Origin of the sequence: Streptomyces sp. NPDC088387, from assembly GCF_044753385.1 — a bacterium.
GTDB lineage: Bacteria > Actinomycetota > Actinomycetes > Streptomycetales > Streptomycetaceae > Streptomyces.
Genome location: NZ_JBIVNC010000006.1, coordinates 286488 through 344035, shown reverse-complemented (window position 1 = coordinate 344035; position 57548 = coordinate 286488). Strand labels below are relative to the sequence as shown.

Here is a 57548-nt window from a genome sequence, read left to right as displayed (position 1 = left end):
ACGTCGGGCCCCGGCGCCATCCATCTCCTCAACGGGCTGTACGACGCCAAGCTCGACCACGTCCCGGTCGTCGCGATCGTCGGACAGACCGACCGCAGCGCCATGGGCGGCTCCTACCAGCAGGAGGTCGACCTGGTCAGCCTGTACAAGGACGTGGCCTCCGACTACTGCCAGATGGTCACCGTCCCCGAGCAGCTGCCGAACGTGCTCGACCGGGCGATCCGCACCGCCCTGGCGCGCCGCACGGTCACCGCGGTGATCGTCCCCGCCGATGTGCAGGAACTCGACTACTCCGCTCCCGAGCACGCGTTCAAGATGGTGCCGTCCAGCCTCGGTGTGTCCCGGTCCACGCCGGTCCCGGACGACGAGGACCTCCAGCGGGCCGCCGAGGTCCTCAACGACGGCGGGAAGACCGCGATCCTGATCGGGCAGGGCGCGCGCGGCGCCCGCGCGGAGGTACTCGCCGTCGCCGACCGGCTCGGCGCGGGAATCGCCAAGGCGCTGCTGGGCAAGGACGCCCTGGCCGACGACCTGCCCCATGTCACCGGCGCGATCGGCCTGTTGGGGACCCGGCCGTCGTACGAGATGATGCGCGACTGCGACACGCTGCTCGTCGTCGGCTCGTCCTTCCCCTACTCCCAGTTCCTGCCGAAGTTCGGCAGGGCGCGGGCCGTGCAGATCGACATCGACCCGCACATGATCGGGCTGCGCTACCCCTTCGAGGTCAACCTCGTCGGCGACGCCGCCCGCACCCTGCGCCGGCTGCTGCCGCTCCTCGACCAGATGGAGGACCCGGCGTGGCGCAAGAAGATCGAGGGCGAGGTCGCGCGCTGGTGGGAGGTGATGGAGCGGCGGGCCGCCGTCGACGCCGATCCCATCAACCCGGAGTACGTCGTGCACGAACTCGACGCGCTGCTCCCGCAGGACGTGATCCTCAGCGCGGACTCGGGATCGGCCGCCAACTGGTACGCCCGCCACCTCCGGCTCCGCGGCGACATGCGCGGTTCGCTGTCGGGCACGCTGGCGACGATGGGGCCGGGTGTTCCGTACGCGATCGGCGCCAAGTTCGCGCACGGTGACCGGCCGGCGATCGCGTTGGTCGGCGACGGGGCGATGCAGATGAACGGTATGGCCGAGCTGATCACGGTGGCCAAGTACTGGCAGGAGTGGCAGGATCCGCGGCTTGTCGTCGCCGTCCTGAACAACCGGGACCTCAACCAGGTCACCTGGGAGATGCGGGCCATGTCCGGCGCCCCGCAGTTCCTGCCGTCGCAGTCGATCCCGGACGTCGCCTACGCCGACTTCGCCCGCTCGCTCGGTCTGACCGGCATCCGGATCGAACGGCCGGACCAGGTGCGCGGCGCCTGGGAGAGCGCGCTCGCCGCAGGCCGCCCCACCGTGCTGGACTTCGTGACCGACCCCGCCGTACCGCCCATTCCTCCGCACGCCACGCTCGACCAGATCGAGGCCGCCGCGTCGGCGATCCTCAAGGGGGACAGCGACCGGGGGGCGATGGTCCGGCAGGGGTTCCGGGCGAAGATGCAGGAGTTCCTGCCGGGGCACCGGACGGAGGGCTGACACCTCGCCCACGGACCGGCATCTCACCCACCCCTCCGGTGGGACCCCTCGCGCGAGGCGTCACCGTCCAGGCCGCGGTGGCGCCTCCGTGATGTCCAGGAAGACGTGGTCCGCGTCCGACCAGCGCTCGGCCATGGCCTTCTTGATGCGTTCGGCGGCTGTCTCGACCTCCTCGCTGTCCAGTCCGGGCACGAGGTCGACCCGGGCCGCCACGAGCGCCGTGTCCATACCGAGGCTCATGGTGAGCAGCTCGGCCACGTTGTCGATCTCCGGCTGGTCGTCAAGCATCCGGCGGATGGCGGCGCGCCGTTCGGGGTCGACCGCCGCACCGATGAGCTGCTCGCGCGACTCGCCGGCCAGCCGGTAGGCGACAAAGACCAGCAGCAGCCCGATCGAGAAGGAGGAGGCGGCCTCCCAGGCGGCGTCACCGGTCGCCATGTGCAGGGCCATGCCGGCCATGGCGAGGACCACACCGACGACGGCCGCGCTGTCCTCGGCGATGACCGTGCGGTGCGCCGGGTCCCCGGCCTTCCCGCCCTGCCGGCGGTACTGGTACAGCGCCCGCAGGAGCGAGCCGCCCTCGGCCAGCAGGGCGACCGCGAGCACCGCGAGACCGGCCACGTAGTGCGGTACGGACACGGTCTGGTGGCTGCGCAGCGCCTCCCAGGCCTGGAAGAAGGAGAAGCAGCCGCCCATGACGAAGATGCCGACCGCGGCGAGCAGCGACCAGAACCAGCGCTCCTTGCCGTAGCCGAACGGATGGCGCCGGTCGGGCGGGCGCCGGCTGCGGCGCACCGCGGCGAGCAGGAAGATCTCGTTGAGACTGTCCGCCACGGAGTGCGCCGCTTCGGAGAGCAGCGAGGGCGAGGAGGCGAAGAGGCCGCCGACCGCCTTGGCGACCGCGATGACGAGGTTCGCGGCCAGGGCGATCACCACGGTCACCCGTGTCTTGTGGTCGGACTGCTCGCGCTGCTCCTGCTCGGTGTCCTGAGTCACGCGTCCGCTAGTACCCACGATCGCCGTCGACACGCGTAACCGCTGGTGGGCAGGGTTCCACCGGAGACCGTCCGCCCCCCGGCGCGCATCGCCAGAACGCCAGGTCGTCGAGGCCCGGCGCTCGATGCGGTGATCCCCCGGATCGCCCCTGGGGACAGCCCCAGGGTCAGGGGGTGGGGACGGCCCTCGCCTCCTGAAGCGGCAGCGAGGTGACCACCGTGGAGTCGACCGCGTGGTGGTGGGTCCGCTCCTCGCGGCGCTCGATGTCGCCCCACCAGTCGCGCCCGTCCTCCAGATAGCGCAGCAGAATGCCCTCGCGCAGGGCCCAGGGGCAGATCGCGAGGGACTTCAGTCCGCTGAGTTTCATCGCCGTGTGCCCGATGATCGCTCCGGCCAGGCACTGCCGGGCCCGGGGCGCGGAGATACCGGGCAGCTCGGATCTCTCGTCGATCGAGAGTCCGGCGAGCCGGTCGATCGCGAGGCGCAGGTCCTTGCGGTACAACTGCCGTTCCACAAACGGTCCGCGGCGTCCCGGCGGGGCACCGCACAGCCGGGCGAGCTGCTGGAAGGTGCGGGAGGCGGCGATGCTGGTGTGCGGGTGCTCCCAGCGGATCCGGGCGGTGGCGTCCCGCAGCTGGTGGCGCACCTTGCGGCGCAGGGCCTGGATCTCGGTGGCCGAGGGCGGGTCGGTGCGGTCGAAGAACTCGTTGGTCAGCCGGTTGGCGCCGAGCGGCAGGGAGACCGCGAACTCCGGCATCCGGCCACGTCCGAAGGCCACTTCGAGGGAGCCGCCCCCGATGTCGAAGAGGGCCAGCGGGCCGGCCCGCCAGCCCATCCAGCGCCGTACGGCGAGGAAGGTCAGCTCGGCCTCCACCTCGCCGGGCAGCACACACAGCCGTACGTCCGTGCGGGCGCGGACCGCCCGCAGCACCTCGGCCCGGTCGGGCGCGTTGCGTACGACGGCCGTGGCGAACGCCAGCGGCTCGGGCGCGCCCCAGCGTTCGGCCGTCAGGGCCGCCTTCTCCACGGCCCGCACCAGTTGTTCCGTCGCGGCGTCCCCCAGGCGGCCGTCCTCCCCCGTCTGCTCGGACAGGCGCAGCTTCCACTTCGCGGTGTGTACCGGCAGGGGAACTCCGTCCCTGCTGTCCGCCACCACAAGCCGTACCGTGTTCGAACCCGCGTCCACCACGCTCACTCTCATGGGCCGGACGTACCCCGTGCGAACCAGGTGATGCGTGTACATACGCACGTCGTCGCCCGGACGACCCGAAGATGTCCGGATGCGCCGGGCGGACACGTGCACCCTGGCAGGCCTGCCCGGCCGCCGACCGCGTCAGCGCGAGTCCTGTGCGGGGGGCCGGTGGCCGTTCAGCTGGTGCCAGTAGGAGGCGCGGTCGGGTGCGGGGCGCCGGGCCAGCGGGTCGTGGAACAGACGGGCCACGACTCCGAGTGGCACGAAGACCAGGACGTAGACCACGAACAGTGCCGCCGTCACCGCGGCATCGCGAAGTGTTCTCATGACTCTCCAGATCCTGGGCTCAGTCGAGGGGGATTTCCGCACGCCAGTCCCCCGCCTCCCGCCACGCCGGCTGTTCGGTGCGGTCCAGGAGGAAGCCGCCGACGGCGAGCAGGTCGATGTTGGTCCGCATGAAGCAGCGGTAGGCGTCGGCGGGGCTCGCCACGATCGGCTCGCCACGGACGTTGAACGAGGTGTTCACCAGGACCGAGCAGCCCGTGAGGTCCCGGAAGTCGCCGAGCAGGCGGTGCAGCGCGGGGTCCCGTTCCTTGTCGACGGTCTGGATCCGTGAGGAGTGGTCGACGTGGGTGACGGCGGGGATGGTGCTGTGCACGGACCGCAGCCGCTCACCGGCCGCCAGGCCGTCGGCGGAGGGTTCGTCGTCGTGCGTCCGCTGCTGCCGGGCGACCTGGCCGACGATCAGCATGTAGGGGCTGGGCTGCTTGAGGTCGAAGTACTGTTCCTGGTCCTCGGCGAGCACGATCGGGGCGAACGGCCGGAACGACTCCCGGAACTTGATCTTGAGGTTCATGGTGGACTGCATGTCCGGCTTGCGGGCGTCGCCGAGAATCGACCGTGAGCCCAGCGCGCGCGGCCCGAACTCCATCCTTCCGGAGAACCAGCCCACGACCTTGCCCGCCGCCAGCTCCTCCGCGACCGCCCGGGTCAGCTCCGTGCCGGACAGCTTGCGGTACGGATATCCGTGGTCGTCGAGGAACCGCTGGACCGTGTCGTCGTCGTAGCCGGGCCCGAGCCGTGCGCCCTTCATGGCGTCGCCGCCGTGCCGTACGTGGTCCCGGCCGCCCTCGTGCCGGGCCGCGAGGAGTGCGGCTCCGAGCGCTCCGCCGGCGTCACCCGCGGCGGGCTGCACCCAGACCTCGTCGAAGATGCCCTGTTCCACGATGCGGCCGTTGGCCACGCAGTTCAGCGCGACGCCGCCGGCCAGGCAGAGGTGTGACTCCCCCGTCCAGGCGCGGGCGGTCCGCGCCAGCTTGAGCATGATCTCCTCGGTCACGGCCTGTACCGAGGCGGCGAGGTCGAACTCCCGCTCGGTGAGCGGGCCTTCCGGGGTGCGCCCGGGTCCGCCGAACAGGTCGGCGAACCTGCGTCCCGTCATGACCTGGCCGTAGAGGAACTCGAAGTAGTCGGTGTCCAGGCGGAAGGAGCCGTCCTCCCGGATGTCGACCAGCCTCTCCTTGATCAGCTGGGCGAACCGGGGCCTGCCGTAGGGCGCTAGGCCCATCAGCTTGTACTCGCCCGAGTCGACCTTGAATCCGCAGAAGTAGGTGAAGGCGGAGTAGAGCAGGCCGAGGGAGTGCGGGAAGCGGAGTTCCGCGAGCGCTTCGACGCGGTCGCCCCTGCCGTGCCAGACGGACGTGGTGGTCCACTCGCCGACGCCGTCGACGGTGAGCACGGCGGCGGACTCGTAGGGGCTGGGCAGGAACGCCGAGGCGGCGTGTGTCTCGTGGTGGCCGTAGCAGACCACCGGGGGCGGGGTGCCGCCTCCGATGGCCTCGATCCGCCGGTGGACCGTCCGCTGCGCGCGCGCCTTCCAGGCCAGCCACTGCGGGAGTACGTGTCTGAACGTGCTCCAGCCGCGCGGGGCGGTGGCGGCGTAAGTGCCCAGCACCCGCCGGAACTTGAGCGAGGGGTTCTCGTAGTAGGCGACCGCGTCGAGGTCCCGCGCGGTGACACCGGCCTCGTCGAGGCAGTACGCCACGGCCCGCTCGGGGAACGCCGGGTCGTGCCGGCGGCGGCTGAACCGCTCCTCCTGGGCGGCGGCCACGATGTCCCCGCCGCGCACCAGGGCGGCGGCGCTGTCGTGGTAGTAGGCGGAGATGCCGAGGACTGTGGGGATCATAGAGGATCTGCCCCTTCGAGCGGCGGGGGTACGGACTGTCTGCGCCGTGACCGGATGCGGGCGTAGAGCGCCGAGCCCAGCGTGCGCGGGCCGTTCAGGGACCGGTAGCCGGTCCTGATCCGGCGCCACATCTCCAGTTCCCCGGCGGGTCCGAGGGCCCGGGGGACCTGGTCCATGAAGTGGTCGACGGCTTCGGCGGCCCATGCGGAGTGCCCGGTGGCGACGTTGTCGATCGTGTTGTGCAGGTCGACGAACTGGGTGCTGAAGCCGTGTTTCTCCAGGCCGACGCGGGCCGAGCGGTAGCTGCCGCCGACGCCGGACAGCTCCATCGCGAGGTTCAGGCCGAGGATCTCCGGCTGGAAGGTCTGCGGGAAGCGGGAGATGCTCAGCCAGAAGACGGGCAGGTCGAAGGACTCGTTGTGGAATTCCGCCCACTGGGCGAAGTCGTCCGAGGCGGTGGGTGGGAGGTCGTGGCCCATCTGCCGGAGGAGTTCCCGGTAGATCAGCGGGTGGTTGAGGTCACGTACGCCGTTGCCGAGCTCGTCCCAGTAGGTCTGGAACAGGAGATGGCCCACGGGGGTCGAGGCGAGCCGGTAGTCGGTGAAGCCCTGGAGCCAGGCGCCGTCGATCATGATGAGCGGGGCCAGTTGCAGGGTGGAGGAGATCAGCTGCTCACGGGTGGGGACGGGCGCCTCGCCCTCACTGAACTCCTCGCCGTGCCGGTCGTGTTCGGCCAGCAGCCACGGGGAGAGTCCGTGGTTCCGGTTCCAGCGCTTCGGCAGTTGGTTCGGCACCGCGTCAAGGCGGAACTCGCTGCGGGTCAGCCAGCGTTCGGCGTAGTCGCGGGCGTACTGCCGCAGGGCGGTGCAGTCCTGGCGGGTGAGGAGTCGGCGGTAGGCGTCGCGGGTCGAGGCGGGGCGGGTGCCTGCGCGCGCACTGCCCGCGCCGGCCGGCCGGGAGAACGACTCGGCGGTCTGGCGGAACCAGCTCTGCTGTACGTCGTTCAGGCCGTGGCGTGCGGGACCGCGCGAGGCGTCGGGGCCGGCCGTCGGCAGCTGCTCGATCCAGCGGCGGATCGCGGCCACCTCGTCGTCGGTGAACACCCGGAACATGGGGCCCGTCTCGGCGATGAGCCCGCGCAGCAGCGGGCTGCGGTCGGGCTTGCCCGGCCGGACCAGGGGGCTCGCCGCCAGGGCGTCGAGGAAGTGGTCGGGGCCCGAGTCGACGTCGGCGAACCACTCCGAGAGCGGGCGGCCCTCCAGTTGGTAGCGGCCGTGGTAGACGGCGGCCTGGCGGGCGCGGCCGAACAGCAGCCGCCAGACGTGGTAGTCGGGGTGCACGCTCTGGGTCGCCTCGCGCAGTACGAGGTCGGACCAGCGCCGGAACTCGCGCTCGGCCCAGCGGAAGCCGTGGTGGAACCGGTCGGCGGACTGGTCGGTCCGGTCCTGGTCGGTCCGGTCCTGGTCGGTTCGGTCCTGGTCGGTGAGGAGGAGCCGGGCCGCGGCCAGGGAACGGTCCAGTGCGCTGGGGCCGTGTGCCGATCTGGCGGAGCCGAGATCCAGGTCGTGCGCCGTCGCGGGTCCGCGTGCCGCGTCCGGCAGGACCGCGAGCGGCGGTGGTGTGCCCACCGCGCGCAGGAAGAGGTCGGCTCCGAGGATGTGCGGCAGGAAGTGGTCCGGCTGTCTGCTGATCGCCGTCAGCCGGGCCGGCAGGCGGAAGCTGAAGCTCTGTACCCGGTCGCTGCCGGTGAGTCCGACTCCGCCCGTGTCCAGTGGCAGTCTGTGGTGCGCCAGCAGACCGCGGTAGGCGCTGCCCCGGTCCGCGTGCGGGTATCCGACGCCGATGTCGTCCGCGTAGAGGGACAGGACTTCGAGAGCGAGGGCGCTGTCACCGTTGGCGGAACTGGACGCCCATTGCAGCCAGGCACCGGCGGCCAGGGCGAGGGGTGCGGAGTTGAGGAGCAGACAGTGCACCACCTGCTCGTCCGACGTCCGGTCTCCGAGCCGCTCCCGGAATCTGTCCGCCTCCGCGGCGCTCCACAGAGCGGCCTGCCGGGCGAGTTCTCCGGCGTCCGGGACGCCGTTCTCGTCGGACACGGGACCAAGGACCGTGGTGTCCAGTTCGCTGAGCGAAAGCGCGCCTTCGGGATCCAGCGCGTGTAAGTACAGTATTCGGTCCGCCGTTGCGGCTTCAGGGGGCCGGGACACCAGAGTCCTCTTTCCGGGTCAGAACATGGGGTAGATGGACCCGTCGTTCTTCCGCCTGCGGCGCCGCCGGAAGAACTGCACGATTTTACGAATCACCGTCTTCCCTCCACTGAATGGGGTCGAATTACCGGGCCAGGCCGAGATTTTCACACAGCAGCTGCGCCACGACCGCATTTCCGCGGTCATTCGTGTGCACGGCGTCGACAAACAGCCATTCGTCCTTCTCGGGAGCCGAGCGGAGCAGCATGTTGATGTCGACGTACGCGATGTCACGTTCCTTGCAGGCCCGCCCGATCTCCTCGGAATACCGCTCGTGGGCCTCCTCGTCGAGAACGGGGAGGAAAAGCGGCCAGGCCTGGGCGAGCAGTGATCCGTCGTCGCCGAGGAGTACGGCCTCCTCGGCGGAGAGGCTTTTTCTGCTCCAGACCGGGGTCGGCTGGAGTGCGTAGTGGACACGGGCGCCGGTGGGTGCCACCAGGTCCAGCAGCCGGTCGAGGTCGTGGCGCAGGAACCGGGCGGCGATGTCGACACGTTCGCCGACGGGGACGGCCGGTCCGGAGGCCGCCGGCGCCGGACGCGAGCCGATCAGGGAGCGGAGCCGCTGCACCACGGACCGGTTGTCGCCGGTCCGGGAGGTGGGCGGCCGTGGCGGGCCCTCGGCGCCGCCGCCGAGCTCACCGAAGAACTCGCCGGAGAAGAAGAACTGCCCGTACCCCTGGTCGGCTCCCGGGAGCCCCGCCACCACCAGGTTGTTCAGACCGGAGAGGACGACGATGTCCCTTACCTCCGGAAGCTGGTGGCGGTGCATCATAAAAAGAATGGTTTCCTGGGTCGAGTTGTATCCGGGAACGGCGAAATTCAGCCACGGTATCCCGGATTCGTCGGCCATTGCCGAGGAGACCGTCCCACTGTCGCTGCCGGCGCCGAAACCGAACGCCGAGGAGCCGCCCATCAGCACACCGAGGGGTCCCTTGGGCCGGTTCTCGTTGAGCGATTGGCCGACATCTCCGCGATACGAGAGACGGAATCCCTGTGCATCCGTGTTGACCACCGGGGAACGGTAGTCCGGCCGGTTGGCGAACATGACATACGGCTGCCAGTTCATGTCACCCGCGACGAACTTTCCGTACTCGGCCATCTGGGGTGCAAGCTCCGACGACTCCATGCCACCTCGCTCCGGATTGCGACAGGACAGGCAATTTCATGCACTAGCTAATTGTCGCCGAGTTGAGATGTCAACCCCTATCCTTTTACCCAATGGAAATGGGGTTCGTAGGGGGGTTCCTGGCGCGTCAATTGAAAAGCCGTTCCGGGTTCTCGACCAGGATGCGGGCCCTGTCCGCCGCGTCCGGCGCCCAGTCGGCGAGCAGGTTGAGGTACTCCCCCGTGTCGCGCTGTCCGTCCGTCAGATGCGGCCAGTCCGAGCCCCACACCAGCCGGTCCGGCCGGGCCGACACCAGGGCACGGCCCAGCGGGGCGACCGTGGACAGCGGCTTGTTCCCGACGACGCGGTAGGCGCCGGAGAGCTTGATGTAGCAGCTGCCGTGGTCGAGGATCCGCACCAGCCGTTCGAAGTCCGCCGGGGTCAGACCGTCGGACTCCTTCATGTATCCCATGTGGTCGATGACGTAGGTGTCCTCGAAGTCGGCGAAGAACGGCAGTAGTTCACGGACCACGGTGCCGGGTGTGTAGAACTGGAGGTGCCAGCCTCGCGGGCGGGCGCGGCCGGCCATCGTACGGATGTAGTCGATGATGTCGGCGATCGGCCAGGAGGCGCGGGCGAAGAGATCGAGGCGGATCGCGCGCACGCCGATGCGGTCGTAGGCGTCGAGTTCGGCGTCGGAGGTGTCGTCGTCGATGCGCACCACACCACGGCAGCGGGGGCCGACCTTCTTCAGGACGTCGACCAGCAGACTGTTGTCGTTGCCGTAGTAGGTGGGCTGGACGAGGACCATACGGTCGATGCCTAGCCACTCGGTCATCCGCAGGTACTGGTCGAGGGTGCCGTCGGGGAACTGGTACTGCGGGGCGGGTCCGACCGGGTAGCCGGGCTCGAACACATGGAAGTGGGTGTCCCAACTGCCCTGCGGCATCTCGAAGCCGGGCCTGGTGAGGGTCTCGGCGGCGCGCATGGGGGTGGGCTCGGGGAGGACGGCGGCCACGGCGGTCTCGCTTTCTCTGAGTGTCTTCGTCTGTGTCTGCGCTTCTGCGTCTTCGGTTACGGCTGGGCGGGCAGGAAACTGTCCAGGGTCTGCCGGGCGCGGGCGTCGGCGGCGGCGTACAGCAGTGCCGAGTCGGTCCCGGTCATCCGCAGGGAACACACACCGAGCGGGACGAGGTCGTCGAGCAGCTTCTGGTCGCCGATGCCGCCGAGGACCATCAGCTTTCCGTGGCGGCGGCAGGCGTTGGTGAGCCGCACGACGGCGTCGCGGACGCGCGGGTCGTCGTACTGGCCGGGGACACCCAGTTCGGCGGTGAAGTCGTTGGCGCCGAGTGCCAGCATGTCGACGCCGTCGAGCGCGGCGATCGCGTCCGCGTTGGCGATGCCGCTGGGGGTCTCCAGCAGGATCTGGACGACGGTCGCGTCGTCGAGTGCGGGGTTGAGGCGGGCCGCGGGGGTGGGGCGCATACCGAGCTGCGGGACCATGTTGGTCTGGGAGCGCTGGCCGCGCGGGGCGAAGCGGCAGGCGCGGGCGATCTGCCGGGCCTCTTCGACGGTCTCGATGCGGGGCGCCACGATGCCGTGGGCGCCGCCGTCGAGGAGTTGGCCGATCATGCCGTACTCGCGTTCCGGGACCCGGACCAGTGCGGTCAGTCCGAGGCCGTGGGCGACGGTGCACAGCTGGGCGGCGGTGTCGACGGACATCGTGGAGTGCTCCAGGTCCACCATGATGCTCTGGTGCCCGGTGGACGCGGCGATGTGCACGATGTCGGGGGTGCGGGCGGACCGCAGGGCCAGCATGAGGGTGGGTTCGCCGGCGTGCAGGCGCTGGAGGAAGCCGGGTTCGGCGGGGTGGGCCATGGCGTTTTCTCTTCCGGTCAGGCTGCTGCGGAGGCGGTTCCGAAGGCGGGGTAGGGCTCGTTGTCGAGGCCCGGGATCAGCACCGCGAGGGGGTTGTTGTCATGCGCGATGAGCTGCTGGGCGGCGTAGTCGGTCACGGCGCCGGACAGCAGCTGGCGGGGGTCCTCCATGACCACACGCAGCCGGGTGACCAGGGAGAGCCAGTCGTCGGCCGAGCGGATGGCGGGCTGTTCGGTGACGACGCCGTCGTGGGCGCCGACGGTCCGGGGCTGCTGTCCCGCGTAGTCGTCGCCGGGGTCGAACGCGGGGTAGCCCTCGAACATGGCGCCGCCGAGTTCGACGGTGGCCCGGGTGCCCGCCCAGAGCTGTCTGAGCTGCTCCTCCACCGCGTTGACCTCCCGCAGGTCACCGTCGACGGGGGTGGCGAACCCGGCGGCGTGCGGGGCGATGTAGAGATGGCTGAGCGGGAGCTTGCCGCGGGAGGCCGCGAGCACCATGCCGGCGACGCTGTTGGTCCGCCAGGTCACGCCGGCCGTGGGGCGGCCGATCTGGCCCACGACGACGACCATGGCGCGCGCCCAGTCGATGTCCTGTTCGTCGAGCCAGCTGATCAGCCGGTACGAGGTGTCGAGCCCGACGAGGAAGAAGGTGGCGACCATGACCCGGTTGAAGGAGACCGGCAGGTCGGCGTGGCCGTCGTCCAGGTAGGTCTCGCGCAGGGTCCGGTGGTTGAGGAGCGCCGGGTCCGCCAGGGCCCGTACGAGGTAGCGCTCGGTGATGGCACAGGTGTAGTCGACCATGGAGGCGATGGCCTCCTCCCGGCCCCGGTAGGAGGCGGCGGCTATCCGGTCGCGCCACAGGTCGGTGCTGTTGGCGGCGCGGGCGCGGCGGGTCTGGCGCAGCAGCAGTTCGGCGTCACGGCGCCACACCCCGTCCGGCTCGCGGAGGCGCAGTTCGGCGAGGGAGGAGAGCGCGGGGCCGAGGTGGGAGACGGCGGCGAGTTCCTTGAAGCCGCGGTTGCTCAGCCGGTACGGCAGGACGGTGGTGGGCCTGCCGTCGCCCGGGTAGAGCGCCATGTCGGCGCCGGTCACGACGAGCAGGGGGTCGCCGGCCCGTGCGCGTGCCGCGCAGGCGCGCAGATGGGCGCCGATCGAGTCGGGACCCGCGGTGTACGTCGTGAACAGGTCGACGAGTTCGGGACTCTCGTGGTCGGACATGTCATCTCTCCTTGGCCACGCCGCAGGGCGCCGGGGGGGTGGGACACCGGAACGCGGGGCGGGGTGTCAGTCCGTGAAGCGGTAGACGCGGACATCGGCGGAAAACCGCAGTTCGGGGCTGAGTGCGTTGGTCTGTACGAGCAGGGGGCCGTCGGCGCCGTCCAGGACCGCGAGATCGGTGCCGCCGGTGGTCGGGAACTCCTCGACCAGCTCCAGGTGGTCCTTGTCCCAGCGGTAGATCTGCGACATGAGGGCGGCGGTGGGGTCGGCCGGGGTGCCGTGGATGAAGTTGACCCGGACCAGGTACCTGGCCCGCGGGGTCTGCACGAGGGCCAGTTCGCGCCCGCCCGCCCCGGCCAGCCGCTGGTGGTCGGTGAACCGGTCCGCCGCGCTGTCCCAGCGCAGCAGACGGGAGTCGTCGTTGATGCAGGCGACGACGAGGTAGGTGTGGTCCCCGGCGTCGTCGTCGAAGGTGGCGAAGGCGCGGCCGGCGGCGGGGGCGAGGTCCTGGTGGGCGACGAAGGCGTCGCCGGTCCAGCGGTAGAGGACGCTGGGGTCGACGTGGTCGGCGTGGGCGAGGAAGGTGTGTCCGCCCGCGGTGAAGGCATGCCAGTTGTAGCCCCAGCGCGAGGGGATGTCCTGGAAGTGGGTGAAGCGGGCGCCGTCCCATTCGTAGATCGCGGACGGCCTGTTGTCGGCCGCGTGGGCGGGCAGTGCGACGCCCTGCGCGAGGGCGAGGAAGTGCCGGCCGTCGATGGTGAAGTGCCGCCACTGCTTGGCGGCGAACCCGTCGAACACCTGGAAGGGCTCGAACGTGCCGCCGGTCCACTCGAAGAGGACGGACGGCACGGTGAAGTCGTAGGGCCCGGCGCCCGAGCGGATGCTCGCGACGGCGAGGAAGGTCCGCCCGTCGATGGTGAAGTGCTCGGCGTCCTCGCCGCCGGGGGCGGGCAGGGTGCCCCACGGGCTGAAGTGGTCGCCGTCCCGGCTCAGGAGCAGTAGTTCGGTGTCGCTGTCGCCGCCGTTCATGTGGGCGGGGGTGCCGGGGACGTCGTAGGCGAGCTGGGGTACGGCGAGCAGCTCCAGGTCGCCGACGCGCAGGGGCTGCGCGGCGCGGGCGCCGGAGGCCGGGATGTCCTGGATCAGCGTCAGATGGGTGTGGGTCACGGCGGTGGTCTCCGTAGGGCTGCTGAGGTGGGGGGCGTGGCGGGCCCGCTCGGGGCATGCCGGTGCCGTAAAGGCGTGCTGCGCTCTGTTGTCGCCCCGGGTGGTCAGGCCGCCTCGTGGTCGTAGGCGCGGGCGAGTTGGGAGAGGTCGTGGCGGGCTCTGCCGCGGCGGATCAGTGCGGCGAACTGGCCGCGTACGGCGGGCAGCAGCCTGACCGGTACGTCGAGCCGCGCGGCGAGGTCGGCGGCGAGCGACTGGGCGTGGAGCAGGCCGCCGATCGTGGCGCCCGACTCGATCTCGCTGGTGGTGAAGGCGGCGGGCAGACAGTGGTCGAGCATGCTGCTGGCTGCGGGCGCGGACATCAGGACGCGCTTGCTCTCCCGGGGTGGCAGTCCCAGGCGGGCAATGAGGGCCGCCGCCTCGGCCGCCGCGACGGCGTGCACACTGACGAGCATGTGGCCGATGAGCTGGAGCTCGGTGCCGCGGCCGACCGGGCCGGCGTGCACGATGTCGGCGCAGTAGGCGTTGAGCAGCGGCCGTGCCAGGTCCAGGTGCTGGGTCTCGCCGCCGACGACGGCGATGAGTCGGCCCTGCCGTGCCTTCTGCACGCCGCCGGTCAGCGGTACGTCCAGGAAGCCGGCCCCGCGCCGGGCGGCGCGTTCGGCGAGGTGGCGGGCCTGTGAGGGGTCGACGATCGTGTGGTCGACGAAGAGCTGGCCGGGCCGCGCGGCCTTCAGCAGCCCGTCGTCGTGGAGATAGAACGCGGCCTTGGCTCCGGTGTCGACGAGCCCGTTGATCACCACGTCGCAGTGGGCCAGCTGGGCCGGTGCGGTGACGAGTTCGGCGCCCGCCTCCTCCATCTGCCGCGCGTCGGCCCAGGAGGGGGCGTAGGCGGTGAGCCGGTGTCCCGCGGCGATCAGGTGCCGGGCGATCGACAGGGTCAGCGGGCTGCCGTCGGCGAGGCCCACACGGGCCGGGCCGGTCATGACGGCTCGCTCTGCTTGGGCGCGGCGCCGAAGAACAGCTGCGCCATGTCGGGGTCGGCGAGGAGGGCCTTGGCGTCGCCGGTGTGCAGGACCCGGCCGCTCTCCATCACCACGGCGTGGTCGGCGAGTTCGAGGCCGAAGCGCACGTTCTGCTCGACCATGAGAACGGTGACGTCGGCGTCCTTGAGGGTCCGGACGGCACCGGCGAGCTGGGCGGAGGCCTTGGGGTCGAGGCCCAGTGTCGGTTCGTCCAGCAGGACCACCTTGGGGCTGAGCATCAGGGCCCGCGCGAACTCCACCGTGCGCCGCTGGCCGCCGGACAGGGAGGCGGCCTTGTCGTTGGCGCGCTCGGCGACCAGCGGAAAGATCTCGACGATCTCGGCGTACCGGCGGCGGTTGCGTTCCTTCTCCCGGCGCAGCGTGTAGGCGCCGAGCATGACGTTCTCGCGGACGGACAGGGAGGGGAACAGCCCGTGGTGCTGGGGCACTTGGACGACCCCCTTGCGCAGGATGTCCGCGGGTGAGCGGGTGCTGATGTCGTCGCTGCCGATGAGGACGTTGCCGGCGCGCGGGCGCAGCAGTCCGCTGCACACCTTGAGCACGGTGGACTTGCCGGCCCCGTTGGGGCCGACGATGCAGGTGATGGTGGAGGCCGGGGCCGTGAACTCGACGCCGCGGAGGATGTCTCCGGCCTTGCCGTACCCCGCCACCAGCGCTTTCAGGGTGATCATGCGTCAACTCCCGTGGCGGTGCGGCTGCTGTCGGCGCCGGGGGCGTGGTCGCCGAGGTAGGCCTCCAGTACGGCCGGGTCGCGTTCGATCTGCCGGGGCGGGCCGCTCGCGATGACATGTCCCTGGGCGAGGACGTGGATGTGGTCGCAGAGCGACAGCACCAGCGGCATGTTGTGCTCGACGATCAGGACGGTGGTGCCGGCGGCGTTGAGCTTGCGGATGATGTCCGCGAGGCGATCGATGAGCGCGGGGTTGATACCGGCGGCGGGTTCGTCGAGCAGGAGCAGGTCGGGTTCCAGCATCAGCGCCTGGGCCAGTTCGACGAGCTTCTGCTGTCCGAAGGAGAGCCCGCCGACCTGGTGGTCCGGGTAGGCGCCCATGCCGACGAAGTCGAGCCATTCGCGGGCTCGTTCGGCGGTCTTGCCGCTGATGGCGGAGGACGCGAGCCGGGAGGTGGCGAAGGAGCGGCTCGGGACGGCGAGGTTCTCCAGCGCGGTCAGGTGCGGGAAGATCCGGGTGGCCTGGAAGGTACGGGCGAGGCCGTTGTGGGCGCGCTGCCAGCGGGGCATGCCGTCGAGCCGTCGGCTGCCGAGGTGGATGCTGCCCGTGTCGGCCGGAAGGCTGCCGTCGAGGAGGTTGAAGACGGTGGTCTTCCCGGACCCGTTGGGGCCGATCAGCCCGGTGATGGTGCCGCGCTCCACGGTGAAGGAGCAGTCGTTGACGGCCCTGACTCCGCCGAAGGCCTTGCCGAGTCCCTCGACGCGCAGCAGTGGTCCGTCGCCGGGTGCCGGTTCGGTTCGGGCGAGGGCGGCGGGAGGCAGTGCGTCGGGGGCGTCGGTGAGCCGGGCGCCGGCCTGTGCCTGGGGTCCCTTGCGGCGCAGCCGGTTCAGCCGGTCGAGACCTTCGGTGAGTACACCCCGGGGGAAGAACAGGACGATCGCGGCGAGCAGGGCGCCGTAGATGATCAGGCGCCAGGAGCCGGCGTCGGGGCCGCTGAGGCTCTGGTTGGTGAACTGGTTGAGCGGCTCCAGCATGAAGGCGCCGAGGACCGGGCCCCACAGGGTGCCGACGCCGCCGAGGTGGGCGGCGAGGACGATCTGCATGGCGATGACGATGTCGAACATCGACGCCGGTTCCAGGAAGGCGATGTAGTAGGCGTAGATGCCGCCGGCGACGCCGATGGGGAAGGCGCTCGCGGCGAAGGCGAACATCTTGTAGCGGTCCGTGCGCACCCCGATGCCGTCCGCCTTGGACTCGTCGTCGCGGATGGCGGCGAGGCCGATGCCGAACTTCGAGCGGCGGATGGCCCAGGAGCCGAGGACGGTCAGGCCCAGCAGGACCAGCAGGTAGTAGTAGAACGGCCAGTTGAGGTAGGCGCTGTCCCAGGTCGGCAGGGGCAGGGCGAGGCCGTGGTTGCCGTTGGTCAGGGACGACCAGTTGGCCGTCAGCAGGGCCGTGAACTCCAGGAAGGCGAAGCTGACGATGACGAAGGCGATGCCCCGGGTGCGGCGTCCGACGAGGCCGAGCAGGATCGCGGCGGCGGCCGCGACGACTCCGCCGGCGGGTGCGGCCACCAGCGGGGAGACGCCGGTGTGGATGGAGATCAGGGCGGTGGTGTAGGCGCCGATGCCGAGGAACGCGCTCTGGCCGAGGGAGACGTAGCCGGCGTAGCCGGACATGATGTTCCAGCTGGACGCCATGACGGCCAGCAGGAACGCCATGATCGCCATGTTCTGCCAGTAGGCGTTGTCCGACAGGACCGGGAAGAGGGCCAGGACGACGGCGGCGGCACCGATGCCGACGGCCCGCAGGTGTGTGCTGGTGATGCTCATGCGCGGCTCATGTCCTCTCGCAGTCGGGTGCCGAGCAGCCCCTGCGGACGGGCGACGAGCACCACGATGATGGCGATGTACGGCACCGCGACCGCCCAGTCGGGCGAGACGTAGGTGGACGTCAGGGACTCGGCGACGGCGATGACGAGGGCGCCGAGGACACTGCCCATCAGGCTTCCCATACCGCCGAGCACGATGATCGACAGGGTCAGTCCGATCCAGTGGTCCGCGGAGCTGGGCATGAACGGGTAGAGCACGCTCAGCAGGGAGCCGCCGGCGCCGGCCGCCGCGACACCGAGGGCGTAGGCGGCGGCCCAGGTGGAGCGGACCTCGATACCGATGAGGCGGGCGCCTTCGGAGCTGGAGGCGGTGGCCTGGATGGACCGGCCGAGCCAGGTGCGGCGCAGCAGCAGATAGAAGCCGGTCAGCACCACGGCGGCGACGAGACAGGCGTACACCTGGGCCTGCGGGAAGCGCAGGCCCAGCACGGTGAAGGACTCGTTGGCGTAGCCGGGTGTCACGGACTTCGGTTCGTTGCCCCAGATCAGGGCGATGACGCCCTTCATGACCAGGGTGAGTCCGAAGGTCGTCACCATCGCCATCGTGGGGTCGGTGGTGCGGGACCGCTCGATGAAGACGTAGTAGGTGACCCAGCCGACGACGAGCAGCGAGGGGGTGGTGACCAGGGTCAGCAGGAGGGGGTCGATGCCGGTGGTCTCCCACAGGGTGTACGTGAGGTACGCGCTGAGGATGAGCATGCCGCCCTGGGCGAGGTTGACCACCCGCATGACACCGAAGATGAGGTTCATCCCGGAGGCGGCCAGTGAGTACACGCCGCCGATGAGCAGGCCGAGGATGAGCGCCTGGAACAGGGTTGCCACTACGACCACCCGGGTTTCGGGTTGACCACCGTGTCGGTGGTCTGCTGCCCGTCGGGCGCCACGAACTGGAGGGTGCCGTTCTGCCACTGCGCCAGCAGCATGTCACCCTCGGGCACACCTCGTTCGTCCCAGCGCAGCACGCCCACGATGGTCGACACGGGCGAGGAGTGCAGCCAGTCGGCGAGCTTGGTCTGGTCGAGGCTGCCGACGTGCTCGACGGCCGCTTCCAGGACCTGGCCCGCGGTGTAGGCGTTGGCAGCGTCGTCGGTGGGCGCGGAGCCGTACTCCTTCGTGTAGTCCTTCACGAACTGGGCGTTGCCCGTGTACGTGGACTTGGAGCTCCATGCCGTGGTGGTGAAGATGCCCTCGGTGTTCTTCTCGCCGACGGCCTTGGGGTAGGAGCCGACGAGGCTCGGCGCGTTGGTCTGGAACATCATGTCGGGGCTGAACTGCTGCTTCTGGAGCGCCTTGACGAGGCCGGCCCCGTCGTTGGCGGCGACCGCGCCGTGAATGACCAGATCGGGCTCGGCACGGGCGATCGCGCTGGCGATGGGGTCGAAGTTGACCGTCTCGGGGGCGTACTTCTCGCTGTACACCGACTTGACGCCGAGCTCGGTCAGTTGTTTGCGGAACTCCTCGACGGTGACATCCGTGTTGGGATCGTCCTGCGTGGGATAGGCGGCGGTCTTGGGCCGCTCGTCCGCGGGAAGCGAGCTGATGTAGTTCACGAACTGCTCGGGGAGGTCGAGTGAGGTGCTGGGCTGGGCGAAGAACAGGTATTCGTAACCGCGGTCGAAGATCTCCTCGGCGCCACCGGAGGGCTCGACGTAGAGCATCTTGTTCCGCTCGGCGACGGCGGAGGCCGGCAGGTTGAGCTTGGAGGAGAAGGTGCCGAGGAGCAGGTCGACGCGGTCCTGGCTGATCAGGCGGTTGTAGTTGCTGACGACGGTGTTCTGGTCGAAGCCGTCGTCCAGCACCTTCAGCTCGACCTGGCGGCCCAACAGGCCACCGCTGGCGTTGAGTTGCTCGACCCACACCTTGTAGCCCGCGTAGGCCGGCTCGGAGGCGTCGGCGACGGGGCCGGACAGCGGAAGCGAGATGCCTATGGTGATGGGGCCGGTGCTCGATCCGGAGCCCGTGCCGCACGCGGCAGTGGCGAGCAGGAGTGCAGCTGTGCCCAGGGCGGCGATTCTTCCCCGTCCGCCTCGGCTGATTCCTGGCATGAGATCCACCTTCAGTCGGTGATCGGTTCTGACGGTGCGTGGAAAGCCCCTCGGTCTGGTGCAGTGGTGAGCGGCTCAGCCCCGGTGGGGTGTGGCGGCGACGTCCGACGTGGCGGCTCGTCGGTGGAGCGGCGGCGGCTTACGCGGGGCCCCGTCCCAGGGGTTCCGGAAGTCTCCGGGGCGCGGGTGGCGCCCTGAGCCGCGGCGGCTGCGCGACCCCGCGCGGCTTCATGTGCAATGTATACATTGCACATGAAGGCTCGGCAAGATGTCTCGCAGAGGAAGTGGAGGTAATTCCTCTACTCCTGGGTAGGGCGGTCGGGGAGGGTGGCGAGGCGGTCGACAACGGGCATGCGTCGCGGCCGGAATCGGCCTGCGAGGGGGCGGAACCGGCCGGAACGGGCTGCGGGCGTCGACCGGGACGACCCGGCCCCGGAACCGAACCCGACGCGGGTCGAACCGTCGGTCGACACGAAGGCCGAGACGACGGTCGACACATCGGCCGGCACGTCAGTCGACCGGATGCTCCTGGCCGTACTTGGCGGCGGCCTCGTGGGCGTGCTCGGCGGCGGCGATCTCGGCCCGGTCGGGGTCGCCGTCGAGAATGGCGCCGAGGATCGCGCCGTGGTCGCGCGGGGTGAGATCCGACCGGCGGTTGATGTTGGCCAGACTGCCGACGGCGAACCGCGCCCAGATACGGTCCAGCGCGTCCGTGAGCAGCGGGTTGCCTGCGAGGCGCGCCAGCATCATGTGGAAGGCGAGGTTGGCGTGCCAGGCGCCGGTCGCGTCACCCGCCTCCGCCCGCACCTCCACCTCCTGCGCCGCGGTCTTCAGTTCGCCGAGCTGGACCGGGGAGAGATGGCCGTCGCGCTGGGCGGTGGCGGCGAGGCGGGCGGCCAACGCGTCCAGGGCACCCTGGAGTTGCATGGCGTGCTGCATCTCCTCCGGGGTCAGGGAGCTGACCACCACTCCCCTGCCGGTCGACGCGACCAGGCCGTCGCTCTGGAGCCGCCGCAGCGCCTCGCGGACCGGCGTCCGGCTCATCTCCAGGTCCTTGCAGAGCCCCAGTTCGGTGAGTCGGTCGCCGGGGCCGTAGTGGCCCTCCACAAGGCGCTCCCGCAGCCTTCGGTAGGCGACCTCGGCCTGGTTGTGGATCCCCGGACGCTCGTCGAAAGAGCCAGCGGATGACAGCATAGCTAACGTATACATTGTATTCAGTCGCGCTCGCAATACATTCGCGCCAGTGGAACGCCCCCTCCCTGGGGATGGGAGGGGGCGTGTCCGGGTGGTGGGGTGGGCGGGCTATGTGAGGGGGCGGGGCGGGTGGATCCGGCCCCTTACCTCGCCCAGGCCGATTCGGGTTCCCGATGGGCCGGGGGCCGTTCCGGTGATGGTGATCTCGTCGCCGTCCTCCAGGAAGGTCCTGGTCCGCCCGTCGGACAGGGTGAGTGGCTCGGCGCCGGCCCGGGTCAGCTCGATGAGGGAGCCCGCCTCGTGGGCGGCGGGTCCGCTGACGGTGCCCGAGGCGTAGAGGTCGCCGGTCCGGGTCGAGGCCCCGTTGACGGTCATGTGCGCCAGCATCTGGGCGCCGGACCAGTACATCGACGCGAAGGGCGGCGTCGAGATCTCCTGGCCGTTGAGCCGCACGGAGAGGGCGAGGTCCAGCCCCTCCTTGCCGGTGTCCGCGAGATACGGCAGCGGTTCGGGGTCGCGGGTCGGCAGCCCGGTCCACGCGGCGTCCAGCGCCTCCAGGGGCACGACCCACGGGGACACGGACGTGGCGAAGGACTTACCGAGAAACGGCCCGAGCGGGACGTACTCCCAGGCCTGGATGTCCCGCGCGGACCAGTCGTTGACAAGGCAGATCCCGAAGACGTGGTCGCGGAACCCGGCGACGGACACCGGCGTGCCGGCCGGCGAACCCGTGCCGACGACGAAGCCGACCTCGGCCTCGATGTCCAGGCGCTGCGAGGGTCCGAAGTCCGGGGCGGCGGCGTCGGGGCTCTTGCGCTGGCCGTGCGGACGGACGACGGGCGTCCCGGAGAGGACGACGGTCCCGGACCTGCCGTGGTAACCGATGGGCAGGTGCTTCCAGTTGGGGGTGAGCGGATCGCCGCCCGGCCGGAACAGCCGGCCGAGATTGGTCGCGTGGTGCTCGCTGGCGTAGAAGTCGACGTAGTCGCCGACCTCGAACGGCAGGTACAGCCGGACGTCCGTCAGGTGGTGGAGGTGAGGGGTGGCGGTGTCGCGGTGGGCTACGTCGGTGAGCAGCTCCCGGATCCGGGCCCGCGCCGCCGACCACTTCTCACGCCCCTGGGCCATGAACGCGTTGAGCGTGGGCTGTGCGAACGCCGGGTCGTCGAGTACGGCCGCCAGGTCCAGCACCCGGCTGCCGACGCGGACGCCGACACGGGGCCGGCCCTCCGCCGGCGCGAACACCCCGTAGGGCAGGTTGTCGAGGCCGAACAGGTCGTCGGCGGGCAGGTCCAGCCAGGTCATGGTGAGTGACTTCCGCGTTCCGGGGTGGCCAACGGGCCCGGCCCACAGGGGAGTCGGCCGGGCCCGTCACCGCCGTGCGAGCCGTTGGAGGGGTCGGGTCAGAAGTTGCCGCGCTTGGCCTGCTCGCGCTCGATCGCCTCGAACAGCGCCCGGAAGTTGCCCTTGCCGAAGCCGAGGGAGCCGTGGCGCTCGATGAGTTCGAAGAAGACGGTGGGGCGGTCGCCGAGCGGCTTGGTGAAGATCTGGAGCAGGTAGCCGTCCTCGTCGCGGTCGACGAGAATGCCGCGCTTCTGCAACTCCTCGACCGGCACCCGCACTTCGCCGATGCGCGCCCGCAGCACCGGGTCCTCGTAGTACGAGTCGGGGGTGGCGAGGAACTCGATGCCCTCCGCGCGCAGGGCGTCCACGGAGGCGATGATGTCGTTCGTGGCCAGCGCCAGGTGCTGGGCGCCGGGGCCCTGGTAGAACTCCAGGAACTCGTCGATCTGCGACTTCTTCTTGCCGAGCGCCGGCTCGTTGAGGGGGAACTTCACCCGGTGGTTGCCGTTGGCGACGACCTTGCTCATCAGCGCCGAGTACTCGGTCGCGATGTCGTCGCCGATGAACTCGGCCATGTTGGTGAAGTTCATGACCCGGTTGTAGAAGCCGACCCACTCGTCCATCTTGCCGAGTTCGACGTTGCCCACGACGTGGTCGAGCGCCTGGAAGATGCGCCGCGGGGCGCCCGGCCGCTTGACGAACGTCGACTCGCGGACGACGTATCCGGGCAGGTAAGGGCCGTTGTAGCGGGAGCGGTCGACGAGGGTGTGGCGCGTCGAGCCGTAGGCAGCGATCGCGCCCGTACGGACCGTGCCGTGCTCGTCGGTGACGTCGTGCGGCTCCTCCAGGACGGTGGCGCCCTGCTTCCGGGCGTGCGCGATGCACTGGTCGACGTCGGGTACTTCGAGCGCGATGTCGATGACCCCGTCACCGTGGACGCGGTGGGCGTCCGCGAGCGGGCTCTTGGGGTCGACCGCCCCCTTGAAGACGAAGCGGATGGCGCCGCTGCGCAGGACGTACGCGTGGTGGTCGCGGTTCCCGGTCTCCGGGCCGGAGTAGGCGACCAGTTCCATGCCGAACGCCGACTGGTAGAAGTGCGCGGTCTGCGTCGCGTTGCCCACCGTCCAGACCACGGCGTCCCAGCCGGTGACGGGGAAGGGGTCGCCCTGGGCGTCGTACTCCACCAGACCGACCAGCTGCTGGAGCTGGGGAAGATCCAGCTCGGCCAGGCGCTCCTGACTGGTGAGGATCTGATCGATGCTCATGATGTCTCCCCTTCTGTGGCAACGGAGCACGGTCCCGGCGAGGAGGCGAGGAAGCACCGAAGTAAAGGCCGTCCGCACCGGGGTCGCGCTGTGCCCAGGACAGCGGCTGCGCTGCGCCTGTGCAAGAGTGCCGCTGTTCGCTGGGCATCCTGCTCAATCTGCTCAGCCCAGGGGGCGTGGATATGTACATCTTGTATAGCGCGAGAGAGGTGTCGCCGCGGCCCTACGGCTCAGTCCTGTGCCACGCGGATGATCGTCTTGCCCGGCGTGCGCTTCTGCGGGGCGAACGCGGCGGCGGCCTCGGTGAGCGGGCGGACCGGGCCGACGAGCGGCCTGAGCCGTCCGTCCCGCAGCCGCGCGGCGAGTTCGGCGAGCCGGGCGCGGTCGGGTTCGACGACGAAGAACACGGCGCGTCCGTCGACGGGATGGACGGTGACGGGGTGGGCGATGGTGACCACGGTCCCGCCGGGGCGGACCAGCGCGGTGGAACGGTCGAGGATCTCGCCGCCGATCACGTCCAGTACGACGTCGACCTCGCCGACGTCCTCGATCCGCTCGGCCTGGAGGTCGACGAACGTGTCCGCCCCGAGTCCGAGGGCGGTGTCGCGGTCGTCGGCCCGGCCGGTGCCGATCACCCGGGCGCCGGCCTCGCGCGCGAGCTGCACGGCGAGCGAGCCGACACCGCCCGCGGCGCCGTGCACGAGCACGGTCTGGCCGGTGGTGAGCCGGGCGTGGTCGAACAGGGCCTGCCAGGCGGTGAGCCCGGAGATCGGCACCGCTGCGGCCGTGACATGGTCGACGTCGGCCGGGAGCGGCGCGAGATTGCGCGCCTCGACCGCGACGTACTCGGCGAGTGAGCCGTCGCGGGTCCAGTCGGCGAGCCCGAAGACCCGCTGCCCGACACTCAGCCCGGTCGTGCCGTAACCCAGCCCGGCGACCACCCCGGACAGCTCGTGCCCGGGCACACTCGGTGTACGGTCGCGTCCGGCCCGGTCGGTCCATGTGCCGGGCCAGGTGAGCTCGCCCGGGGTGAATCCGGCGGCGTGGACGCGTACGACGACGTCGTTCTCGGCGGCGTGCGGATACGGCAGCTCGGTGAGGGTGAGTCCGCCGACACCGGCGTCGCGGTCCTGGACGGTGATGGCTCGCATGAGGGTCACGCTCCTCACCGTAGAACCGAGGCGGCCCATCCGCCTGGTACACATGGGACCCCTGCCGCTGGGCCACTTCACGCGGTCCGCGGGTCAGCCTCCGCGGCTCGGGTCCGTGTCGCGCACCGGGTGGTCGGTGCCCGCCGCCCACTGGACCAGGAACCGCAGTTTCTCCTCGGCCGGCGTGTCGGGCGACGCGGTGTACGCGACGAGCTGCTGGTCGGGGTGCGTGTCGACCGAGAACTGCTGTACGTCCAGGGTGAGCGCCCCCACCAGCGGATGGCGGTAGGTCTTCGTCAACTCCCGGGGCCCGCGCACCTGACGGCTCGCCCACCACGAGCGGAAGTCGGGGTCCCGCACACTCAGCTCCCCCACCAGCGCGCCGACCGCCCGGTCCGCCGGATCGCGGGCGGCCTCCATCCGCAGCACGGCCACGCACTCGCGCGCGGACCGCGCCCAGTCGGCGTACAGCGCGCGGAACTCGTCGTCCAGGAACGTCAGCCGGATCAGATTGCGCTCGCGCGGCGCCAGCGCGCCGAAGTCCGTCAGCAGCGCCGCCGCGACCGTGTTCCACGCGAGGACGTCCGTCCGGCGGTTCAGCACCAGGGCGGGGACGTCCCGCATGCCGTCGAGCAACTGCCGCAGCCGGGGTGCCACTTCGTCCCGCCCGGACCTGCGTGCCGGGGCCGGCCGGGTCACGTCCGCGACCGTGAAGAGATACGCCCGCTCGTCCGGTGCCAGTTGCAGCGCGTCCGCCAGGGCGTCGAGGACGGGACGCGAGACCCGCCGGGTCCGGCCCTGCTCCAGCCGGACCACGTAGTCGATGCTCACATGCGCGAGCTGGGCCAGTTCCTCCCGGCGCAGCCCCGGCACCCGCCGCGGCCGTCCGTCGTCGGGCAGCCCCAGCCGCCGCGGGTCGAGCCCGGCCCGGCGGGAGCGCAGGAACTCACCCAGCTCGTTGCCACCGGAAACCCTGCCCTCGTGTTCCATGCCTCCAGTGTCCGCAACTCCGCGGCCATGTGCCTGGTACTGGCCTCCATAGGCAGAGGTGTCCCTGGCACCGGGCCCACGTCGGAGCGATCGTCGACATGCGCCCGAAAACTCGGCGCACCAGCCGATACGCCGCCTCCCCAGCCGGAAGCCCGGCACCCCAGCCGAAAGCGCGGCACCCCCGCCGAGAACCCGGCACCCCAGCCGGACACGCGGCACTCCCCTCCCGCCCTTCCCCAGGAGCGTCACCATGCGGACCAACGTCACCTTCACCAGCGCCGGGCTGAAGCTGGCCGGCCATCTGTACACACCCGACGGCACGGCGGCCGGCCCGCGGCCCGCCGTCGTCGTGGGCCACCCCGGCAGCGGTGTGAAGGAACAGACCGCGGGCCTGTACGCCCGGCGCCTGGCCGGGCAGGGCTTCGTCACCCTGGCGTACGACGCCGCGTACCAGGGCGAGAGCGCGGGCGAACCGCGTCGCCTGGAGGATCCCGCGCAGCGCGTCGAGGACATCAAGGCCGCGGTCTCCTACCTCACCACCCGCGACGACGTCGACCCCGGCCGCATCGGGGCGCTGGGCATCTGCGCCTCCGGCGGATACGCCCTGACGGCCACGGCGACGGACCACCGGATCCGGGCCGTCGCCACGGTCAGCGGTGCCGACATCGCCCGCCAGTTCCGCCTGGGCGCCGACGGCACACAGGACCCGGCGGTCCTGGACGGCATGCTGGACGCGGCCGCCGCGGCCCGCACGGCCGAGGCGCGCGGCGAGGGCGTCCAGACCTTCCCGCTCTTCCCCGACACCGTCGAACAGGCCCGCGCCCTGGGCGGACAGCACGCCGTCGACGGCTTCGAGTACTACCGCACCCCCCGCGCCGCACACCACCGGTCCACACAGGCGATGCCCTGGATCAGCGTCGACCGTATGGCCTCGTACGACGCCTTCCGGCTCGTCGATCTCATCGCGCCGCGGCCGTTGCTCATGGTCGTCGGGACGGCGGCCGTCACGTCCTGGATGGCGGTGGAGGCGTTCCAGAAGGCGGCCGGCCCGAAGGAACTGCACTGGATCGAAGGCGCCCGGCACGTGGATCTGTACGACAAGGAGGTCTACGTCGGTCCCGCGGTCGCCCGGCTGACGGAGTTCTTCGGGGCTCGGCTCGGCGGCACCGCGTAGTCCTCGCCAGAGTGCAGCGCGGCCGAAGACCGCCTACCCCGGGCCCGGCGGGGCCCGGCACAATGGGCGCCGACTCCGCGTCCACCGGGTGTCGCCCGAGCGTCCGCTCCACGACCGGCACGCCGGTGGCCATCGTGCGTGCCCCTGCCTGACCGACCTTCTTCTGGGGGACTTGGGTATGAGAGCACGCCGTACCACCAAGGCACGTTCCCGGCTGTTCGCCTCGGTGCTGAGCCTGGGTGTCGTGGCCGGCCTCGCGGTGACCGGCACCACCGCCACCGCTGCCCCGCCCACCGGCACCGCTGCCCCGCGAACGGCCGGGGCCGCCCCGTCCGCCGCCTCGGTGGCCCGCGCGGCCACCGCCGTCGAGGCCCTGGGTATCGCCGGCACGTCCTGGACCGTCGACGACGGCACCGGCAGGCTGCGGGTGACCGCCGACTCCTCCGTCTCGGACGCCGATCTGGCCGCACTGCGGCGGACCGGCGGCGCCGCCCTGACCGTCGACCGCACCGAGGGCCGGCTGCGCACACTCCTGTCGGGCGGCGACGGCATCTACTCGGCCGGCGCCCGCTGTTCGGCCGGGGTCAACGTACAGAGCGGCGCCACGTACTACTTCGTCACCGCCGGCCACTGCACCCGCGGCGCGTCCAACTGGTTCACCTCGTCCGCCATGACCACCCCGATCGGACCCACCACCGGCACCAGCTTCCCCACCAACGACTACGGGGTGGTGCGCTACAGCAACGCGGCGGTGCCGCGCCCCGGCACCATCGGAACCGTCGACGTCACCGGCACCGCGACCGCCTACGTCGGCCAGAGCGTCTGCCGGCGGGGTTCGACCACCGGCGTCCGGTGCGGCCGGGTCACCGCGGTCAACGCCACCGTCAACTACGGCAGTGGCGAGGTCGTCTACGGGCTGATCCAGACCAACATCTGCGCCGAACCCGGCGACAGCGGCGGCCCGCTCTACGCGGGCGACAAGGTCCTCGGCATCCTGTCCGGCGGCAGCGGCAACTGCACCACCGGCGGCACCACCTTCTACCAGCCCATCCAGGAAGTCCTCAGCGCCTACGGTCTGACGGTGTACTGACCGACGGCACCGGACGCACCGAACGGCAACGCCCCGCACCGGACCGTCCCTTCGGGCCCCGGTGCGGGGCTCCCCTGGCATCCTGCAACCATGCCGACGCCTCCTCCGCGCCCCCGCACCCCCGTCGAAGCCCTCCCGTCGGCCAACGGCCTGCGTCTCCAGGCCCGTGACGTCGGCCAGGAGGTCCGCGGGGCCGGCCGGGTGCTGCACGGCATCTCGCTCGACATCGCGCCCGGGCGGCTCACGGTGATCGCCGGGAGCAGCGGCGCGGGCAAGACCGTGCTCCTCCAGACACTCGCGGGGCTGACTACGCCGACCGAGGGCGAGGTCCTGCACGACGGGGCGCGACCCGGGCCCCCGGGGCCGGAGTTCGGGTTCGTGCCGCAGGAGGACATCCTCCACCGCGAGCTGCCGCTGCGCCGGACGCTCGGGTACGCGGCCGGCCTGCGGATGCCACCGGGCACCCCGGCCCGGACCGTCACCGAGACCGTCGACCGTGTGCTCGGCACCCTCGGTCTCTCGGAGCGGGCCGCGACGCCCGTGCGTGCGCTGAGCGGCGGTGAACGCAAACGCGCCGGTATCGCCGTCGAGTTGCTCACCCGCCCCAGGGTGCTCTTCCTCGACGAGCCGACGTCGGGACTCGACCCGGTCACGGGCGCGGAGCTGCTGCGCACGCTGCGATCCCTCGCCGAGGACGGCACCACCGTCGTCATGACGACCCATGTACTCGCCGATCTCCAGCGTTGCGACCAGGTCGTGTTCCTGTCCCCCGGCGGTGAGGTCGCGTACGCGGGTGAACCGGCCGCGCTGTGCGGGGCGTTCGAGGTCGCCACGGTCGAGGACGTCTACGGCGCGGTGGCCGAAGGCAGACGTGTCGAGCGGGCCGCGCCCGACGAACCCGTCCGCGCGGACGCCGTGCCACCGCCACCGAGGGCGCCCGGGATCGGTGCCCTGCGCCAGTGGTCGCTCCTGACCCGCCGCGGCAGCGCGCTGCTCCTCCACAGCCGGCTCTCGGTCGCCGTCCTCGCGGGGTCACCGGTGATGATCGTGGCAATGTTCGCGGTGCTGTTCCGGGCGGGCGCCTTCGATCCCGCCGCACCGGATCCGGCGTCCACGGCGATGATCATGTTCTGGATCGCCTTCGGCGCCTTCTTCTTCGGGCTGACCTACGGACTGCTCCAGATCTGCACCGAGCTGCCGGTGCTGCGCCGCGAATGGCTCGCCGGTCTGCGGATCGGCCCCTACGTCGCCTCCAAACTCACCACCACGCTGCCGGTCCTGGCGGTCGCGGACGCCCTGCTGCTGGCGGTGCTGCGCGTCCTCGACCGGCTGCCCGCGGCCAACTGGTCGACGTACGGCTCCCTGTTCGTGTCGAGTGTGCTGGCCTCGGCGGCCGCGCTGGCGCTGGGTCTGCTCGCGTCGGCGGCGGTGTCGGAACCCGGGCAGGCGACGCTGATGCTTCCGCTGCTCTGCTTTCCCCAGGTGCTGTTCTCGGGGGCGTTTGTGCCGGTCCCCCGGATGGCACGGGCCGGGGAGGCGGTCAGCTGGGCGATGACGAACCGCTGGGCGTTCGAGGCGCTGGGCAGCGGGGTCGGCCTCGCGTCGCTGTGGCGTACGGCCGCCTCGCCACTGGGGCCGCCACTGCTGGAGTCGTACGGGGACTCGTTCGGGCATCCGGCGAGCCGGGGCTGGGTGATCCTCGCGGGCTTCACTCTGCTGTTCCTGGCGTGCACGTGGGTGATCCTGGCCCGCAAGTGCCGGGAGGGTGCGGCGCGGAGCCGCGCGGGGCGCTGAACATCCCGCCGGGGTGACCGGCCCTGGGCGTCCCGCCAGGCGGCCGACGCTGAAGATCCCGCCGGGGTGCCGGCCCTGGGCGTCCCGCCAGACGGCCGACGCTGAGGAATCCACCGGGGCGGCCGGCCCCGAACGTCCCGCCAGGCGGCCGACGCTGAGGATTCCACCGGGGCGGCCGGCGCTGAACAGCCGGACAGGTGAACGGCCCCGAGACTCCCGTCGGTTGACCGGCCCGGAGGGCTCAGCATCCCACCCGGGGTGCCAGCCCCGTCGCGCCCGGCACCCGGTCACGGTAGGTCCGGGCGACGAAGGCCAGGAACGTCTCGATGTCCTTGGGCTGCGACGACACTCCGAGGGAGATCCGGACGGCGCCCGCCGAGGGCAGCCCGAGCAGCTCCAAGTAGTCCTCCAGCGAGGTCAGTCGGGAGCGGGCCGCCGAGCGGAGCCGGTTCAGGGGCAGGGCGAAGGCCGCCTCGCCGGCGCCCGGATTGCAGAAGCAGCCGGTGCGCAGGGAAATCCCGTGTGCCGCGCTGTCCCGTGTGACGACGCGTTCGTCGACGATCCGGCCGTCCGCGTCCAGCACGTTCAGCGCGACGGTGGCGCCGCGGGCGGTGTCGACGCGGTCGGGGCCGTACACCCGTATCAGGGGAGAGCCGTCACTGTGGCGCAACCCCCGCAGTCCGGCGAGGAGCCGGCCGGTGAGCGCGGTGACGTGTGCGTGGACGCGGTCCATGCCGATCCGGTCGATCCAGGCGAGTCCGGCGGTGATGTCCGGTACGGAGAGGAAGTTGACCGTGCCGTCCTCGAAGGCGGCCTCGTCGTCGGCGAGGACGTGCCACTGGGCCTGGGCACTCACCGCGTAGATCGTGCCGCCGGAGAACCAGGGGCGGCGCAGTCTCGCGAGGGCCGGCCGGCGGGCTATGAGGCTGCCGACGCCGGTGGGGTGTCCGAAGACCTTGTACCAGCTGACGACGGTGAAGTCCGGTTGGTACCGGCCCAGGTCCAGGGGGTTGGCCGGGACGAAGGCGGCGGCGTCGAGCAGTACGTCGTAGCCATGCCGCTGTGCGGTCGCGATCCACTCCAGTGAGTGCTGGACGCCGGTGAAGTTGCTCTGCGCCGGGTACGCCAGCAGCCCGCGGGACCGGGCGGGTGGGTGCCGGCGGCGTGGGCCGAAGCGGCGGGGGTGTGCGGCCAGCGCGGTCCGGAGCCGCTCCTCGTCCATGTGCAGGCCGGGTCCGGTCACCGGTATGTAGGCGGTCGTGGCGCCCCGCCTGCGCGCGTACTCCCGCAGGCCGTTGACGGAGTTGTGGTTGTCGAGGGACATCACGAGCCGGTCGCCGCGGGCGAAGGGGTAGGCCTCACCGACCAGACGCAGCGCGCCGGTCGCGTTGGGGGTGAAGATGACGGCGTACTCGGCGGGGTCTGCGTTGAAGTGCCGCAGGACCGCCTGGCGGGCCTCGGTGAGCAGGAGGCCCGAGGCGCGGGAGGCGGGGCTCTCGGAGTGCGGGTTGCCGAACAGTCCGCCCGTGATCCGCTCGGCGCTGCCCGTCACGAGGGAGCGGGGCGGGAGTCCGGCGCCGGTGTGGTCGAGGTAGGTGTGGCCGCCTTCGTCGAGGTAGCCGAACTCGTGGGCCCGCAACTCCGCGAAGGTGTACGGGTCGTCGGGTCCCGCGTCACGTGTGCGGCCGGTGGTGTTGGGCGTTTCCATAAGGGCCCCTCCGCATGAAACTTCGACAAAGGTATCCACGGGCGGAGGGCCCACCCCCTGCGGCGCGGCACCGAACGGTGCTTGAGTTGGCCCCCGGACACATCAACCGACCCGCAGGAGAGCCCCGTCATCATGAGCAGCGTCCAGAGGTTTGAATACAAGGTCGTCACCTTCCGGGAGTCGCTGATCGGCGACGCCCTGGACAGCGGCAAACTGGAGAAGGTCCTGAACAAGCACGCCGAGGACGGCTGGGCCCTCAAGGCGGTCACGTCCGCCGACGTCAAGGGCCGGATAGGCCCCGGCGCGGTGGAGGGCCTGCTGCTGACCCTGGAACGACCGGTCGGCTGACCCACCGGCCGCCACCCGAGAGGCCCCGGACCCGCGACATCGCGGGGCTCGGGGCCGGGTTCGCAGACGGCTGCGGCGGCTAGGGCGTGTTTCGAAAGTCCCGCCTGCCGAGCGACGCCCGGCACGCACTCTCGCCGCACCGGACGCCGCTCGGCCCGCCCTCCGGGCGGACGACGGGACTTTCGAAACACGCCCTAGGCGTCCGCCACCCAGCTTCCGTGGAAGCCCAGCGGCACCCGGCCGGGCAGGTGGATCCGGGCCAGTGGGTGGCCGGTGAAGTCCTCGGCCGAGAGGATCACCAGGTCCGTGGCGCCCCGGTCGGGGTCGTTGACGTAGGACAGGATGTAGCCGTCGTCCTCGTCCTTCGTGCCGCGCCGCGGGACGAACACCGGCTCGCTGACGGCCGCGCCCTCGCGGAAGCGGTGCACCTGCTTGCTGCCGCGCAGCATGTCGTGCTTGACCAGCTGGTTGGTGAACCGGTCGTCCGGGAGCACCCCGTCGACGCTCTCGTAGGCGCGCCACATCTCGGCCGCGCTCGCCGTGTACGCGTAGCGGTGCCTGCGCGAGACCAGTGACTCGTTGATACGGGGGAACTCCTGCGGTCGGTCGTCCAGGCGGCCGGCCCGCACCCGGCCCGCGCGCAGGTCGACGGTGAAGCGGTCGAGTGTCGGGGCGCCGGTCGCGAAGGGCCCGCCGGAGCCGCGCCCGGCGGCGTGGAACGGGGCGGGCATGCCCGTGTACTCGACGACGATCGTGTCGCCCTGGTCGTAGGCGTTGAGGGTGTGCGAGTAGTACACCGGGTCGATCTCGAACCAGCGCGTGGCGCCGCCGGCGCGGGGCAGCACCCCGAGCCGCGTCGGATGCCGGTCGTTCCAGATGTACGGGACGATCGCGCCGGCCTCGGCCGCCGCCGCGTCGAAGGTGATCGGCACGTCCACGATCACCACGTACTTCTCGGTGAGCGCGAAGTCGTGCATCATCGGCGCGTCGGCGACGGGGACACGTGTGGTCCGCGCCACCCGACCGGTCCCGTCGATCATGATGTGCCGGACGTGGTCCCACGTCGGGTAGTAGGCGACCGCGTGCAGTTCGTCCGCCACCGCGTCGTACTTGGTGTGGGCGGTGAGGGCGCCCTCCAGCGTCGACCGGAAGTCGTACGGCCGCAGGGTGTTGAGCTCGCCGTCCAGCTCGTACGGCAGCGGCCCGCTCTCCTGGAGCGCCAGGATGCGTCCCTTGTACGGGATGACGTGGGTGTTGCACGCGAAGTCGTCCGGCGGTGCCTCGCCCGGGTAGGTCTCCCCCAGTTTCCGGGTCACCTGTGTGGAGCGCACCCAGCGGTTGCGGTACCACTCCGCGCGGCCGCCGCGCAGCCGGACGCCGTGCACCATGCCGTCGCCGAGCATCCAGTGGTGTGCCCGGACGTCCTCCAGGCCCAGCACGTTGGGGCCGTTGCGCAGATAGCGGCCGTCGAGGTCGCGGGGCACACGTCCGGTGACCGGCAGGTCGAACGCGGTCAGCTCCTCGGTGACCGGCTCGAAGGCGCCCTCCAGGAACGGGAGCGCCCCGGAACCGCCGGCGGCACCGGGTGCCGTCGCCGCGTGTGCCGCGGTGCTGGGGAAGCCGGGTCCGACGCCCCCGACGACACTGCCGGCCGCCGCGACCGCGGCACCCTGAAGAATCCTGCGGCGCGTGTGACTGGCCATGATGTCTCCCCGTCCGTGTGTGGGGCTCCGGCTCCGTCCGCCGGCCCCTGGCGACAGGAAAGATCCTGCTCCGGCGGCGCTCACGAAGCAGCGGGCCCAGGGCCCGGAACGGGGGTGGTGCCAGCACCACCGGACGCGGGCGACGGCCGCCCCCGCGGCGGTCGTGCGCGCCGGGAGGGCCGGATGGAGGACTGGCGCCGGCCGTCGCGCACCCGGCTCGCGGGTCGGCCCGGGCGCCCCCGACGGCTGTGCTTACGATCCCGCGCGTGGCACACACCTTCGAAGAGCTCGTGGGGATGCAGCGCGCCGCCGACGAGGCGCACACCCGGCTGCGGCAGCTGCGGGACCAGTACGGACCGCCGACCGCGCATCCGTGGTCCGAGCAGCAGACGGGGACGTACGAGACGGCACTGCGTGCCTGGCGCGACCTGGCCCGTGACGTCCAGGCCGCGGTCACCGGGTACGCGCGGGAGCAGGGGGTGGCCCGGTCCGAGGCGGAGTCGGACGTGAAGTCGGCCGTACGGCATCCGACACCCGGTGCGGACGGGGCGTAGGTCGGCACGGCTGCCACTCGGGCCACGCGGCACCCCGGTTGATCCGCGCTCCGGAACCGTGGCGGAAATTCTCGCGCGACAGGCCGGATAGTCCGCGCATCGCCGGGTACTCGGTGGGCTGCGGAGGATTCCGCACGAAATCGAATCACCGGACTGTCCGCGCGAATTCAGAATTGCAGCGGGGAAATCCGACGTCCACGAAGGAGGTCGGTCCCATGTCAACAGGGGCCATTCTGGCGATTGTTCTTCCCATCGTGGCGATTGTCCTGCTGGCTGTCGCCGCCTATATGATCGTGCGCCATCGTCGGCTGCGGGAACGCTTCGGCCCGGAATACGACCGTGCGGTCGAGGGCGCGGGCAGTCGGCGGGCCGCCGAGCGTGAGCTGAGCGCCCGTGAGAAGCGGCATCACTCGCTCGACATCAAGCCGCTCCCCGACGACGTCCGCGACCGGTACGCCCGCGACTGGGACCATGTGCAGGGCGAGTTCGTGGACCGGCCCAAGGAGGCCGTCCATGACGCCGACGCCCTGGTCACGTCGCTGATGCACGAGCGCGGCTACCCGACCGAGAACGTGGCCCAGCAGTTCAAGGACCTCTCGGTGGAGCACGCCGACACGCTGGAGCACTACCGGGCCGCCCACGAGGTCAACCGGATGAGCACCGAGCAGGAGGCCACGACCGAGGAGCTGCGGGGTGCCATGGTGCATTACCGCGTGCTGTTCGACGAGCTGCTCGCCAATGGTGGCCGGACCCGCCACGCGCAGGCCTGACGTCCCATTGCCCGGCAGGGCGGACAAACAAGAGTGGACGGAGAACCATGTCACGCGAAAAGACACACCATCCGACCGAGAGCGGACTGACCACGGAGGATCTCGCCGCGGCCACCGACAAGGACGCGAAGGGCACGGACGCGAGGAGTACGGACGCAAGGAGCACGGATCCGAGGAGCGAATCCGCGCAGCGTCGCGAATCCCCGGAATTCCCTGGTGAAGCGGCCGTGCCGGCCGCTCCGGGATTCGGTCCGGAAGGCGCGGCACCCGTCACACCGGGCACCACGCCGAGCACCGCTCCGGGCAGCACGCCGAGCAGCACATCGGGCACCGCTCCGGGCGCCACGCCCGGCTCCACCCGGGGTGCCACACCCGGCACCCCTCCGGGCGCCGCACCGAACCGCGCCCCGCAGGCCGCGCCTGACATGGCGCCGGGCAAGGACTCCGCGGCGATACCGCGTCCCGGCCACGACGGCCCCGACCGCGATCGCGACCTCCCCGGCCACCACAAGGAGACCGGCCGGGAGAAGACCGCGGACGACGAGGCCACCCAGCTCCTGACGCACGACGAGGAGGAGCCGTTCCGGCTCCGCTGGGAGAAGCTCCAGACCCGCTTCGTCGACGACCCCCGCGAGGCGGTGGACGGGGCCGACGCCCTGATCGCCGACGTGATGCAGTCGCTGGCCGCCACTTTCGCCGAGCACAAGCGGGAGTTGGAGGGTCAGTGGAAGAGCGGCGGTGAGGCGGACACCGAGGAACTGCGGCTCGTACTGCGCAAGTACCGGTCGTTCTTCAACCGCCTGCTGTCCACCTGACACACGTAGTTGGGCGGCGGACGCCGGTGACGCCGGCTTCGGAGACAGGACCCAGGGCGCTCAAGGGTCCCCCACCGGAGCCGGCGTCGCCCTGCGCCCGGCCGCGCCGGAACAGCCTGCGGTGGCATCCCGGCGGTGCCCGACACGGCGGCGGCACGGAATCAGTGCCGAACGGCACACCCGTACCGCATGCGTACGGACGTCACGTGACGCACTCTGGTCCCATGGCCACTGCGCAGCTCATCGTGATCTACCCGCCCGCCGAGGACGGGGGCAGGCGGGTGCGTGCCGGTGATCAGTTCCTCGGGATGGCGTACGGACTCGTGGATGTCGCCGAGTTCCTGCGGCGGATCGGTCTGGAGGGGCTGGAGGACACCGATGTGGCGCGGATGGCCGGGATCGAGTGGCGCGGCGGCGGACCGGACTCCTGGGACCGCTGACCCCTCCAGCAGACCTCTCCGGCCGACCCCTCCGGCTGGCCCTCCCGCCGAGCCGCCGCCGGGGCAGCCCGGTCAGGGCCCTAGGGGCTGGGCTTGAGCACCACGAAGTCCGCGTTCGACGGGTCGAGGCAGACGGCGAGCCTGCCGACCCCCTCCGCGTCGTCCGGGCCCATCTGAAGACTGCCGCCGTGCTCGGTGACCCTCGCGACCGCCGCGTCGGTGTCGGTGACGTCGAAGACCGGGTGCCAGTACGGCCGACCGTCCGCCAGCGCGAGGGCCTCCTTGCCGACCTCCAGGAGCCCGCCGTGCATCCGCTCCTCGGGGAGTCCGGCCGGCGTGATCAGGGAGTACGTGCCACCGCCGCCGGGCATCTCCACGTCGCTGAACCGCCAGCCGAGGACATTGCCGTAGAACTCCTTCGCGGCCGCGGCGTCGCTGGTGTACAGCTCGGTCCAGGTCAGCGAGCCCGGCTGGTCGACCAGCTCGACGCCCGCGGTCGTCCCCGGCTGCCAGACGGCGAACTGGCCGCCCAGCGGATCGCTGTACTGCGCCATGCGGCCCCAGTCGTCGAGGTCCATGGGCGGCACCCGCACCGTGCCGCCCGCGCGCTCCACGGCCCGGGTCGTGGCGTCCGCGTCGGTGACGCTGTAATAGATCATCCAGGCCGGGCGGGCGCCCTCCTCGGTGAGCTTTCCGAGGCCGCCGACGATCTTTCCGTCCTTGCGGAACATCCCGCCGTCGAGGCTCTCGTCCTCTCCCATGAACTCGCAGTCCCAGTCGAGCACCGCGCCGTAGAAGGCCGCGGCGGCCTGGACGTCGGGGGCGCCGAGGTCGAGCCAACAGGGGGAGCCGGGAGCGAAATCTGTGGTGATCACGGCAATACCCTTTCGCAGAGGCTGTGTCACCCCAGCCTGACACCCGGCACTGACAATCGCCCGTCGGCCGGACACACCGGAAAGCGCCCCCGGCAAGGGCCGGGACTCCCGCGCACCGCACAGTTCCCGCAGGGCACCGAAGTTCCGGCAGGATCCGGTTGTTAGCCTCGGACAGGTGATCGGTCTTCCAGCACGCGGACGGTGTGCGCGATGAGTGTCGTCGAGTCGTTCCCGCTGGGTGCCGCGACCGGGCTGGCCGAGCTCACCCGGGACCCGCACGCACGCCTGGCTGTGCTGCGCGCGCGGGAGCCCGTGTCGTGGCTGCCCGAGCTGGGCGGCTGGCTGGTGACGCGGCGCGATCTGGCGCTGGGTGTGATGCGGGACGCCGCCACCTACACCGTCGACGATCCCCGGTTCTCGACCGCGCAGGTCGTCGGGCCGAGCATGCTCTCCCTCGACGGCGACCCGCACGCACACCACCGCGACCCGTTCACGGCGCCCTTCCGGCCGCGGGCGGTGCACGAGGGCTTCGCCCCGTTCGTCGAGCGGGAGACGGACCGGCTGATCACGGAGTTCGAGACGGCGGGCACCGCCGATCTGCGCCGCGCCTTCGCCGGGCCGCTCACGGTCGCCGTGATGACCGAGGCGCTCGGGCTGGCCGGCACCACCACGGACACCGTGCTCGCCTGGTACGACGCCATCGTGCGGTCCGTCGCGGACATCACCGGGGGGCACGCGGCGGGCGCGGCCGGCACCGCCGCGTACGCCGGGCTGCGGGCGGCCGTGGAGCAGACCGTCGCCGACCAGGACGCGGCCTCCCTGCTGGTGTCCGCCGCCGGGCGGCTGTCGGTGCCCGAGGTGGCGTCCAACGCCGCGGTGCTGATGTTCGGGGGTATCGAGACCACCGAGGCGATGATCACCAACGCGTTGCTGCACCTGCTGCACAACCCCGACCAACTCGCCCTCGTACAGGCCGACTTCGATCTCCTCGACGGTGTGATGGAGGAGTCGCTGCGGCTCGAACCGGGGGCGGCGGTGGTCGACCGGTACGCGACCCGGGACGCCGTGCTCGGGGACGTCACGATCCGCGAGGGCGACCTGGTCACCGTCTCGCTGACGGGCGCCAACCGCGACCCGGACGTCTTCCCCGACCCCGACCGCTTCGACGTCCGCCGCGCCAACGCGCGCCTCCAACTGGCCTTCGCGCACGGCCCGCACTACTGCCTGGGCGCCCATCTGGCCCGCCTGGAGGCCCGGACCGCCCTGCGGCGCCTGCTCGAACGCCTCCCCGGGCTGCGTCTCGACCCGGACCGTCCGACCGCTGTGGAGGGCCTGGTGTTCCGCAAGCCCCTCAGTCTGTGGCTGCGCTGGGACGTGTAGTGGTGATCCGGGTGATGGCCTCCAGCGTCACGTCCCGGCCGTGCGGCTCGCGGGCCAGTGCCCGGTGCAGGGTCAGCCCCTCGATCAGGGCGTCGACCTGGCGTGCCGTACTCGGGTCGAAGTGCTTCTCCAGGTGGACCCGGCTGCGGCGCATCCACTCGTGGGTGAACCTGCGGTAGGCGGGTCTGCGGGCGGCGAGGGTGTAGAGCTCCTGGGTCAGGACGAGGTCGCGCTGCGGACCCTCGGACAGGGCGTGGACCAGGTCGGCGATCGCCTCGACGACCTGGTCGCGGTCGGTGGCGCCCGCGAGGTGCCCGGCCCACATGTCGACGAAGTCGTCGGTGAACCGCTGGAACGCCTCTTGCAGCAGCTCGTCGATGCCGCTGAAGTGGTAGGTCATCGAGCCCAGCGGCACACCGGCGCGGGTGGCGATCTTCCGGTGGGAGACGCCGGCCACGCCCTCGTCGGCGATCAGGTCGAGGGTGGCGGCGATGATGCGTTCCCGGCGCTGCGGGTCGGTGTGTCCGGTTGCCATGGCGGGATTTTTTCAGAGCGTGCGGACGGGGCGGGCGGGGTTGCCGACGGCGACGGTGTTCGCGGGCACGTCCTTGGTGACGACCGCGCCGGCGCCGATGACGGAGTTGTCGCCGATGGTGACGCCGGGCAGCACGATGGCGCCGCCGCCGAGCCAGACGTTGTCACCGATGGTGATCGGGCGGGCGCCCTCCAGCTTGTCCCGGCGCGGCTCGGGCTCCAACGGGTGCGTGGGGGTGAGGAGTTGGACGTTGGGGCCGATCTGGCAGTCCTCGCCGATGACGATCGCGGCGACGTCCAGGGCCGTCAGGTTGAAGTTGACGAAGGTACGGGCGCCGATGGTGATGTTGCTGCCGTAGTCGACCCACAGCGGCGGCCGTACATCGACCTCGTCGCCGAGCGAGCCGAGCAGTTCGGCGAGCAGCGGCCGGGCCGTGTCGGCGTCTTCCATGTAGGCCGCCTGGTAGCGGGCCGCGAGGCGCACGGCGTGCTGGTGGAGGCGCGCGATCTCCGGATCGTCGGCGATGTACGGGTCCCCGGCCTGCATGCGTTCCAGGTTCGTCCGCGGATCCTGGGCGAAGTAGTCCGTCATAGTGCGTACGATCGTACACGCTGAGTGTACGATCGTACACTCTCGGGCAGGGGCCGGCGCTGGTCACCGGCTGTTCACCGGCCTGGGAGGGCCCTGGCGGCGCCGGGTCTGGAGCACGCCGGCGAGGGCGATGACGATCACCCCGGCGAAGGGGACGACCAGCAGCCCCAGGCGCAGTCCCGCGGCGTCGGCGACCAGGCCGACGGCCGGCGGGGAGAGCAGGAAGCCCAGGCGCATGAGCCAGGAGACGATGGTCAGGCCGGTGCCGGGCCTGAGGCCGGGGAGTTCGTCGGCCTCGTGCATCGCCGCGGGCACCAGGGTCGCCACCCCGAGTCCGGCCGCCGCGAATCCGAGGATCGTGCCCGGCACGGTCGGCACCGCCAGCGCGAGGCCCATTCCGGCCGCGGCCACCAGACCGCCGACCCGCGCGACCGCCCGCTGCCCGAACCGGTCGACGAGCCGGTCCCCCACCAGCCGCCCGACGAACTGCGCGCCGACCAGGGCGATATAGCCCGACGCGGCCAGCACGGCCGTGGCGTGGAGCGAGTCCGAGAGGTAGAGCGCGGCCCAGGAACTGCCCGCGTCCTCCACCAGCGCCCCGGCCATGGCGATGAGCACCAGCGCCGCCAGGACGTACGTCCGCCGCCGCCCCGCCGTCGACGCACCCGCCTCGGCCGCCCGCTCGCCCTTCCCGGCGTCGGATTCCGCGGCGGGTTCGACCTCGGGACCCGGCAGGCAGAACCGCAGCGCCACACAGGCGGCGACGGTGAAGATCACTCCCGATACGGCCAGGTGCTGTCCGCGCGAGAGATCGAGGGCGATCGCCCCGGCGGCCATGGAGCCGCCGAGCACCGCGCCGATGGACCAGATGGCATGGAAGGAGTTGATGATGGAACGCCCGTAGCGGCGCTGCACCCGCAGGCCGTGCGCGTTCTGCCCGACGTCCGTGATCGCGTCCATCGCTCCGGCGAGGAAGAGCGCCGCCGCGAAGACGAGCACCGACCGCGCGACACCCGCGGCGAGAATCCCCAGCGCGGTCAGCAGGGTTCCGGCCACCGCGACCCGCGCCGACCCGAACCGCCGGACGAACACCCCGGCGGCCAGACCCGCCACGATGGCGCCCGTCGGAAACGCCGCGACGGCCAGCCCGTAGGCCGCGTTGCCGATGTCGAGGTCCGCCTTGATCTGCGGAAACCTCGGCAGGATGTTCGCGAACAGCGCCCCGTTCGTCAGAAAGAGCACGGCGACCGCGGCGCGTGCTCTCCGGTCGGACGGGGCAGGTGGAACCCGCACGTCGAGAGTCATGCCCGCGAGCGTACAAGGACGAGCGTACGATCGTACACTCCACCCCCTTGGCGACAGGTGACGGCGACCGCCGGCCGGCCACTCCTGGGGATCGGCATGCCGCGTCCCGTCTCCAGGAGGCCGACGACCGCTTCTGGAGCGACAGCCCGGATCTGGCCGTGGAGCTCGGCACGGCACCCTGAGACCGGCGTCAGCCGACCTCGTCGGCCCGGCCCAGGAAACGGAACGTCTTGCCCTTCGCCCGGAACAGGAAGTAGGACGCGGCCCCCGGCGTGAGCGAACCGGTACCGTCACCCTCGAAAGCGAGGGACTTGGCGAGTCCCTGGTAGGTGATGTCGAACAGGCGCTGCGAGACCGCGCCGGGCTCGATACCGGCCCCTCCGCCCAGCCGCTCCAGCGTGCGCGCCACGAGCCCGACGGCGTCGTACGCCTCCGGAGACCAACGCCCCGGTGCGGCACCGTACTTGTCGCGGTACGCCGTCCGGAAGGCGGCGGACACACTGCCCGGGTCGGTGAACGGGGTGGCGAACACCCAGTCCTCGGCGGCCGTTCCGGCCCGTTCGAGGAAGGCCGGCCGCATGATGTGCCAGGTGCCCAGGCGTGGTCCGGTGAAGCCCTCGGCCGCGAGCGCGCGGGCGCAGCGTGCGGCCCGCTCGGGCGAGGTGCCGCTGAGGACGACGGCCTGTGCGTCGGCGGCGAGGGCCGCGCGGACGGCGGGCACGAAGTCATCGCTGTCCGCGGCCACGGGGTGCACGCTCGTCGTGACCTCCTGGTTCTGCGCGAGGGCGTTGGTGAGCTGCGATCCGGTGTCGCCCGCGGCCAGGTCGTCGATGACGGCCTGCCGGTCGACCGGCCGCACAGAGCTGAGATACGAGGTCAGCGGCAGGGACAGAGACGCTTCGGGCCCTCTGGTGACACAGACCGTGGAGGTGTTCAGGTTCTCCCCGCCGAACGCGGCGCCGTCCGCCGAGATCAGCACCATCGCCGTGCGGGCGTCGTAGTAGAGCGGGGCGGCGGCGAGGGCCGCGGCGGACGTGCCGAAGCCCAGGACCGCGCCCGCCCCGGCCTTGATCAGCCGCCGTGCCGCCTGCTCGGCCCGGTCGGCCGCACCCCGGTCGTCGACGGTTTCGAGGGCGAGGCGGAAGGTGACGCCGGAGCGTGCGTTGTGCTGCTCCACGGCGAGCCGCGCCCCGCGCTCCTGCGCCACGCCGTCCGCCTTGTCCGCGCCGCTCAGGTCCGCCTGGAATCCGAGGGTGTGCACGGGCAGTTCACCGTCCGCGCCGCCGGGCTCGTCCTGCCCGGCCGCCAGATACGCGGTGACTCCGCCGCCGACGGCGACCACGGAGGCCGCCGCGCCGCCCATCAGCAGGAAGCGGCGCCGGGTCGGCGGCCGGACGTCGGCCGGCGCGACGGACGTCGGGGCGTCGGCGACCGGGTCCCGCGGCGCACGCCGTGGGGTGGGGACGTCCAGGGCGCGCGAGGAGCGTTCGGCGACCACCCGCAGCAGTGCGGGTGGCAGCCAGTCGTCCTCCGCGGACTGCTGCCGGGCCGGCGAGGCCCGTGGGTCGCGGAGGGCGGCCGCGACCTCACCGGCCGTCGGGCGCCCGGCCGGTTCCTTGGCCAGACAGGACGTGATCAACGGCCTCAGTTCACGGGGGACTTCGGCCAGGTCCGGTTCCTCGTGCACGGTGCGGAACAGCACACCCGCCGCGTTCCCGGCACCGAACGGGCGGCGCCCGGAGGCCGCGTGGGCGAGGACGCAGCCGAGGGAGAAGACGTCGCTCGCGGGGCCGACCTCTCCGGCGCGGGCCTGGGCCTGTTCCGGTGCGAGGAAGCCGGGGGTGCCGACGACCGCGTCGGGAGCGGTCAGCGCGGTGGCACCCGAGGTGTAGGCGATACCGAAGTCGATGAGCCGGGGTCCGTCGAGGGCGAGCAGGACGTTGCCCGGCTTCACGTCCCGGTGCACAAGTCCTGCCGCGTGCACGGCGGTCAGCGCGTCGGCGAGCCGGGAGCCCAGCGTCCGTACGGCGGCGACGGGCAGCGCGCCGAAGCCGTCCACCGCCTCGACCAGGGAGGGTCCGGGCACGAACTCCGTGGCCAGCCACGGTTCACGGGCCTCGGTGTCGGCGGCGAGGACCGGCACGATCCAGCGCCCGGTCAGGGCGCGGACCGCGGTCACCTCCCGGCGGAACCGGGTGCGGAAGGCGGGGTCCGCCGCGTGTTCGGCGCGGATCGTCTTGAGCGCGACAAGGGTGCCGCCCGCGGTCCTGGCGAGGTAGACGACACCCATGCCGCCCGTGCCGAGCCGGGCGAGGAGCCGGTGCCCGCCGATGTCCTCGGCGTCCTCGGTGGTCAGCGGCCGCATCAGAAGGTGACCTTGCCCGAGTAGGAGAAGCGGCCGCCCTTCACCTCGTAGTGGAACACCTCGTACCCGTCGAGCCAGTGGTAGTCCTTGTCGAACGCGTAGGTGCGCACGACGCCCTTGTACGTGCCCTTGAGGAGCAGGTCGAAGAGCTTGTCGCGGGAGGGGCGGCCGCCCGCCTCGGTGATCCGGGTGATGACCATGCGGGCCACGTCGTAGGCCTCGGCCGCCCACTGCGGGGGCGCGGAGCCGTACCGCTTGCGGTAGGCGGCGGCGAAGGTGCGGACGGGGGCGGCCGACGGGTCGATGTACGGCGTGAACGTCTGCCAGCCGTCGGCGGCCTCGCCCGCCGCGGTGAGGAACTCCGGCCGGGCGGCGGGGTATCCGAGGACGCGCGGGCCGTCGTAGCCGGTCTGTGCGAGGGCGCGGGCGACGGCGGCGGCGCGGGCCGGGGTTCCCGAGTAGACAAAGCCCTCCGGCCGTTCGGCGACCATGTCGGTGACGACCGGTGCGAGGTCCCGGGCCAGCCGGGGCACCACCCGCGGTTCGCCGGCGATCTTGAGCACGCCGAGGTTCTGGAACATGGTGTGGCCGAGCTGCCAGGCGGGGATGCCGCCGTCGCGGTCGATGAGCACACCCACCCGCCGGGCGCCCTGCTTCTGGAGGGTGAAGGCGGCGGTGGCGGGCAGGCTCGTGTAGCTCGGGACGGCCTGGAGGAAATGCCGGGGCTCGGCGACTCCGTAGGCGGACTGGGCGGAGGAGGCGGTGAGTTGGGGGACGAGCTGTTCGTCGTAGCTGTCGAGGCTCGCGCCGGTGGTGTCGTCGCCGGTCGAGCCGATGACGGCGAGCAGATCGCGGTCGGCGGCGAGTTCGCGGGCCACCTCGGCGGCGCGGTCCGGATCGCCCCTGTCGTCCGCCGTCCTGAGGGTGAGCGTGAACGGCTTGTTCTTCCGGGCGTTGAACTCCTCGACGGCCAGCCGGATCCCGCGTTCCTGTGCCTGTCCGACCGCCTTCTGCGGGCCGGTGAGGTCGGCCTGGACGCCGAGGACCCAGGGGCGGGGGCGCGGCGCGGCATTCTCTGTGCCGTCGTCGCGCAGTCCCGCCCAGGCCGCGGCGCCGCCGCCGGCGGCGAGCAGGGCCGCTCCCCCGCCGATCAGCAGGAAGCGGCGGCGTGAGGGCGCGGGGGAGGGCGGGGCGTCGGCCGCAACGTCCGCCGATGGCCCGTCCGTTGCCAGGTCGGCGGTCGTCGCCTCGATGTCGGGGAGGTCCAGCATCGCGGCGGAGCGGTCCGCGATGAGGCGGACGACGGGGTCGGGCAGCCAGTCGACGGTGTCGTGGGGTGTGTCGTCGGCGAGGGCCTCGTCGAGTACCCGGGCGGTGGGCCGGGCGTCCGGGTCCTTGGCCAGGCACCGCTCCAGGAGGGCGCCGAGGTCGTCGGGGACGCCGTCGAGGTCGGGTTCGTCGTGCACGGTGCGGTAGAGCAGGGCGTCGACGGCGCCGGTGCCGAACGGCGGGCGGCCGGTGACGGCGTAGCCGAGGAGGCAGCCGAGGGCGAAGACGTCGCTGGCGGGCGAGGCGGGCTGTGCCCGGGCCTGTTCGGGGGCGAGGAAGCCGGGGGTGCCGACGACCATGTCGGCCGAGGTGAGGGCGGTCTCCTCGGTGGCGCGGGCGATCCCGAAGTCGATGAGGCGGGGGCCGTCGACGGCGAGCAGGACGTTGCCCGGCTTCACGTCGCGGTGCACAAGTCCCGCCTCGTGCACGGCGGTCAGGGCGCGGGCCAGCATGGTGCCGAGGACCCGCACTCCGCGGGCGGGCAGCGGGCCGCAGGCGGCGACGGCCTCGGCGAGCGAGGGGCCGGGCACAAAGGCGGTGGCGAGCCAGGGGGCGGTGGCGTCCGGGTCGGCGCCGGTGACGGGCACGGCCCACGGGCTGTGCACCCGCCGGGCGGCGGCGACCTCGCGGCGGAAGCGGGCGCGGAACTCGGGCTGGTCGGCGTACTCGGGCAGGATCACCTTGACGGCGGCCAGTTCGCCCGACTCGGCCCGGCCGAGGTAGACGACGCCCATACCGCCGGCGCCGAGCCGGGCGAGCAGCCGGTGGCCGCCGATGCGGGCGGGGTCGGTGGGGGTGAGCCGCTCGGTCATGAGCCTTCGCCCTTCGTGTCCGCGCTCGGCTCCTGCGGGTCGGTGCCCGGCTGCGGGTCGCGCTCGATCGCCGCCCGGAGGCGGCCGCGCATGTCGACGTGCGGCTGGCGCAGCCGGTCGAAGAGTTCGGCCTGCGTCCAGCCCTCGGCGCCCTTCGCGGACACGGCGAGGGTGAACTGGCCGATGCGGGTCTGCTCCCAGATGTACGGGAAGGAGGCGTCGCCGGTGTCGGCGCTCGCGTACTCCCCGAGTTCGGTGAGGGAGTCCTCGGCGAACTCGTTGCCGGACTCGCCGTGGGCGGACGGCACGTCGTTCAGGGAGGTCACCAGTTCGTCGGCGCGCAGCTGCTGGGTGGGGCAGCGCATCATCTCCTCCAGGACCTCGGCGTTCTCCCAGTCGGCCTGCTCGGCCGTGCGGTGCACGGTGACGACGGCGGCCAGCCGGAGCGTCTCCTTGCCGCCGGCGGCCGGTATCTCGTACGAGCGGGTGAGGGAGGCGAGCACGTCCCTGGGCAGCGGCTGCTGCTGCCAGACGCAGTCGTCGCCGAGGACGGCCCAGCGCGCGGGGTCGCTCTCGTACGGCTGCTGCCGTGCGGCTCCGGGACCGAAGGCGGCGGGGTCGGGCAGGACGTCCCGGATCAGGGCGCCGGCCCGCGCGTTGGTGTCGGGGAGCCGGCCGGGGTCGATGTCGACGACCTCGGTCGGCGACGCGGAAGGGGTCCCGGCGGTGTCCTTCCCGGCCGACGCCGGTCTCGACGGTCCGTCCCCACCGTCCCCGCCGTCCCCGCCTGATGTACAGCCCGCGAGGAGCAGTCCGCTCGCCACGACCGCACACCCCAGGCGCGCCACTCCGCCCCGCACCACCACAAGTCCCCCCGGAACCGTCGGCTCACCATGAGTTCCCGACGATGCTAGGCGGCAACCCGCGCGAACTCACGCCCGGTTGCCGATCACGTGGCACAGCCGTACCCGATCCGTCACACGGCCGGTACCGAGCGCGACGCGCGCAGGTACCGGCCGCGAGAGCCCCCCGGCTCCGGTGTCCGGGTGACGCCCTCGGTCAGACGACCTCGATCAACAGGTCGCCGCCCTCCACCTGTTGGATGCGGTTGATGGCGAGGCGCGTGACCCGACCCGCCGACTGGGCCGTGATGGTGGCCTCCATCTTCATCGCCTCGATGGTGGCGACGGTCGCACCGACCTCCACCTCGTCGCCCTCGGCGACCGCGAGCGTCACCACACCGGCGAACGGGGCCGCCACATGGCGGGGGTTGCTCCGGTCGGCCTTCTCGGTCACGGGGACGTCGGAGGCGGCGGCGGTGTCCCGCACCTGGATGGGGCGGAGTTGGCCGTTCAGACCGGCCATGACGGTCCGCATACCGCGCTCGTCGGGCTCGCCGATGGCCTGGAGCTCGATGAGCAGCCGGACGCCGGGTTCGAGGTCGACGGCGTACTCCTTGGCGGGGCGCAGGCCGTAGAAGAAGTGCTTGCTGTCCAGGACGCCGGTGTCGCCGTAGGACTGGCGGTGGGTCTCGAAGTCGCGGGTGGGGCCGGGGAAGAGCAGCCGGTTGAGGGTGGAGCGACGGGACTTCTCCAGCCCGGTGCGGTCCTCGGCGGTGAGTTCCTGTACGGGCTTGGCGGCGGCGCGGCCCTGGAGGGCCTTGGTGCGGAACGGCTCGGGCCAGCCGCCGGGCGGGGTGCCGAGTTCGCCGCGCAGGAAGCCGATGACGGAGTCGGGGATGTCGAAGCGTTCCGGTGTCGCCTCGAAGTCCTCCGGGGTGACCCCCGCGCCGACCAGGTGCAGGGCCAGGTCCCCGACGACCTTCGACGAGGGTGTGACCTTGACCAGGTGGCCGAGGATCCGGTCGGCGGCGGCGTACATCGCCTCGATGTCCTCGAAGCGGTCGCCGAGGCCGAGCGCGACGGCCTGGGTGCGCAGGTTGGACAGCTGGCCGCCGGGGATCTCGTGGTGGTAGACGCGCCCGGTGGGTGAGGCGAGGCCCGCCTCGAAGGGCGCGTAGACGCGGCGCACGCTCTCCCAGTACGGCTCCAGGTCCCCGACCGCCTGGAGATCGAGGCCCGTCGTCCGCTCCGAGTAGTCGGTCGCGGCGACGATCGCCGACAGCGACGGCTGGGACGTGGTGCCCGCCATGGAGGCGACCGCGCCGTCGACCGCGTCCACACCGGCCTGCGAGGCGGCGAGGTAGGTGGCGAGCTGACCGCCCGCGGTGTCGTGCGTGTGCAGATGGACCGGCAGGTCGAACTCCCGGCGCAGCGCGGTCACCAGCGTCGCGGCGGCCGGGGCGCGCAGCAGGCCCGCCATGTCCTTCACGGCCAGCACGTGCGCGCCGGCCTCGACGATCTGCTCGGCGAGGCGCAGGTAGTAGTCGAGGGTGTACACGGGCTCGGAGGGGTCGGACAGGTCCCCGGTGTAGCAGAGGGCGACCTCGGCGATCGCCGTGCCCGTCTCGCGTACGGCGTCGATGGCCGGGCGCATCTGGCCGACGTCGTTGAGCGCGTCGAAGATGCGGAAGATGTCGATGCCGGTGGCCGCGGCCTCCTGCACGAAGGCGTCGGTCACCTCCGTGGGGTACGGGGTGTAGCCGACGGTGTTGCGGCCGCGCAGCAGCATCTGGAGACAGATGTTGGGCACGGTCTCGCGCAGCGCCGCGAGCCGCTCCCAGGGGTCCTCGGCGAGGAACCGCAGGGCGACGTCGTAGGTAGCGCCGCCCCAGCACTCCAGGGAGAGCAGCTGGGGCAGGGTGCGGGCGACGACGGGGGCGACGGCCAGCAGGTCCCTGGTGCGCACGCGGGTGGCGAGCAGGGACTGGTGGGCGTCGCGGAAGGTGGTGTCGGTGACGCCGAGGGTCGGCTCCTCGCGCAGGGCGCGGGCGAAGCCCTCGGGACCGAGTTCGGCGAGGCGCTGGCGGGAGCCGGCGGGCGGTTCGCCGGCCGGCAGGGGCGGCAGCTTGGTGGTGGGGTCGATCAGCTCGGGGCGCTCGCCGTGCGGCTTGTTGACGGTGACGTCGGCGAGATAGGTGAGGAGCCGGGTGCCGCGGTCCGCGGAGTGCCGGGCGGTCAGCAGATGGGGGCGCTGCTCGATGAACGAGGTGGTGACGCGGCCCGCCTGGAAGTCGGGGTCGTCCAGGACGGCCTGGAGGAACGGGATGTTGGTGGCGACACCGCGGATGCGGAACTCGGCGACCGCGCGCCGGGCGCGGCCGATGGCGGTGTTGAAGTCCCGGCCCCGGCAGGTGAGCTTCACCAGCATCGAGTCGAAGTGGGCGCTGATCTCCGTACCGGCGTGGGTCGTGCCGCCGTCGAGGCGGATGCCGGAGCCGCCCGGGGAGCGGTAGGCGCTGATCTGGCCGGTGTCGGGGCGGAAGCCGTTCGCCGGGTCCTCGGTGGTGATGCGGCACTGGAGGGCCGCGCCGTGCAGGGTGAGGGTCTCCTGGGAGAGTCCGAGGTCGGCGAGGGTCTCGCCGGACGCGATGCGCAGCTGGGACTGGACCAGGTCGACGTCGGTCACCTCCTCGGTGACCGTGTGCTCGACCTGGATGCGCGGGTTCATCTCGATGAAGACGTGGTTGCCCTCGCGGTCGACGAGGAACTCGACGGTGCCGGCGTTGCGGTAGCCGATCTCGCGGGCGAAGCGGACCGCGTCGGCGCAGATGCGCTCGCGCAGGGCGGGGTCGAGGTTGGGCGCGGGGGCGAGTTCGATGACCTTCTGGTGGCGGCGCTGCACCGAGCAGTCCCGCTCGAAGAGGTGGATGACGTTGCCCTCGCCGTCGGCGAGGATCTGCACCTCGATGTGGCGGGGCTCGACGACGGCCTTCTCCAGGAAGACGGTGGAGTCGCCGAACGCGGAGGCCGCCTCGCGGGCCGCCGCCTCGATGGACTCGCGCAGCTGTGCCGGGTCCTCCACGCGTCGCATACCGCGCCCGCCGCCGCCCGCGACGGCCTTCACGAACACCGGGAACCCGACGTCCTCGGCGGCGCGTACCAGCTCGTCCACGTCGGTGGAGGGCGCGGAGGAGCCGAGGACCGGTACGCCGGCCGCGCGGGCCGCGGCCACGGCGCGGGCCTTGTTGCCGGTCAGCTCAAGGGTGTCGGCGTCGGGTCCGACGAAGGTGATGCCGGCGTCCTCGCAGGCCTTGGCCAGCTCCGGGTTCTCGGAGAGGAAGCCGTAGCCGGGGTAGACGGCGTCGGCGCCGGCCCGCTGTGCCGCGCGTACGATCTCGTCCACCGAGAGGTAGGCGCGCACCGGATGCCCCGGTTCGCCGATCTCGTAGGCCTCGTCCGCCTTGAGCCGGTGCAGCGAGTTGCGGTCCTCGTGCGGGAACACGGCGACGGTGCGAGCGCCCAGCTCGTAGCCGGCGCGGAACGCACGAATCGCGATCTCGCCTCGGTTGGCGACCAGTACCTTGCGGAACATCCTGGATCCCTTCGCGGCCTGCCGGTGACGAGGACCATGGTGTCGGTGACGCCCCGGTCACGCCATGTGAGCCGAGCCACTTCCCGGGCCGCCCCAGGGGTCGCGCCGCCCGCCGGGGCGGTCCTCGGGGGCGGGCTGTCCGGCGCGGTGGGGTGCGTGACGCACACAAGGGTTCCCGCGCGGTGCCGGAACATGCGTCCGCGCCCACGCCCGGACCTGCCCGTACACCCGCACCCGGGCCTGCCCGTACACCCACGCCCGGACCTGCCGGTACACCCACGCCCAGATACGCCCGTACATCCGCACCCGGGCCTGCCCGCCGACCGGCGCCCCGGGCCCTCGCACCGGTCCGGCCGTCGCCGGGCCGCTCCGGCAGCCCAAGGCCGGGACCCGGGGTCGGGACCCGGGGTCGGGATGCCACGCATCCCACCTCAGAACCGCCCCGCGGGCCGACCCACCCGCAGTCCGGCTGCCCGAGTCCGCAGCTCACACCGCTGCCGCCCTGGTCGGCGCGTGGCAGGGGCAGGGTGGGCGGGCGGCGCCCGCCGGGGTGGGCCGCGGTTCCGCCGCCGCTTCCTCCACGCCCCGCAGGAGCTCCGTCAGATCGGCGGGGCCGAGGTGGCGTCCGCGGACCACCACACCGTCGATGCGGCGGGTGTTGCGGATGTCGTCCAGCGGGTTGGCTCCGAGCACCACGAGGTCGGCGGTGTGGCCCGGGGCCACGCGTCCGGAGCGGGTGCCGAGGTAGCGGGCCGGTTCGGCGGTCGCGGCGTGCAGCGCGGCCATGGGTGTGAGCCCGGCGTCCACCAGGAGCCGCAGTTCGTCGTGGACGGCGAAGCCGGGGAACACACCGGGCGTGGCCACGTCCGTACCGACCATGAGCGGTACGCCGGCCCGGTTCATGGCGCTCACGAGGCGCAGCCGGTACTCGAACAGCGCCGCCCACTCGGCGTCCTCGGCCACGGAACGCTGCTTGAGGTACAGCTCGTCCAGGGCGTAGTCCATGCCCGACCGCGAGGCCGCGGGGAGGTAGCGGCGCCGTGGGTCGTCGCGGTCCAGCGTGCGGGCGAGGTCCAGCCCCCGGTGCATGATCAGGGTGGGCACCTGGCGGGTCCCGTGGCTCGCCAGCCGGTCGAACACGGTGCCCGCCCTGTCGGGGTCGTAGGTGCGCGCGGCGATCCATTCGACGGGGTGGATGCGTTCGAACCAGCCGCTGTAGTCGCCCTGGGCGAGCCGGATCCGGGCGATCTCGCGCCGCGCCCACGCCTCCTTGCTGGAGGTCGCGAAGAACGTCCAGAACAGGTGCTCGAAGCTGCGCTGCCCGAGGCGTGCCGCCTCAAGGAGGGACACCTCGTCGGGGCAGTGCCCGGCGAACGGCACACCCAGCCGCCGGGTCTCGTCCGCGATCGCGGTGAGCGCCTCGCGCGGCAGCCGTGAGTACACCTTGACGAAGTCGGCGCCGCGCCGGATCTCCTCGCGGACCGCGCGCCGGGCCCCGGCCGCGTCGGCCACCTCGACGATGTCCAGGACGGCCGGGTCCCAGATGGAGGGGGCGCCGTCGACGAGCCGGCTGCTGATCGTCCAGCGCGGGCCGAGCAGTTCACCGGCCTCGATCCGCCGCCGCCAGTCGAAGACCTGGTCGCCGCCGGCCATCTCCCGCACGGTGGTGACCCCGTTGGCCACGTGCAGCGCGGGGTCGATCCGGTCCATGACGCTGTGCACATGCATGTCGGACAGCCCCGGGATCACGTATCTGCCCCGCAGGTCGACCGCCCGCACCCCGGCGGGGACCCGGCCCTCGCCGGAGGCGTGCACGGCCTCGATGCGGTCGCCCCGCACCAGTACGGTCATGTCGTGCCGGACCCGGGCGGTGTGCGGGTCGATCACCGTCACATGGGTGAGCGCGACCCCGTGCCCGCCCTGCCCGGACCGCCCGTCCTGCCCGGCCGGTCCGCTCCGCCCGGTCGCCGCTCCGCTGCCCGCCGGGGTGTCCACCGCCGCGGCCCGTGCGACGGACGCTCCACCGGCGACGGCGCCGGCCCCGGTCGCGACACCGGCCGCCGCTCCGGCGGCGAGAATTCCTCGTCGAGAGACATGTGATGTCATGCCTTCAACTCTGCGGGGACCGGCCCTGGTTGACACTGGGCCTATCTCGCCGAAAGCGGGTGGACCTAACTCCACCGCCCCGGTGCACCCAGTGATCGCCGATCACGAACCCCACCCGCGCCGGAGGCCGGCAGACGTGGTCGGGCACCCGGCGTGTGTCACGGTCCGATCCCGCCACCGAGAGTGTTGCAGCCTCGTGAAAGGAGCCCGGCGCGCCTTGACCGGCCCGCCGGGCGGTCCGCAAGCTCGGGAGCATGCCCGCGACGTTCCCTCACCCTCCGCGTCTGCCGCGGCCCGACGGCGAGCCGGGCCGCCGGCTCGCTCCGGCCGCGTGTCCGGGTCCCTGACGCGCCGTCTTCGGCGCATCGCGCGCGATGACGCCGTGCGCCGGACGTGGTGAGGAACTCCGGCCGCTGCGGGAAGTCCTGAGCGCGCGCCCCGTGCCCGCTCCCCTCGAAAGGCTTCTCCATGACCTCCGTCGCCCCTGCCCCCGTGGACAACCCCGTCACGCCCGCCCCGCTCCGTGTCGAGCGGATCGGCGGGCGTATCGGCGCCGTGCTCTCCGGGGTCCGGCTGGGCGGTGACCTCGACGACACGACCGTCGCCGCGATCCGGGCCGCCCTCCTCGAACACAAGGTCGTCTTCTTCCGCGACCAGCACCACCTGGACGCCGGGTCCCACGAGGCGTTCGGCCGGCGGCTCGGTGAACTGGTCGCGCACCCGACCGTGCCGTCCGTGGACGGCCGCTACGCCCTCGGCATCGACAACGACCACGGCGGGCGCGCCAACCAGTGGCACACCGACGTCACCTTCGTCCCGGCGTACCCCGCCTTCTCCATCCTGCGCGCCGAGGTCGTCCCGCCCTACGGCGGCAACACCCTGTGGGCCAACACGGCCGCGGCCTACGCCGAACTGCCGGAGCCGCTGCGGGTGCTGGCGGACGGCCTGCGCGGGGTGCACACCAACGACTACGACTACGCCGCCACCCGGCCGGGCGCGGTCTCCGCCGAACTGGAGCAGCACCGCGAGGTGTTCACCTCGACCAAGTTCCAGACCGAGCACCCGGTGGTCCGCGTGCACCCGGAGACCGGCGAACGCACCCTGGTCCTGGGCAACTTCGCCCAGCGGCTCACCGGATTCAACGGCGCCGACTCGCGCGCGCTGATCGGCGTCCTCCAGTCGCACGTGGAGCGCCCGGAGAACACCGTGCGCTGGCAGTGGCGCGCCGGCGACGTGGCGATCTGGGACAACCGGGCGACCCAGCACTACGGCGTCGACGACTCCGACGACCACGAGCGCACCCTGCGCCGCATCACCGTCGACGGCGATGTGCCGGTGGGCGTCGACGGCCGCCGCTCGGTGCTGCTGTCACCGGAGTCGGTACCGGAGCCGGGGTACGGCATCGCGTCGGGCGCGTCGACGGACGGCACGGTCGCGGAGGCGGCCTGACCCGGCCGCCCGAGACAGGGCCCGCCCGGCACCCGGCGGGGAAGGGCGACAGGCGGGATCGCGGCACAACGCGGCGGATCACCACGTATCGGCCGCCGCTCCGCCGCCCTAGGTTCACCCCATGGCAGAGATCAGCTACCGCGCGGCCGACGGCTGCGCCCTGTACGCCACCGTCGTCGGCGCGGGCCCGGCCCTTGTCCTCCTGCACGCCGGGGGCCCGGACCGCAGGAGCATGCTTCCGCTGGCCGGGCGGCTCGCCGACCGGAGCACGGTCGTCCTGCCCGACCTGCGCGGCTACGGCCGTTCGGTCTGCCGGGACCCGGCCCGCCACACGTGGGCGCGGTACGCGTCGGACGTCGTCGACCTCATGGACCACCTGGGCCTGTCCGGCGCCGTGCTCGCGGGAGCGGGCCTGGGTTCGACGATCTCGCTGCGGGCGGCGGCCGCGTGTCCGGAGCGGGTGCGGGCCGCCGCGCTGATCGGTGTCGAGGACATCGAGGACGACGCGGCGAAGGAGGCCGAGACCCGCTATCTCGACGAGTTCGCGGCGCGGGTGGCGGCCGACGGCATCGAGGCGGGCTGGGAGCCCCTCCTCGACGCCTTCCCGCCGCTCGTGGGGGTGATGGTGCGGGACGCGATCCCGCGCTCGGATCCCGCGAGCATCGTGGCCGCTGCGGCCATCGGCCGGGACCGCTCCTTCCGGAGCGTCGGTGAACTCGCCACGATCGGCGCCCCGGTGCTGGTCTTCCCCGGCACCGACCCGCGCCACCCGACGGCGCTCGCCGAGGAGGTCGCGCGGACCCTGCCCCGCGGCCGGCTCGCGTCGGTCCCGATCGGCGGCACGCTGCACACCGCCGAGGACCTCGCCGACGCGGTGGCGCCCGCCGTCCGCGCGTTCCTGGACTCCACCGGGAACTGAGCCCCCGTACGGGTCAGGCGCCCGGCCCGGCGGTCACCGCGTACCGGATCCCGCCCAGCACATGCCCGAGGAACCCCGGCTCGGCGAACGACTCCTTGGTGTGGCCGCCGCCCGTGTAGAAGGCCCGCCCGCCCTCGTACGTCCGGCACCAGGCGATCGGATGGTCCTGGCCCATCGTGCCGCCCTCGTACGAGGCCTCGTCGAGGGTGGCGAGGACATGGACCCGGCCGCGTGGATTGGTGCGGAAGTTGTACCACTCGTCGACCCGCGGCCAGCCGTCGCCGAGATGCTCGGTCGCCGGGTGCGTACGGTCCTCGATCCTGACGGTGGCCTTCTGGACGGCCGGGTGCGAGTCGAAGTAGGCGCCGACGAGTTCGCCGTAGAACGGCCAGTCGTGGCCGGTGTCGGCGGCGGCGTGCACACCGACGTAGCCGCCGCCGGCCCGGATGTACCCCTCGAACGCGGCCCGTTGGGGCTCGTCCAGGACGTCGCCGGTGGTCGAGAGGAACACGACGGCGCCGTAGCGGGCGAGGTTGCCCGGGGTGAACGCGCCCGCGTGTTCCGTGGTGTCGACGGTGAAGTCGTTGTCGGCACCGAGCCGTTGGACGGCGGCGATGCCCGCGGGGATGGAGTCGTGGCGGAAGCCGGCGGTCTTGGAGAAGACCAGGACGTGCGGGGCCTCGGCGGGCACGGCGACCTCCGGGTGGTTCGAGTGGGCGGTGCTGAAAGTAAAGCCACTTAACAAATTCGTCAAGAGGCCGCACCACAACACAACGGTGAAGAAAGCGCGCCTTCGCCCGCCCCAACCGCCACTCTCGTCCGGCACCTTGACCCGCTCGGGCCTGCGCTCTTAATTTGTCCACCGACTCGACAAATTCACCCGGCCGAGTGCCAGGACGTCTCCGCAGCGGGGCGGCCGGCCCGGCGGGACCGTGGACGACGGTCCCGCCGGGAGCCCGAGGAGCCCGGCCGGGGCCCGCAGTACGGCGCCACCCGGGAACGCAGACCGCGGACCTTTATGCCCGTCGATATGAGGTGCCCATGCCACAGACACCTGTCTTCCGACGCTCGACCCGCCGTTTGAGAACCACCGCCGCGCGGATCGTCGCGGCCGTCGTCGCCCTGCTGCTGGTGACCGCGGGAGCGGCGGCGGCCCAGCCGGCCGAGCAGAAGTCCAAGCGCTTCGACGCCCTTGTGTTCAGCAAGACGGCCGGCTACCGGCACGGCGCGATCCCCGCCGGTATCACCGCCATCCAGAAGCTCGGCAAGAAGAACAACTTCTCCGTCACCGCGACCGAGGACGCCGCCGCCTTCACCGACGAGACCCTCGCCCAGTACGAGGTCGTGATCTTCCTCTCGACCACCGGTGACGTGCTCGACACGGACCAGCAGGGCGCGTTCGAGCGCTACATCGCCGCGGGCGGCGGCTACGCGGGCGTGCACGCCGCGTCCGACACCGAGTACGACTGGTCCTGGTACGGCGATCTGGTGGGCGCCTACTTCAAGAGCCACCCCGCACCGCAGACCGCGACGGTCAAGGTCGAGGACCCCGCGCACCCGTCCACGGCCAAACTGCCCGTGCAGTGGGAGCGTTTCGACGAGTGGTACGACTTCCGCGCCGACCCGCACGGTGACGTGCACGTCCTCGCGTCCCTCGACGAGGGCTCGTACACCGGCGGCACGATGGGCACCGAGCACCCGATCTCCTGGTGCCAGAACTACGAGGGCGGCCGGTCCTGGTACACCGGCATGGGCCACGAGACCGCCTCCTACCAGGAGCCGCAGTTCCTGTCGCATCTACTCGGCGGCATCCGGACGGCCGCGGGCGCCGTGGCCGCCGACTGCACCGCGACACTGAGCACCGGCTTCCAGAAGGTGCCGCTCGACGAGAACACCAGCAACCCGATGGAGCTCTCGATCTCCGAGGACGGCCGGGTCTTCTACATCGACCGGGGCGGCGAGGTCCGGGTGATCCGCACCGACGGGACCGTGGTCACCGCGGGCACCCTGGACGTCTACACCGGCCAGGAGTTCGGCCTGCTCGGCATCGCGCTCGACCCGGACTTCGCGAAGAACAACTGGGTGTACCTCTACTACTCCCCCGCCGGCACCGAGGCCGTCGACCGTGTCTCCCGGTTCACCGTGCAGGCCGACGACACCCTCGACCCCGCCAGCGAGAAGGTACTGCTCAAGGTGGACGTCCAGCGCCAGGAGTGCTGCCACGCGGGCGGCGCCCTGGAGTTCGACGGTGACGGCAACCTGTACATCGCCACGGGTGACAACTCCAACCCGTTCGCGTCCGACGGCTACGCGCCGATCGACGAGCGCGCGGGCCGCAAGGCGTGGGACGCCCAGTCCACCTCCGCCAACAGCGCGGTCCTGAACGGCAAGGTGCTGCGGATCAAGCCGCGCAACAACGGCACCTACTCCGTACCGAAGGGCAACCTGTTCAAGCCGGGCACCGCCAAGACCCGTCCCGAGATCTACGCGATGGGCTTCCGCAACCCGTTCCGCATCGGCATCGACCCGGCGACCGACAACGTCTTCGTCGCCGACTACGGTCCCGACGCGGGCAGTGTGAGCACCACCCGCGGCCCCGACGGGCGCGTCGAGTGGAACATCGTCGACAAGCCGGGCTTCTACGGCTGGCCGTACTGTGTCGGCGCCAACACCCCTTACAACGACTACGACTTCGCGACCACCACCGCGGGTGAGACCTTCGACTGCGCGGCGCCGGTCAACGACTCGCCGAACAACACCGGCGTGACCCGGCTGCCCGCGGCCCAGCCCGCCGAGCTGTGGATGGGCAAGTCGACGTCCGGCTCACCGGAGATCGGCCCCAGCGGCGCGCCGCTCACCAGCGGGGCGTACGACTACGACGCCCGGCTCGACTCCGAGGTCAAGTGGCCCGCGTACTACGACGGCAAGGCGATCTACGCCGACTGGAACAACGGGCGGCTCTTCTCGGTCCAGCCGGACAAGAAGCGCACCGGTGTGGCCGACGTCAACGCCCTGCTCACGGCGATCGACTTCACCCGTCCGCACGCCATGCAGTTCGGTCCCGACGGAGCGCTGTACGTCATCGACTGGGGCAGCGGCTTCGGCGGCAACAACGCCGACTCGGGCGTCTACCGTGTGGACTACGTGCAGGGCAACCGGTCGCCGATCGCCCGGTTCGAGCCCGACAAGAGCTCGGGTCCGACGCCGCTGGAGGTCACGTTCGACTCCGCCGACTCCTACGACCCCGACGGCACGCCGATCTCGTACTCCTGGGACTTCGACGGCAACGGGACGCAGGACAGCACCGAGCGGAACCCCAGCCACACCTACACCCAGGCCGGGCGGTTCACGGCCCAGCTGACCGTCACCGATCCCGACGGGCGCACGGCGGTGGCCGGTGTCGACATCACGGCCGGCAACAGCGCGCCGACGATCGAGGTCGGCGCGCCGGTCGACGGCGGGCTGTTCACGTTCGGCGACACCATCGCGTACGAGGTCTCGGTGACCGACCCGGAGGACGGGCCGGTCGACTGCCAGGAGGTCATCGTCCAGCCGGGACTCGGCCATGACGACCACTCGCACGGCTACGAGCAGTACCGGGGCTGCTCGGGCACGTTCGAGCTGCCCGGCGACGCGGGGCACACCGGCGCCAACGTCTTCGGCACGGTCACCGTCACCTACACCGACCACGGGGCCGGCGAGGTACCGGCGCTGACCACGCAGGAGGTGCTGGTCCTCCAGACCAAGCACCGCCAGGCCGAGCACTACGACACCACCGGACGCGTGGCGTCGGCACCGCCCGGCGGCGACGTCGGCGTGGGCACCGAGACCACCGGGGACTCCGCGGGCGGCGGCCAGAACATCGGCTGGATCGACAACGGCGACTACTGG

At 71.9% G+C, this 57548-nt stretch carries 45 protein-coding genes and 1 pseudogene (2 of these 46 cut by a window edge); 14 read left to right on the top strand and 32 right to left on the bottom strand.

All coding sequences use genetic code 11. The annotated features are described in order from the left end of the window. Window positions 1-1578: the 3' portion of a thiamine pyrophosphate-requiring protein gene (locus ACIQAC_RS18645; RefSeq protein WP_402192331.1), read on the top strand. Its footprint begins 219 nt before the window's first position; 1578 of the gene's 1797 nt are visible here — the last part of the coding sequence; its start codon lies beyond the left edge, outside the window; the stop codon is at window positions 1576-1578. A 60-nt stretch (window positions 1579-1638) separates the two neighbouring features. On the opposite strand, the gene ACIQAC_RS18640 is transcribed toward ACIQAC_RS18645, so the two are convergent. The 20 genes from ACIQAC_RS18640 to ACIQAC_RS18545 all read right to left on the bottom strand — a co-directional run bounded on the left by ACIQAC_RS18640 (window position 1639) and on the right by ACIQAC_RS18545 (window position 25161). Beyond that, window positions 1639-2574, bottom strand: a complete 936-nt coding sequence (locus tag ACIQAC_RS18640; RefSeq protein WP_402192329.1) for a cation diffusion facilitator family transporter — start codon at window positions 2572-2574, stop codon at window positions 1639-1641. A gap of 166 nt (window positions 2575-2740) precedes the next feature. Next, window positions 2741-3775, bottom strand: a complete 1035-nt coding sequence (locus ACIQAC_RS18635) for a Ppx/GppA family phosphatase (RefSeq protein WP_402192327.1) — start codon at window positions 3773-3775, stop codon at window positions 2741-2743. Between the two features lie 132 nt (window positions 3776-3907). Further along, window positions 3908-4093, bottom strand: a complete 186-nt coding sequence (locus tag ACIQAC_RS18630) for a hypothetical protein (protein WP_402192325.1) — start codon at window positions 4091-4093, stop codon at window positions 3908-3910. 19 nt (window positions 4094-4112) lie between these two features. Further along, complete coding sequence (locus ACIQAC_RS18625; RefSeq protein WP_402192323.1) at window positions 4113-5951, bottom strand: carbamoyltransferase; 1839 nt, start codon at window positions 5949-5951, stop codon at window positions 4113-4115. Beyond that, window positions 5948-8047: an iron-containing redox enzyme family protein gene (locus ACIQAC_RS18620; protein ID WP_402192321.1), complete on the bottom strand. Its 2100-nt coding sequence runs from the start codon at window positions 8045-8047 to the stop codon at window positions 5948-5950. The genes ACIQAC_RS18625 and ACIQAC_RS18620 overlap by 4 nt, the downstream gene beginning before the upstream one ends. Before the next feature lie 235 nt (window positions 8048-8282). Continuing rightward, the gene (locus ACIQAC_RS18615) at window positions 8283-9323 is read right to left on the bottom strand and encodes an SGNH/GDSL hydrolase family protein (protein ID WP_402192318.1); all 1041 of its coding nucleotides are present in this window, start codon (window positions 9321-9323) and stop codon (window positions 8283-8285) included. Window positions 9324-9450: 127 nt separating this feature from the next. After that, the gene (locus tag ACIQAC_RS18610; protein WP_402192315.1) at window positions 9451-10320 is read right to left on the bottom strand and encodes an amidohydrolase family protein; all 870 of its coding nucleotides are present in this window, start codon (window positions 10318-10320) and stop codon (window positions 9451-9453) included. A gap of 56 nt (window positions 10321-10376) precedes the next feature. Beyond that, window positions 10377-11180: an HpcH/HpaI aldolase/citrate lyase family protein gene (locus tag ACIQAC_RS18605; RefSeq protein WP_402192313.1), complete on the bottom strand. Its 804-nt coding sequence runs from the start codon at window positions 11178-11180 to the stop codon at window positions 10377-10379. A gap of 17 nt (window positions 11181-11197) precedes the next feature. After that, window positions 11198-12397 (bottom strand): DUF5624 domain-containing protein, encoded by a 1200-nt coding sequence (locus ACIQAC_RS18600; RefSeq protein ID WP_402192311.1) that lies wholly within the window; start codon window positions 12395-12397, stop codon window positions 11198-11200. 66 nt (window positions 12398-12463) lie between these two features. Next, a complete protein-coding gene (locus ACIQAC_RS18595) occupies window positions 12464-13564 on the bottom strand; it encodes a hypothetical protein (RefSeq protein ID WP_402192310.1) in 1101 nt (366 codons plus the stop codon). 104 nt (window positions 13565-13668) lie between these two features. Beyond that, window positions 13669-14550, bottom strand: coding sequence for an NAD(P)-dependent oxidoreductase (locus tag ACIQAC_RS18590; RefSeq protein ID WP_402192308.1), 882 nt, complete (start codon window positions 14548-14550; stop codon window positions 13669-13671). Beyond that, window positions 14547-15281 carry an ABC transporter ATP-binding protein gene (locus ACIQAC_RS18585; protein ID WP_402192306.1) on the bottom strand — a complete coding sequence of 245 codons (735 nt, stop codon included), beginning with the start codon at window positions 15279-15281 and terminating at the stop codon, window positions 14547-14549. Before ACIQAC_RS18585 ends, ACIQAC_RS18590 begins: the two co-directional genes overlap by 4 nt. Continuing rightward, window positions 15278-17113, bottom strand: coding sequence for an ATP-binding cassette domain-containing protein (locus ACIQAC_RS18580; RefSeq protein ID WP_402192303.1), 1836 nt, complete (start codon window positions 17111-17113; stop codon window positions 15278-15280). Before ACIQAC_RS18580 ends, ACIQAC_RS18585 begins: the two co-directional genes overlap by 4 nt. Next, complete coding sequence (locus ACIQAC_RS18575) at window positions 17110-17994, bottom strand: branched-chain amino acid ABC transporter permease (RefSeq protein ID WP_402192301.1); 885 nt, start codon at window positions 17992-17994, stop codon at window positions 17110-17112. The genes ACIQAC_RS18580 and ACIQAC_RS18575 overlap by 4 nt, the downstream gene beginning before the upstream one ends. After that, on the bottom strand, window positions 17994-19217 hold the full coding sequence (locus ACIQAC_RS18570; protein WP_402192298.1) for an amino acid ABC transporter substrate-binding protein: 1224 nt from the start codon (window positions 19215-19217) through the stop codon (window positions 17994-17996). The genes ACIQAC_RS18575 and ACIQAC_RS18570 overlap by 1 nt, the downstream gene beginning before the upstream one ends. Before the next feature lie 510 nt (window positions 19218-19727). Continuing rightward, window positions 19728-20411 carry a GntR family transcriptional regulator gene (locus tag ACIQAC_RS18565; RefSeq protein WP_402192296.1) on the bottom strand — a complete coding sequence of 228 codons (684 nt, stop codon included), beginning with the start codon at window positions 20409-20411 and terminating at the stop codon, window positions 19728-19730. A gap of 108 nt (window positions 20412-20519) precedes the next feature. After that, entirely contained in the window at window positions 20520-21716 is a 1197-nt protein-coding gene (gene fahA / locus ACIQAC_RS18560; RefSeq protein ID WP_402192293.1) for a fumarylacetoacetase, read from the bottom strand. 98 nt (window positions 21717-21814) lie between these two features. Beyond that, on the bottom strand, window positions 21815-23020 hold the full coding sequence (gene hppD, locus ACIQAC_RS18555; RefSeq protein WP_402192290.1) for a 4-hydroxyphenylpyruvate dioxygenase: 1206 nt from the start codon (window positions 23018-23020) through the stop codon (window positions 21815-21817). A gap of 230 nt (window positions 23021-23250) precedes the next feature. Beyond that, window positions 23251-24171, bottom strand: coding sequence for an NADP-dependent oxidoreductase (locus ACIQAC_RS18550; protein ID WP_402192677.1), 921 nt, complete (start codon window positions 24169-24171; stop codon window positions 23251-23253). Window positions 24172-24264: 93 nt separating this feature from the next. Further along, on the bottom strand, window positions 24265-25161 hold the full coding sequence (locus ACIQAC_RS18545; RefSeq protein WP_402192288.1) for a helix-turn-helix transcriptional regulator: 897 nt from the start codon (window positions 25159-25161) through the stop codon (window positions 24265-24267). Between the two features lie 250 nt (window positions 25162-25411). On the opposite strand from ACIQAC_RS18545, the gene ACIQAC_RS18540 reads away from it, so the two are divergent. The 3 genes from ACIQAC_RS18540 to ACIQAC_RS18530 all read left to right on the top strand — a co-directional run bounded on the left by ACIQAC_RS18540 (window position 25412) and on the right by ACIQAC_RS18530 (window position 29219). After that, entirely contained in the window at window positions 25412-26335 is a 924-nt protein-coding gene (locus ACIQAC_RS18540; RefSeq protein ID WP_402192285.1) for an alpha/beta hydrolase, read from the top strand. Between the two features lie 178 nt (window positions 26336-26513). Further along, on the top strand, window positions 26514-27425 hold the full coding sequence (locus ACIQAC_RS18535; protein ID WP_402192282.1) for a S1 family peptidase: 912 nt from the start codon (window positions 26514-26516) through the stop codon (window positions 27423-27425). 90 nt (window positions 27426-27515) lie between these two features. Further along, window positions 27516-29219 (top strand): ATP-binding cassette domain-containing protein, encoded by a 1704-nt coding sequence (locus ACIQAC_RS18530; protein WP_402192280.1) that lies wholly within the window; start codon window positions 27516-27518, stop codon window positions 29217-29219. Between the two features lie 241 nt (window positions 29220-29460). Here ACIQAC_RS18530 and ACIQAC_RS18525 read toward each other — a convergent pair whose 3' ends face one another. Further along, window positions 29461-30927 carry an aminotransferase class V-fold PLP-dependent enzyme gene (locus ACIQAC_RS18525; protein WP_402192278.1) on the bottom strand — a complete coding sequence of 489 codons (1467 nt, stop codon included), beginning with the start codon at window positions 30925-30927 and terminating at the stop codon, window positions 29461-29463. 132 nt (window positions 30928-31059) lie between these two features. Between ACIQAC_RS18525 and ACIQAC_RS18520 the strand changes: the two genes are divergently transcribed. Further along, window positions 31060-31275, top strand: a complete 216-nt coding sequence (locus tag ACIQAC_RS18520) for a DUF4177 domain-containing protein (RefSeq protein WP_402192276.1) — start codon at window positions 31060-31062, stop codon at window positions 31273-31275. Between the two features lie 194 nt (window positions 31276-31469). On the opposite strand, the gene ACIQAC_RS18515 is transcribed toward ACIQAC_RS18520, so the two are convergent. Beyond that, window positions 31470-32978: a carotenoid oxygenase family protein gene (locus ACIQAC_RS18515; RefSeq protein ID WP_402192273.1), complete on the bottom strand. Its 1509-nt coding sequence runs from the start codon at window positions 32976-32978 to the stop codon at window positions 31470-31472. A gap of 266 nt (window positions 32979-33244) precedes the next feature. On the opposite strand from ACIQAC_RS18515, the gene ACIQAC_RS18510 reads away from it, so the two are divergent. The 4 genes from ACIQAC_RS18510 to ACIQAC_RS18495 all read left to right on the top strand — a co-directional run bounded on the left by ACIQAC_RS18510 (window position 33245) and on the right by ACIQAC_RS18495 (window position 35557). Further along, window positions 33245-33532, top strand: a complete 288-nt coding sequence (locus ACIQAC_RS18510; protein ID WP_402192270.1) for a hypothetical protein — start codon at window positions 33245-33247, stop codon at window positions 33530-33532. 215 nt (window positions 33533-33747) lie between these two features. After that, a complete protein-coding gene (locus ACIQAC_RS18505) occupies window positions 33748-34302 on the top strand; it encodes a hypothetical protein (RefSeq protein WP_402192267.1) in 555 nt (184 codons plus the stop codon). 47 nt (window positions 34303-34349) lie between these two features. Further along, a complete protein-coding gene (locus tag ACIQAC_RS18500) occupies window positions 34350-35117 on the top strand; it encodes a hypothetical protein (protein ID WP_402192265.1) in 768 nt (255 codons plus the stop codon). 224 nt (window positions 35118-35341) lie between these two features. Further along, window positions 35342-35557, top strand: a complete 216-nt coding sequence (locus ACIQAC_RS18495) for a hypothetical protein (RefSeq protein WP_402192263.1) — start codon at window positions 35342-35344, stop codon at window positions 35555-35557. Between the two features lie 80 nt (window positions 35558-35637). Here the strand turns inward: ACIQAC_RS18495 and ACIQAC_RS18490 are convergent, their stop codons facing one another. Further along, window positions 35638-36432, bottom strand: a complete 795-nt coding sequence (locus ACIQAC_RS18490) for a VOC family protein (protein ID WP_402192261.1) — start codon at window positions 36430-36432, stop codon at window positions 35638-35640. 210 nt (window positions 36433-36642) lie between these two features. On the opposite strand from ACIQAC_RS18490, the gene ACIQAC_RS18485 reads away from it, so the two are divergent. Next, window positions 36643-37812: a cytochrome P450 gene (locus ACIQAC_RS18485; RefSeq protein ID WP_402192258.1), complete on the top strand. Its 1170-nt coding sequence runs from the start codon at window positions 36643-36645 to the stop codon at window positions 37810-37812. Here ACIQAC_RS18485 and ACIQAC_RS18480 read toward each other — a convergent pair. The 3 genes from ACIQAC_RS18480 to ACIQAC_RS18470 form a co-directional block, all read right to left on the bottom strand. Continuing rightward, a complete protein-coding gene (locus ACIQAC_RS18480; protein WP_402192256.1) occupies window positions 37784-38347 on the bottom strand; it encodes a TetR/AcrR family transcriptional regulator in 564 nt (187 codons plus the stop codon). The two genes, ACIQAC_RS18485 and ACIQAC_RS18480, sit on opposite strands and share 29 nt — an antisense overlap. Window positions 38348-38359: 12 nt before the next feature. Then, a complete protein-coding gene (locus ACIQAC_RS18475; protein WP_402192254.1) occupies window positions 38360-38938 on the bottom strand; it encodes a sugar O-acetyltransferase in 579 nt (192 codons plus the stop codon). Window positions 38939-39001: 63 nt separating this feature from the next. Next, window positions 39002-40243: an MFS transporter gene (locus tag ACIQAC_RS18470; RefSeq protein WP_402192251.1), complete on the bottom strand. Its 1242-nt coding sequence runs from the start codon at window positions 40241-40243 to the stop codon at window positions 39002-39004. A gap of 47 nt (window positions 40244-40290) precedes the next feature. Here ACIQAC_RS18470 and ACIQAC_RS18465 point away from each other — a divergent pair, with 47 nt between their 5' ends. Continuing rightward, entirely contained in the window at window positions 40291-40425 is a 135-nt protein-coding gene (locus tag ACIQAC_RS18465; protein WP_402192249.1) for a hypothetical protein, read from the top strand. 8 nt (window positions 40426-40433) lie between these two features. On the opposite strand, the gene ACIQAC_RS18460 is transcribed toward ACIQAC_RS18465, so the two are convergent. The 5 genes from ACIQAC_RS18460 to ACIQAC_RS18440 form a co-directional block, all read right to left on the bottom strand. After that, a complete protein-coding gene (locus ACIQAC_RS18460) occupies window positions 40434-42608 on the bottom strand; it encodes a bifunctional serine/threonine-protein kinase/ABC transporter substrate-binding protein (protein WP_402192247.1) in 2175 nt (724 codons plus the stop codon). Further along, window positions 42608-44749, bottom strand: a complete 2142-nt coding sequence (locus tag ACIQAC_RS18455; RefSeq protein ID WP_402192245.1) for a bifunctional serine/threonine-protein kinase/ABC transporter substrate-binding protein — start codon at window positions 44747-44749, stop codon at window positions 42608-42610. Before ACIQAC_RS18455 ends, ACIQAC_RS18460 begins: the two co-directional genes overlap by 1 nt. After that, on the bottom strand, window positions 44746-45573 hold the full coding sequence (locus tag ACIQAC_RS18450) for a hypothetical protein (protein WP_402192243.1): 828 nt from the start codon (window positions 45571-45573) through the stop codon (window positions 44746-44748). The genes ACIQAC_RS18455 and ACIQAC_RS18450 overlap by 4 nt, the downstream gene beginning before the upstream one ends. Window positions 45574-45808: 235 nt before the next feature. Beyond that, complete coding sequence (locus ACIQAC_RS18445) at window positions 45809-49183, bottom strand: pyruvate carboxylase (protein ID WP_402192240.1); 3375 nt, start codon at window positions 49181-49183, stop codon at window positions 45809-45811. Window positions 49184-49669: 486 nt separating this feature from the next. After that, a complete protein-coding gene (locus tag ACIQAC_RS18440) occupies window positions 49670-51289 on the bottom strand; it encodes an amidohydrolase family protein (protein WP_402192237.1) in 1620 nt (539 codons plus the stop codon). A 468-nt stretch (window positions 51290-51757) separates the two neighbouring features. Between ACIQAC_RS18440 and ACIQAC_RS18435 the strand changes: the two genes are divergently transcribed. Continuing rightward, entirely contained in the window at window positions 51758-52738 is a 981-nt protein-coding gene (locus ACIQAC_RS18435) for a TauD/TfdA dioxygenase family protein (protein WP_402192234.1), read from the top strand. Between the two features lie 121 nt (window positions 52739-52859). After that, on the top strand, window positions 52860-53657 hold the full coding sequence (locus tag ACIQAC_RS18430) for an alpha/beta fold hydrolase (RefSeq protein WP_402192232.1): 798 nt from the start codon (window positions 52860-52862) through the stop codon (window positions 53655-53657). 34 nt (window positions 53658-53691) lie between these two features. Here the strand turns inward: ACIQAC_RS18430 and ACIQAC_RS18425 are convergent. Next, window positions 53692-54348, bottom strand: a pseudogene (locus tag ACIQAC_RS18425) (ThuA domain-containing protein); the annotation flags it as partial. Between the two features lie 389 nt (window positions 54349-54737). Between ACIQAC_RS18425 and ACIQAC_RS18420 the strand changes: the two are divergent. Next, a protein-coding gene (locus tag ACIQAC_RS18420) for a ThuA domain-containing protein (protein WP_402192229.1) crosses the window boundary here: on the top strand, window positions 54738-57548 show its 5' portion. 291 nt of this gene lie beyond the right edge of the window; the window shows 2811 of its 3102 coding nt (coding positions 1-2811); its start codon is at window positions 54738-54740; the stop codon falls past the right edge of the window.

Bases quoted from the DNA above. Each gene is read 5' to 3' on its own strand.
- ACIQAC_RS18635 (WP_402192327.1), bottom strand. From the start codon at position 3,775: ATGAGAGTGAGCGTGGTGGACGCGGGTTCGAACACGGTACGGCTTGTG.
- ACIQAC_RS18630 (WP_402192325.1), bottom strand. From the start codon at position 4,093: ATGAGAACACTTCGCGATGCCGCGGTGACGGCGGCACTGTTCGTGGTC.
- ACIQAC_RS18625 (WP_402192323.1), bottom strand. From the start codon at position 5,951: ATGATCCCCACAGTCCTCGGCATCTCCGCCTACTACCACGACAGCGCC.
- ACIQAC_RS18615 (WP_402192318.1), bottom strand. From the start codon at position 9,323: ATGGAGTCGTCGGAGCTTGCACCCCAGATGGCCGAGTACGGAAAGTTC.
- ACIQAC_RS18605 (WP_402192313.1), bottom strand. From the start codon at position 11,180: ATGGCCCACCCCGCCGAACCCGGCTTCCTCCAGCGCCTGCACGCCGGC.
- ACIQAC_RS18600 (WP_402192311.1), bottom strand. From the start codon at position 12,397: ATGTCCGACCACGAGAGTCCCGAACTCGTCGACCTGTTCACGACGTAC.
- ACIQAC_RS18590 (WP_402192308.1), bottom strand. From the start codon at position 14,550: ATGACCGGCCCGGCCCGTGTGGGCCTCGCCGACGGCAGCCCGCTGACC.
- ACIQAC_RS18585 (WP_402192306.1), bottom strand. From the start codon at position 15,281: ATGATCACCCTGAAAGCGCTGGTGGCGGGGTACGGCAAGGCCGGAGAC.
- ACIQAC_RS18580 (WP_402192303.1), bottom strand. From the start codon at position 17,113: ATGAGCATCACCAGCACACACCTGCGGGCCGTCGGCATCGGTGCCGCC.
- ACIQAC_RS18570 (WP_402192298.1), bottom strand. From the start codon at position 19,217: ATGCCAGGAATCAGCCGAGGCGGACGGGGAAGAATCGCCGCCCTGGGC.
- ACIQAC_RS18565 (WP_402192296.1), bottom strand. From the start codon at position 20,411: ATGCTGTCATCCGCTGGCTCTTTCGACGAGCGTCCGGGGATCCACAAC.
- fahA (WP_402192293.1), bottom strand. From the start codon at position 21,716: ATGACCTGGCTGGACCTGCCCGCCGACGACCTGTTCGGCCTCGACAAC.
- hppD (WP_402192290.1), bottom strand. From the start codon at position 23,020: ATGAGCATCGATCAGATCCTCACCAGTCAGGAGCGCCTGGCCGAGCTG.
- ACIQAC_RS18550 (WP_402192677.1), bottom strand. From the start codon at position 24,171: ATGCGAGCCATCACCGTCCAGGACCGCGACGCCGGTGTCGGCGGACTC.
- ACIQAC_RS18545 (WP_402192288.1), bottom strand. From the start codon at position 25,161: ATGGAACACGAGGGCAGGGTTTCCGGTGGCAACGAGCTGGGTGAGTTC.
- ACIQAC_RS18540 (WP_402192285.1), top strand. From the start codon at position 25,412: ATGCGGACCAACGTCACCTTCACCAGCGCCGGGCTGAAGCTGGCCGGC.
- ACIQAC_RS18535 (WP_402192282.1), top strand. From the start codon at position 26,514: ATGAGAGCACGCCGTACCACCAAGGCACGTTCCCGGCTGTTCGCCTCG.
- ACIQAC_RS18530 (WP_402192280.1), top strand. From the start codon at position 27,516: ATGCCGACGCCTCCTCCGCGCCCCCGCACCCCCGTCGAAGCCCTCCCG.
- ACIQAC_RS18525 (WP_402192278.1), bottom strand. From the start codon at position 30,927: ATGGAAACGCCCAACACCACCGGCCGCACACGTGACGCGGGACCCGAC.
- ACIQAC_RS18520 (WP_402192276.1), top strand. From the start codon at position 31,060: ATGAGCAGCGTCCAGAGGTTTGAATACAAGGTCGTCACCTTCCGGGAG.
- ACIQAC_RS18515 (WP_402192273.1), bottom strand. From the start codon at position 32,978: ATGGCCAGTCACACGCGCCGCAGGATTCTTCAGGGTGCCGCGGTCGCG.
- ACIQAC_RS18505 (WP_402192267.1), top strand. From the start codon at position 33,748: ATGTCAACAGGGGCCATTCTGGCGATTGTTCTTCCCATCGTGGCGATT.
- ACIQAC_RS18500 (WP_402192265.1), top strand. From the start codon at position 34,350: ATGTCACGCGAAAAGACACACCATCCGACCGAGAGCGGACTGACCACG.
- ACIQAC_RS18495 (WP_402192263.1), top strand. From the start codon at position 35,342: ATGGCCACTGCGCAGCTCATCGTGATCTACCCGCCCGCCGAGGACGGG.
- ACIQAC_RS18485 (WP_402192258.1), top strand. From the start codon at position 36,643: ATGAGTGTCGTCGAGTCGTTCCCGCTGGGTGCCGCGACCGGGCTGGCC.
- ACIQAC_RS18480 (WP_402192256.1), bottom strand. From the start codon at position 38,347: ATGGCAACCGGACACACCGACCCGCAGCGCCGGGAACGCATCATCGCC.
- ACIQAC_RS18475 (WP_402192254.1), bottom strand. From the start codon at position 38,938: ATGACGGACTACTTCGCCCAGGATCCGCGGACGAACCTGGAACGCATG.
- ACIQAC_RS18470 (WP_402192251.1), bottom strand. From the start codon at position 40,243: ATGACTCTCGACGTGCGGGTTCCACCTGCCCCGTCCGACCGGAGAGCA.
- ACIQAC_RS18460 (WP_402192247.1), bottom strand. From the start codon at position 42,608: ATGCGGCCGCTGACCACCGAGGACGCCGAGGACATCGGCGGGCACCGG.
- ACIQAC_RS18455 (WP_402192245.1), bottom strand. From the start codon at position 44,749: ATGACCGAGCGGCTCACCCCCACCGACCCCGCCCGCATCGGCGGCCAC.
- ACIQAC_RS18445 (WP_402192240.1), bottom strand. From the start codon at position 49,183: ATGTTCCGCAAGGTACTGGTCGCCAACCGAGGCGAGATCGCGATTCGT.
- ACIQAC_RS18440 (WP_402192237.1), bottom strand. From the start codon at position 51,289: ATGACATCACATGTCTCTCGACGAGGAATTCTCGCCGCCGGAGCGGCG.
- ACIQAC_RS18435 (WP_402192234.1), top strand. From the start codon at position 51,758: ATGACCTCCGTCGCCCCTGCCCCCGTGGACAACCCCGTCACGCCCGCC.
- ACIQAC_RS18430 (WP_402192232.1), top strand. From the start codon at position 52,860: ATGGCAGAGATCAGCTACCGCGCGGCCGACGGCTGCGCCCTGTACGCC.